The sequence below is a fragment of the Vibrio sp. vnigr-6D03 genome, assembly GCF_002835515.1.
Taxonomy (GTDB): Bacteria; Pseudomonadota; Gammaproteobacteria; order Enterobacterales; family Vibrionaceae; genus Vibrio; species Vibrio penaeicida.
On the sequence record NZ_PIZL01000016.1, the window covers coordinates 115344 to 173014 of the forward strand.

Annotated in this window: 43 protein-coding genes (2 of these 43 cut by a window edge); 13 read left to right on the top strand and 30 right to left on the bottom strand. The window is 44.1% G+C overall.

What is annotated here, in order from left to right:
* From dnaX to CW749_RS13605, 5 genes are all read right to left on the bottom strand, one after another.
* Position 1 carries a 1-nt sliver of a DNA polymerase III subunit gamma/tau gene (dnaX, locus tag CW749_RS13590; protein ID WP_101112666.1) on the bottom strand. 2336 nt of this gene lie to the left of the window's left edge, so only 1 of the gene's 2337 nt is visible here; only part of the start codon is in view: it crosses the left edge, with 1 base visible at position 1; its stop codon lies beyond the left edge, outside the window.
* Positions 2 to 37: 36 nt separating this feature from the next.
* Complete coding sequence (gene apt / locus CW749_RS13595) at positions 38 to 583, bottom strand: adenine phosphoribosyltransferase (protein ID WP_101112667.1); 546 nt, start codon at positions 581 to 583, stop codon at positions 38 to 40.
* 119 nt (positions 584 to 702) lie between these two features.
* Complete coding sequence (locus tag CW749_RS13600; RefSeq protein WP_272897858.1) at positions 703 to 1095, bottom strand: DUF454 family protein; 393 nt, start codon at positions 1093 to 1095, stop codon at positions 703 to 705.
* A gap of 176 nt (positions 1096 to 1271) precedes the next feature.
* Complete coding sequence (locus tag CW749_RS28190; RefSeq protein ID WP_167404833.1) at positions 1272 to 1409, bottom strand: hypothetical protein; 138 nt, start codon at positions 1407 to 1409, stop codon at positions 1272 to 1274.
* 127 nt (positions 1410 to 1536) lie between these two features.
* Positions 1537 to 2640: a response regulator gene (locus CW749_RS13605; RefSeq protein ID WP_101112669.1), complete on the bottom strand. Its 1104-nt coding sequence runs from the start codon at positions 2638 to 2640 to the stop codon at positions 1537 to 1539.
* Between the two features lie 231 nt (positions 2641 to 2871).
* Between CW749_RS13605 and CW749_RS13610 the strand changes: the two genes are divergently transcribed.
* Complete coding sequence (locus CW749_RS13610) at positions 2872 to 3762, top strand: LysR family transcriptional regulator (protein WP_101112670.1); 891 nt, start codon at positions 2872 to 2874, stop codon at positions 3760 to 3762.
* Positions 3763 to 3860: 98 nt separating this feature from the next.
* Here CW749_RS13610 and purF read toward each other — a convergent pair whose 3' ends face one another.
* From purF to CW749_RS13665, 11 genes are all read right to left on the bottom strand, one after another.
* A complete protein-coding gene (gene purF / locus CW749_RS13615; RefSeq protein ID WP_101112671.1) occupies positions 3861 to 5375 on the bottom strand; it encodes an amidophosphoribosyltransferase in 1515 nt (504 codons plus the stop codon).
* 33 nt (positions 5376 to 5408) lie between these two features.
* Positions 5409 to 5900, bottom strand: a complete 492-nt coding sequence (locus tag CW749_RS13620; protein ID WP_101112672.1) for a CvpA family protein — start codon at positions 5898 to 5900, stop codon at positions 5409 to 5411.
* Positions 5901 to 5962: 62 nt separating this feature from the next.
* Complete coding sequence (locus CW749_RS13625) at positions 5963 to 6493, bottom strand: SPOR domain-containing protein (RefSeq protein WP_101112673.1); 531 nt, start codon at positions 6491 to 6493, stop codon at positions 5963 to 5965.
* A complete protein-coding gene (folC, locus tag CW749_RS13630) occupies positions 6483 to 7757 on the bottom strand; it encodes a bifunctional tetrahydrofolate synthase/dihydrofolate synthase (RefSeq protein ID WP_101112674.1) in 1275 nt (424 codons plus the stop codon). Before folC ends, CW749_RS13625 begins: the two co-directional genes overlap by 11 nt.
* Positions 7758 to 7799: 42 nt before the next feature.
* Complete coding sequence (gene accD / locus CW749_RS13635; protein ID WP_101112675.1) at positions 7800 to 8726, bottom strand: acetyl-CoA carboxylase, carboxyltransferase subunit beta; 927 nt, start codon at positions 8724 to 8726, stop codon at positions 7800 to 7802.
* Positions 8727 to 9020: 294 nt separating this feature from the next.
* Positions 9021 to 9812, bottom strand: a complete 792-nt coding sequence (truA, locus tag CW749_RS13640) for a tRNA pseudouridine(38-40) synthase TruA (RefSeq protein ID WP_101112676.1) — start codon at positions 9810 to 9812, stop codon at positions 9021 to 9023.
* A gap of 157 nt (positions 9813 to 9969) precedes the next feature.
* Entirely contained in the window at positions 9970 to 16242 is a 6273-nt protein-coding gene (locus CW749_RS13645; RefSeq protein ID WP_101112677.1) for a FimV/HubP family polar landmark protein, read from the bottom strand.
* Positions 16243 to 16450: 208 nt separating this feature from the next.
* A complete protein-coding gene (locus CW749_RS13650; protein ID WP_101112678.1) occupies positions 16451 to 17464 on the bottom strand; it encodes an aspartate-semialdehyde dehydrogenase in 1014 nt (337 codons plus the stop codon).
* On the bottom strand, positions 17448 to 18593 hold the full coding sequence (locus CW749_RS13655; protein ID WP_101112679.1) for a 4-phosphoerythronate dehydrogenase: 1146 nt from the start codon (positions 18591 to 18593) through the stop codon (positions 17448 to 17450). The genes CW749_RS13650 and CW749_RS13655 overlap by 17 nt, the downstream gene beginning before the upstream one ends.
* Before the next feature lie 49 nt (positions 18594 to 18642).
* On the bottom strand, positions 18643 to 20343 hold the full coding sequence (locus CW749_RS13660; protein WP_101112680.1) for an O-antigen ligase family protein: 1701 nt from the start codon (positions 20341 to 20343) through the stop codon (positions 18643 to 18645).
* Positions 20344 to 20388: 45 nt separating this feature from the next.
* On the bottom strand, positions 20389 to 23793 hold the full coding sequence (locus tag CW749_RS13665) for a hypothetical protein (protein ID WP_101112681.1): 3405 nt from the start codon (positions 23791 to 23793) through the stop codon (positions 20389 to 20391).
* A 727-nt stretch (positions 23794 to 24520) separates the two neighbouring features.
* On the opposite strand from CW749_RS13665, the gene CW749_RS28195 reads away from it, so the two are divergent.
* Positions 24521 to 24850, top strand: a complete 330-nt coding sequence (locus CW749_RS28195; RefSeq protein ID WP_126607029.1) for a winged helix-turn-helix domain-containing protein — start codon at positions 24521 to 24523, stop codon at positions 24848 to 24850.
* A 135-nt stretch (positions 24851 to 24985) separates the two neighbouring features.
* Here CW749_RS28195 and fabB read toward each other — a convergent pair whose 3' ends face one another.
* Entirely contained in the window at positions 24986 to 26197 is a 1212-nt protein-coding gene (fabB, locus tag CW749_RS13675; RefSeq protein WP_101112683.1) for a beta-ketoacyl-ACP synthase I, read from the bottom strand.
* 125 nt (positions 26198 to 26322) lie between these two features.
* Between fabB and mnmC the strand changes: the two genes are divergently transcribed.
* From mnmC to CW749_RS13690, 3 genes are all read left to right on the top strand, one after another.
* Positions 26323 to 28335 (top strand): bifunctional tRNA (5-methylaminomethyl-2-thiouridine)(34)-methyltransferase MnmD/FAD-dependent 5-carboxymethylaminomethyl-2-thiouridine(34) oxidoreductase MnmC, encoded by a 2013-nt coding sequence (gene mnmC, locus CW749_RS13680; protein ID WP_101112684.1) that lies wholly within the window; start codon positions 26323 to 26325, stop codon positions 28333 to 28335.
* Between the two features lie 142 nt (positions 28336 to 28477).
* On the top strand, positions 28478 to 29314 hold the full coding sequence (locus CW749_RS13685; protein ID WP_101112685.1) for a phytanoyl-CoA dioxygenase family protein: 837 nt from the start codon (positions 28478 to 28480) through the stop codon (positions 29312 to 29314).
* A 45-nt stretch (positions 29315 to 29359) separates the two neighbouring features.
* Positions 29360 to 29797: a GNAT family N-acetyltransferase gene (locus CW749_RS13690; protein ID WP_201797009.1), complete on the top strand. Its 438-nt coding sequence runs from the start codon at positions 29360 to 29362 to the stop codon at positions 29795 to 29797.
* Between the two features lie 8 nt (positions 29798 to 29805).
* Here CW749_RS13690 and CW749_RS13695 read toward each other — a convergent pair whose 3' ends face one another.
* Both CW749_RS13695 and CW749_RS13700 read right to left on the bottom strand, forming a co-directional pair.
* Positions 29806 to 30075, bottom strand: coding sequence for a YfcL family protein (locus tag CW749_RS13695; protein WP_101112687.1), 270 nt, complete (start codon positions 30073 to 30075; stop codon positions 29806 to 29808).
* A 20-nt stretch (positions 30076 to 30095) separates the two neighbouring features.
* Positions 30096 to 30626, bottom strand: a complete 531-nt coding sequence (locus CW749_RS13700; protein ID WP_101112689.1) for an elongation factor P hydroxylase — start codon at positions 30624 to 30626, stop codon at positions 30096 to 30098.
* A 209-nt stretch (positions 30627 to 30835) separates the two neighbouring features.
* Here CW749_RS13700 and CW749_RS13705 point away from each other — a divergent pair, with 209 nt between their 5' ends.
* Positions 30836 to 31459 (top strand): trimeric intracellular cation channel family protein, encoded by a 624-nt coding sequence (locus CW749_RS13705; RefSeq protein ID WP_101112691.1) that lies wholly within the window; start codon positions 30836 to 30838, stop codon positions 31457 to 31459.
* Positions 31460 to 31514: 55 nt separating this feature from the next.
* On the opposite strand, the gene CW749_RS13710 is transcribed toward CW749_RS13705, so the two are convergent.
* Entirely contained in the window at positions 31515 to 32249 is a 735-nt protein-coding gene (locus tag CW749_RS13710) for an SDR family oxidoreductase (RefSeq protein ID WP_101112693.1), read from the bottom strand.
* A 105-nt stretch (positions 32250 to 32354) separates the two neighbouring features.
* Here CW749_RS13710 and CW749_RS13715 point away from each other — a divergent pair, with 105 nt between their 5' ends.
* The gene (locus CW749_RS13715) at positions 32355 to 33266 is read left to right on the top strand and encodes a LysR family transcriptional regulator (protein ID WP_101112695.1); all 912 of its coding nucleotides are present in this window, start codon (positions 32355 to 32357) and stop codon (positions 33264 to 33266) included.
* A gap of 83 nt (positions 33267 to 33349) precedes the next feature.
* Here CW749_RS13715 and aroC read toward each other — a convergent pair whose 3' ends face one another.
* Positions 33350 to 34435, bottom strand: coding sequence for a chorismate synthase (gene aroC / locus CW749_RS13720; protein ID WP_101112696.1), 1086 nt, complete (start codon positions 34433 to 34435; stop codon positions 33350 to 33352).
* 197 nt (positions 34436 to 34632) lie between these two features.
* Complete coding sequence (gene prmB / locus CW749_RS13725; protein ID WP_101112698.1) at positions 34633 to 35565, bottom strand: 50S ribosomal protein L3 N(5)-glutamine methyltransferase; 933 nt, start codon at positions 35563 to 35565, stop codon at positions 34633 to 34635.
* 54 nt (positions 35566 to 35619) lie between these two features.
* On the opposite strand from prmB, the gene smrB reads away from it, so the two are divergent.
* Positions 35620 to 36150 carry an endonuclease SmrB gene (smrB, locus tag CW749_RS13730; protein ID WP_101112699.1) on the top strand — a complete coding sequence of 177 codons (531 nt, stop codon included), beginning with the start codon at positions 35620 to 35622 and terminating at the stop codon, positions 36148 to 36150.
* 40 nt (positions 36151 to 36190) lie between these two features.
* On the opposite strand, the gene sixA is transcribed toward smrB, so the two are convergent.
* Positions 36191 to 36655, bottom strand: a complete 465-nt coding sequence (gene sixA, locus CW749_RS13735; RefSeq protein ID WP_101112701.1) for a phosphohistidine phosphatase SixA — start codon at positions 36653 to 36655, stop codon at positions 36191 to 36193.
* 232 nt (positions 36656 to 36887) lie between these two features.
* Between sixA and CW749_RS13740 the strand changes: the two genes are divergently transcribed.
* The gene (locus CW749_RS13740) at positions 36888 to 39665 is read left to right on the top strand and encodes an insulinase family protein (protein WP_101112703.1); all 2778 of its coding nucleotides are present in this window, start codon (positions 36888 to 36890) and stop codon (positions 39663 to 39665) included.
* Positions 39666 to 39803: 138 nt separating this feature from the next.
* Here the strand turns inward: CW749_RS13740 and CW749_RS13745 are convergent, their stop codons facing one another.
* The 5 genes from CW749_RS13745 to CW749_RS13765 form a co-directional block, all read right to left on the bottom strand.
* Positions 39804 to 45227, bottom strand: coding sequence for an NPCBM/NEW2 domain-containing protein (locus CW749_RS13745; RefSeq protein ID WP_101112705.1), 5424 nt, complete (start codon positions 45225 to 45227; stop codon positions 39804 to 39806).
* Between the two features lie 200 nt (positions 45228 to 45427).
* Complete coding sequence (locus CW749_RS13750) at positions 45428 to 46417, bottom strand: aldo/keto reductase (RefSeq protein ID WP_101112707.1); 990 nt, start codon at positions 46415 to 46417, stop codon at positions 45428 to 45430.
* 10 nt (positions 46418 to 46427) lie between these two features.
* Positions 46428 to 47435 carry an ABC transporter permease gene (locus CW749_RS13755; protein ID WP_101112709.1) on the bottom strand — a complete coding sequence of 336 codons (1008 nt, stop codon included), beginning with the start codon at positions 47433 to 47435 and terminating at the stop codon, positions 46428 to 46430.
* 52 nt (positions 47436 to 47487) lie between these two features.
* The gene (locus CW749_RS13760) at positions 47488 to 49014 is read right to left on the bottom strand and encodes a sugar ABC transporter ATP-binding protein (protein WP_101112712.1); all 1527 of its coding nucleotides are present in this window, start codon (positions 49012 to 49014) and stop codon (positions 47488 to 47490) included.
* A 113-nt stretch (positions 49015 to 49127) separates the two neighbouring features.
* A complete protein-coding gene (locus CW749_RS13765; RefSeq protein ID WP_101112713.1) occupies positions 49128 to 50189 on the bottom strand; it encodes a substrate-binding domain-containing protein in 1062 nt (353 codons plus the stop codon).
* Between the two features lie 428 nt (positions 50190 to 50617).
* On the opposite strand from CW749_RS13765, the gene CW749_RS13770 reads away from it, so the two are divergent.
* Positions 50618 to 52012 carry an FAD-binding oxidoreductase gene (locus CW749_RS13770; RefSeq protein WP_101112715.1) on the top strand — a complete coding sequence of 465 codons (1395 nt, stop codon included), beginning with the start codon at positions 50618 to 50620 and terminating at the stop codon, positions 52010 to 52012.
* Between the two features lie 115 nt (positions 52013 to 52127).
* On the opposite strand, the gene CW749_RS13775 is transcribed toward CW749_RS13770, so the two are convergent.
* A complete protein-coding gene (locus CW749_RS13775) occupies positions 52128 to 52970 on the bottom strand; it encodes a hypothetical protein (protein ID WP_101112717.1) in 843 nt (280 codons plus the stop codon).
* Between the two features lie 202 nt (positions 52971 to 53172).
* On the opposite strand from CW749_RS13775, the gene CW749_RS13780 reads away from it, so the two are divergent.
* The 3 genes from CW749_RS13780 (at position 53173) to CW749_RS13790 (ending at position 57313) form a co-directional block, all read left to right on the top strand.
* Positions 53173 to 53979, top strand: a complete 807-nt coding sequence (locus tag CW749_RS13780; protein ID WP_180958404.1) for a DeoR/GlpR family DNA-binding transcription regulator — start codon at positions 53173 to 53175, stop codon at positions 53977 to 53979.
* A 174-nt stretch (positions 53980 to 54153) separates the two neighbouring features.
* Positions 54154 to 55821 (top strand): glycerol-3-phosphate dehydrogenase/oxidase, encoded by a 1668-nt coding sequence (locus CW749_RS13785; protein ID WP_101112721.1) that lies wholly within the window; start codon positions 54154 to 54156, stop codon positions 55819 to 55821.
* The gene (locus CW749_RS13790; RefSeq protein ID WP_101112723.1) at positions 55814 to 57313 is read left to right on the top strand and encodes an FGGY family carbohydrate kinase; all 1500 of its coding nucleotides are present in this window, start codon (positions 55814 to 55816) and stop codon (positions 57311 to 57313) included. The genes CW749_RS13785 and CW749_RS13790 overlap by 8 nt, the downstream gene beginning before the upstream one ends.
* 124 nt (positions 57314 to 57437) lie before the next feature.
* Here the strand turns inward: CW749_RS13790 and CW749_RS13795 are convergent, their stop codons facing one another.
* Positions 57438 to 57671, bottom strand: partial view of a hypothetical protein gene (locus tag CW749_RS13795; protein ID WP_101112725.1) — the final stretch only. The gene runs 810 nt beyond the window's last position; only the last 234 of its 1044 coding nucleotides appear in the window; its start codon lies off the right edge, out of view; the stop codon is at positions 57438 to 57440.

Here is a 57671-nt window from a genome sequence, read left to right on the forward strand (position 1 = left end):
TTCACGCTTTCCAATTACGAATGAATACCAAAAAGGCTTAGTGCCCTTCAAATTCACAGATGCTGTATACATTCAGGCCAAATTCTTTCAAGCGAGTTTCACCGCCGATTTCTGGCAGGTTAATTACGAACGCTGCGTGTTCAACATCGCCACCAAGTTGTCGAATTAATTTCACTGTTGCTTCAATGGTGCCACCTGTGGCTAGCAAGTCATCGACCACAAGAACTTTATCACCTTCAACAATCGCATCGGTATGGATTTCCAAGGTATCGGTTCCGTACTCAAGCTCGTAAGACTGAGCAACGGTTTCACGGGGTAATTTTCCAGGCTTACGCACAGGAACAAACCCGACACCCAGTTCTAATGCCAAAGGCGCACCAAACAGAAAGCCACGAGCTTCTGTTCCCACGATCTTTGTGAATCCCATGTCTTTGTATTTTTCAACTAACAATGCAATCGTCGCACGATACGCGGCAGCATCTTCCATCAAACTGGTTACATCGCGAAAAAGTATCCCTGGTTTTGGGTAATCTGGGATGCTTTTAATACTCGCTTGGATTTGGGCGATGGTTTCAGTAGTCATAGGCTCAATCTTTTAATCTTAGGCGTTACACAATAAACGCACATTGTAATACTCCAGTTCGCTTTAGTCTGCGAACTGGAAAAAGAAAAATGAAATCCGCTTTTCAGCGGCGCTTAATGTTAGTGATTTTCTTCTTTATCAGCAACAGGGTCGAGAACAGGTATTCGCGAAAACCATGCTAGTAAAACGCAAAGTATCACCAATAGCATAGCCTTTACCCACATAATTGGGGCAACAATAATGGAGACCGAAAAACTGATTATGATAAAGATATACGCACGCCGTTTCACTTTTGCCTTAAGTGATCTGTGTTGTTGCCAATCATTCAGTACGGGGCCTAGTTTCGGGTGGGAGTGCAGCCATTCATAAAATTTCGGGCTTCCACGTAAAAAGCATGCGCTTGTCAGCAAAAGGAAAGGCGTAGTTGGTAGCAATGGCAATACGATTCCCAGTAAACCAATTAGCAACGAAATCCACCCTAAGATATTCCAAGCTGTTCGACGAATACTAATAACCTGCTTCTCCTACATCCTTTGCAAATGGGTATTATACCCAAGCGGTCTCAATCAAGGTACTAAGTTCGGCAACCTCTCTATCAAAGAATAGAGAACTGGCTTTCAGGCAAGGCTCCAACAAAAAAACGGCTTCCAATGAGAAGCCGTTTTTATCCATCGATACCAAACCATTTTTACTGATAACCGGTAAATACCCGAATCCAAGTAAGCGTAGCAGGCAGCGTAGGTATAAGTAACACAGCAATAAAACCTAAAAAGTAAAGAAAGTTGTATGGATCTTTGTAGTTATCTTGTTCCGACATGGTGCTCATTATCTCCTCGTTATTAGACGACTGACTATATAGGACGCAGTACTTTCAATAAACCTATAAATGTAAAGGTTATTTAACCTTCGCAACAACGATCTCACTTTTCTTTAACGAATAACGAATTTTGACCTTACTGCAAATTACCTTGGTAAATATCCAAACAGAAACTGCTCGCTCCTAACTTGCTCATGGTAAGTTGCCCACCATTGTGAACGATAAGAGCCGATTCAGATTTATTACGTAAACACCCTTCTCCCAACCTTACGCCTTCCGACAGATGCTTATTTTGACCACCACTAGACCAAACGCTTTCCAATCCAGCAGAATGCACGATCAATGAGCTGTCGGTCATGTCTACCACACCAAACAATGCGCTAATGGAAGATGCATATTCGGAGCATGTAATCCCTTTCTCTACCGCATCAATCAGCTGAGTCAGGTCAACAGTATCGCTCTTATTGTTACGTAATTGATCGTTAAACAGCGCTCGAATCAGCAAAGTGGTCGCTACTGATTGATCGCCACCCGAGGCTGCATCGACTAAGTAAAAAACAAAATGTCCGTCCATCACCCATGCATAGTCAAAGACTAAAGGTAATGATTCCGAAGATTGAAGAAGACGATACGTGCATTTCCAACCGCCTGTTTTTGTATCTCTCTCAGGTAGAAGTGCTTCGAGCAGATCTCGAGCCATGTTTGGGTTGTTTTGCAGATGGTCCAAGTGCCAATGAAGCTCTTGTTCTTCTGGCAAGTCGCCAGATTCATCCACGCGAAACCACTGACTAGCAAAGTCTCGTTGGTCGGAATCAGTGGATTCAGCGTCTTCCAAAGTATTACTGATCGCTTTTTCCAAATGGTCCATGTTTGGGATGGGTTTTGAAAGAAAATCTTTAATGCCAAAACGAAGCGCTCTGGCTACATCGGACATTTCTTCGGTTGCAGATACGACGATCATGGGAAGGGATGGGTACTCCCAGCACACTTCTTCAACAAATTCGATACCGTTCAACACAGGCATCGAAATGTCACATATGACCAAGTCGGGAACTTCAGAACGAAGTTGTTTTAATCCATCGAGCCCATCTTCCGCTTCTAGTATCCGATAACCGTTGGACTCTAGATAGCTCGTGAGCATTCGACGAAATATGGCGTCGTCATCGACGATCATGACTGTGGGCTTGTCTAGTGCAACCCCTCCAGCCACCTGATGTTGCAATACGCTTGATTTAATCATGGATCTAACCTCAAAAAATAAATACTTCCGAAATAGTTCTTATTATTTTTTTGCTCAGTAATATAAAAAGTAGTCAGAAAACACCACTTCCACAACTTTGCAAATGTTACCCATGCCGCAATTTGCGTTGACGACTGTACTTTCTTCTGCAAGAAATCGTTGACTTAAAACAACCTTCTTTTGAAAAGTTACGTTACACTGTTTCTCTTGCATTTTTTGTGTGTCTTACAAATGAAACTTGATGATCTCAATCTTTTCCGTCTAGTTGTCGAGAACGGCAGCTACACTGCGACGTCGCGTAAAACCATGATCCCCGTTGCCACGATCACTCGCCGCATTCAAGCGCTTGAAGACTCTCTCAATCTTAGATTGCTCAACCGCCATGCAAGGAAACTGGCGCTTACGGAAGCCGGAGAGCGATTTTATGTAGAGTGCTCACCTCTGCTAAAGCAGCTAGCTTCTGCGGCTGAACATATTTCCGATGACTGCCGAGGCGCTGCAGGAAAGCTAAAGATTTCTGCGCCAGCCAATATTACCAAACGAATGATCATGCCTTTGCTCAATCAATTTATGACGGAATACCCAGATATCCGAGTTGAGTTGACGACAACCAATATGGCAGATCAACTTGATCCGACCGAATGGGATATTATTTTCAGAGTCGGCCCCCAACGTGATTCCAGTTTGATCGTCCGGAAGATTAATTCAGTAAAGGATATTTTGGTCGCAAGCCCTGAATATCTCAGCAAACATCGTCCACTTTTACACGCTGAGGATTTACGAGAACACGCATTATTAAAAGGTCACCCGTTGATGCGGTGGCAGCTCACCAATAGCGAAGATGAAACCGTAATTATTAACGAACGCGGTCGGCTTGAAGCGAGCGAGCTCAATGTGGTTAGGCGCGCTTGTTCCGCTGGGTTGGGAATCACGTTAATGCCAAACGTGATGCTGGATACATACATTGCTGATGGAAGCTTAGTTCAAGTTTTAGAAGGCTGGAGCGCAAACCCAAGAGACGTATACATGCTTTACAATCATAAAGATCATCAGCCAGAAAAGGTGCGCCTCCTGATAGACTTTTTCAGTCAGCACTCACTCAATGTGCCCCATCTGGGATAGTTGATACTTATTGCTGACGCAATAAAAAATGCCAGAGCATCTATATACTCTGGCATTCTTGTTCTTAACCGGTCTTACGGATTCACTTCTTAATCAGACTATGCGCCTTCGTTATGAAGTTCCAAATTCGCAAGATCTTGTTGGATTTCACGCTGCACTTTCGCATCGTCATTACGTAGCGAATCAAGGAAATCTAAATATTTCTGGTCAACATCGCCAGTTACGTATTCACCATTGAATACGGAACTCTCAAAACGTGCGATATCTTGGTTGCCAAGTCCAACTGCAGAAACCAAATCTTCCAACGTTTGGAAAATCAACGCATCAGCGCCAATCATTTGGCAGATTTCTTCGTTATCACGACCGTGCGCAATAAGCTCATTTGCACTAGGCATATCGATGCCATAAACGTTAGGGAAACGAACTTCAGGTGCAGCTGAAACCATGTAGACGTTTTTCGCTCCTGAGTCACGGGCCATTTCAATGATCTGCTCAGAAGTGGTACCACGCACGATCGAATCATCAACAAGCAATACATTTTTGCCTTTAAATTCAGAACGAATAGCATTGAGCTTACGACGAACTGATTTCTTACGTTGTTGCTGACCAGGCATGATGAAGGTACGACCAACATAACGGTTCTTAACAAAGCCTTGGCGGTATGGCTTATCAATAATCTGCGCAATTTCCAATGCGATATCACAAGACGTTTCAGGAATTGGGATAACCACGTCGATATCCAAATCTTCCCATTCACGTTTTATTTTTTCACCTAGCTTTTTACCCATTTCAACACGAGCGCTGTAAACCGATATTTTATCGATAAACGAATCAGGGCGAGCAAAGTAAACAAACTCGAAGATACACGGATTTGACTGAGGGTTTTCAGCACACTGCTGAGTAAATAGCTCACCGTCAAAGGTGGCATAAATCGCTTCACCTGGTGCGACATCACGAACAAAATCAAACCCAACAGCATCTAAAGCAACAGATTCAGATGCAACCATGTATTCGGTGCGACCTGTTTCTAGCTCTCGCTTACCCAAACATAATGGGCGAATGCCATGCGGGTCACGAAATGCAACCATACCGTGTCCGATAATCATCGCTGCAACCGCATAAGCACCACGAATCTGCTTATGAACGTTTGAAATCGCTGAGAATACGGTGTCTTTGGTTACGTCTTTCGACAAATCAATTTCATGTGCGAGGATATTTAGAAGCACCTCGGAATCAGACGTCGTGTTTACATGACGACGAGCTGTTTCCAATAGGCTTTCACGCAATTCACGTGCGTTAGTTAGGTTGCCGTTGTGAGCTAGGGTAATACCGTAAGGGGAGTTTACGTAGAAAGGCTGTGCTTCTGAAGCACTTGAACTACCTGCCGTTGGGTAACGCGCGTGACCGATACCGACAGTACCTTGTAAACGCTGCATGTGTTTGGCTTCAAATACATCTTTAACTAGACCGTTCGCTTTTCTCAGACGAAAACGATTGCTTTCTATGGTAATAATACCAGCGGCATCCTGGCCACGATGCTGTAATACAGTCAGCGCATCATAAATTGACTGGTTTACAGGTGTTGTACCCACGATTCCAACAATACCACACATGTCATAATCCTCGGTTTTGACAGTAGGCTGGCACTACACGGTGCCAGACAAAAAGCTTGAAGTTTCTTTTAGGTGCTCGAAAAACGGAGCAATGATTCGGCTGAATTCAGGAATCAATTGCGAGTTAATCCACCACTCTGAATTTGGCAATGCAGTAAATGCATCAATGAAAAACAGCACTGCAGACACGATAAGAATTCCACGTAACCCTCCGAAGACGATTCCTAAAATTCTATCGGTTCCAGACAGACCCGTTTTTTGCACCAGTTGTCCAATAACATAGTTGACTAATGAGCCAACAACCAATGTCGCTACAAACAAAGCTGCAATGGCGGCTCCGTTCCGAAACATATCATCTTGGATATTGGTAAAATACACCGCTAATTTGGCGTAATAATGACTGGCGATAAAAAACGCGCCAAACCAAATAACAAGAGACAATGCTTCCTTCACGAAACCTCGAATCAAACTGATCACTGCGGACAGCCCGATTACCCCTAAAATGACAAAATCTATCCAGTTCATTCTGTTCTACATCTTAAGTTGGCGCGCATTTTAACAGAAAAAATCGCAACGCAAACGTTTTCTTATGGATTTAGTGGTTTAAATTTCAACAGTTGACCTTTCGCCCCTGTGATTTTTTCCAATTCCTTGATTTGCTTTTCCAATTTAGGCTTGGAAACATCGGGGCCTATGATAACTCTTGAAAATGCGTTCTCCTGCTTGATATGTGCTTGATAACCGCGTTTCTGAAGGTCTTTCACTAGCTTTTTCGCGTTATCGACATTTTTAAGTGCCATTAGCTGTATGATCCATGCACTGTCAGCATAGTCATTTTTCTCGGCGACGGCTCTTGGTGATACTTCTATCTTTTCAGGCTCAGGTTCTTCTGAAACAGTGACTGATACTGGGCTGTCTGGTAACACTAAATCGTCTTCAACAGGTTCCAGCACTTCAAATACTTCTACCGTTCCCTCAAGCTCTGGCTTAATTGGAATGGTTGCAAGCTCTTCTTTGAAGTGCTCCTTCTTCCCGTCTAAAAGATCGGGTAACACAATCACGCCAACAGAGACCAATAAAATGGTCCCCACCAGCCTACTTTGAAACCTACTCGCCATCATGGCTCCTTTCTGATTCCCAGTGCTCCAATACTGCTCCAACAGTATGGAACGAACCTACAACGACAATGAGTTCATTTGATTTTGCCTGGTTTCTTGCGGCTTCAAATGCCTCTGTTGGCGTATCAAACTTACCCGTGTTTGATGGCAAGTGCATGATAAGCTCTTCCGCCTTAGCCGCTCTCTCGCCTTCCAGCGAAGCTGGATACCATTTTGTGGCAACGGGTGCGAGTACCTTCAGTGTTTCGGCAATGTCTTTGTCATGTAACATTGCTACGACCATATGGATTGGCGTATTGGGGTGATGTTTATTTAACTGCTCAACCAAATACTCAGCTGAATGCGGATTGTGGGCAACATCGAGCAAAATCATAGGGGATTGAGACAGCTTTTGCATCCGACCTGCAAGTTTTGCGCTTTTCAAACCTTTTACGATATTAACGTCTGAAATATCTAACTCTGCACACCCGAGCGCCATTAAAGACGTCGCGGCATTAGGTAGCGGGAGATCAGGAAGAGGAAGATCATCCAAAGCGAACTGACCTGAGCGCCACTTCCATTTGTCGCCTTCAGTAGAGTAACTAAACTGTATCCCGACTTGGTGTAGCTTAGCACCAATATCGTCAGCGTGTGCCGCAACCGTTGCAGGCGCTTTTGGCTGACCACATACCGCAGGTCGGTTGCTGCGGAATATACCTGCTTTCTCGTAACCGATGACGTTGATGTCGTCACCCAACCAGTCAACATGATCTACCGCAAGGCTAGTAATGACGGATACGTCATGATCCACTACATTGGTCGCGTCCAGTCTTCCGCCTAAGCCGACTTCAAGCAAGACTACGTCAACACTCTCTGTTTGAAATAATCGAAGTGCGGCTAATGTTCCGTATTCAAAAAAGCTAAGGCTGATGTCGCCACGTTTTTCCTCGATGAAATCGAAAGCCTGCGCATGTTTAGCCTCTTCCAACTCACTACCATTGATACGTACTCGCTCAGTGTAACGAATAAGGTGAGGAGAGCTGTATACACCAACAGAGTAACCTGCATCAAGCAAGATCGTTTCCATGAGCGCGCAGGTAGAACCCTTACCATTCGTTCCGGCAACGGTAATCACTTTAGGAGCAGGTTTAATTAGCTGGGCTTTTTCGGCGACTGCCTGTACGCGCTCCAAACCGAGGTCTATGGCGCTAGTGTGGATGTTTTCTAAATAATGAAGCCACATCGATAAGGGTGATGTGGCTTTAGGTACTTGAATATGACTCATTAAACTCTTAACTAATTCTTAAGCGGCTGTTTAATGAATACTTTACTCTTTTTCGTCCGCGACTGGTACTTCGTATTGCTCTTCATTTGGAGAATCGTTAACCGATACCACCATTGGAGAAGTCTGGTTAGTCAGTTTTGCCAACAAACCACCAATACGCTGACGCATTTCACGACGATCAACAATCATATCAATCGCACCGTGCTCAAGAAGGAATTCACTTCGTTGGAAGCCCTCTGGAAGATCTTCACGTACAGTTTGTTCGATAACACGACGGCCAGCAAAACCGATCAGTGCTTTAGGTTCACCAATATTGATGTCACCTAACATCGCCAAACTTGCAGAAACACCACCCATAGTTGGGTCAGTCATTACTGAGAAGAAAGGCAATCCTTTGGCGGATAGTCGTTCTAAGGCGGCGCTGGTTTTAGCCATTTGCATAAGAGACATTAAAGCCTCTTGCATACGGGCACCGCCACTAGCAGAGAAACAAACCAAGCCACAGTTGTTTTCAATTGCAGCTTCAACAGCACGAACAAAGCGAGCACCGACAACAGAACCCATCGAGCCGCCCATAAATTTGAATTCAAAGGCACAAGTTACAACAGGCAATCCAAGCAATTCGCCTTTCATAACAACAAGTGCGTCTTTTTCGCCACTGTTTTTCTGAGCCGTCGAAATACGTTCTTTGTAACGCTTCGAATCTTTGAATTTTAGTTTGTCTTGAGGCTCTAACTCAGTTGCTAATTCTTCGCGCTCACCCTCATCGAGGAATGACTCAAGGCGACGACGTGCGCCCATACGCATGTGATGGTCACATTTTGGACATACTTCTAAGTTACGCTCTAGTTCTGCATGATACAGAACTTGCTCACAAGAAGTACATTTGGTCCAAACCCCTTCAGGGATGGACGCTTTACGTGAGCTTACGATACTGCTTTTATTTAAAATCTTTTCAAGCCAACTCATGGAAGACCTTTTTCTATTAACTCTTTCGCCTAATTGCGAAAGATACAAATTCTGAATGATGCGTGAGGATTAAAACATAATATTCTCACACTGTGGATCAAAAACTGGTTGTACCTATTTTAAAGCAACAACAAAGTGCGATAACTCACAACTTTTCAATACTTTTGGTGACCACAAAACAACCAAAATCATGCGACACTAATTTTATATTTTCTGTCGTTTAAAGCGACGTTAACTGGTTTTAATTCAACAGAAAAGCATCAACAATTGACGCTATTAAAGCATCAATAGCGTTTAAAGGTTGTCAGGTAAAAATATCGGTCCTAATGGTTCTCTTGGCAACTCAAAATTTTCGGGATAATCAACATCAACAAGATAGAGCCCTTCCGCTTTAGCTGTGGCTCCTGCAAGCTTTCTGTCTTTTGCTTCTAACAACCATTGAATCCATTCCGGGTTTTGATTACCACGACCAACTTCAATCAAACTTCCGGTGATATTTCTCACCATGTGGTGGACAAAAGCATTTGCCTTAATGTCTATGACAACGTAATTACCATGTCTACTCACATTTAAATGCATGATATTTCTCCAAGGACTACGAGACTGGCACTGCACCGCACGAAAAGAAGTAAAATCGTTCTCACCAAGCAAGAATTGGCCGGCTAAATGCATCTTCTTTTCATCCAGCTCACCATGATAATGGCTAATACCTGAAGATAAAATTCCAGGACGATAAGCGTGGTTGTAGATCACATAACGATAGCGTCTAGCCGTTGCAGTGAAACGAGCATGAAATTCTTCGGGGACCTCTTTTGCCCAGCGAACTGCGATATCTTTTGGCATGTTGGCATTGACTCCCATGGTCCATGCCGCCATCTTCCGTACTGAGGTCGTGTCAAAATGAACCACCTGCCCTGTGCCATGAACTCCCGCATCAGTTCTTCCGGCACATTGGACTTCTACAGGGTGATTTGCCACGATGGAAAGTGACTTTTCCAATTTTTCTTGCACACTGGTTACGTCTCTTTGACGTTGCCAACCATAGTATTTTGCACCATCGTACTCAATGCCTAACGCTATTCGCATAATCGTTTACTTCTCTGTCTCACGGGGGCGGAGAGTATATACCCAAACAACCCCATGGTGCTAGGTTCTCCAAGCCATCTAAGCTTAGTGCAGCGTCATATAATAAATAAAAAAACAGGCAACCATTGGCTGCCTGTTAGAATTGCTCTATGCGCTACTATTCATTCAATTTATCGATAAGGGATTTGGCTTCTCGCCGTACATCATCGTCGCCATAAACAATGGCTTCTTCGAGCAATTTAATCGCACCTTCATTATCGTTCATTTCAACATAAATCTTGGCCAAATCTAGCTTGCCAGCGGCTTCACTGTTATCGTCGACATCAAAAGGTTCTACCTCACCGAGCACATCTGGGAATTCATCTAACCCAACACTTAACTCTAGAGCTTCAGCATCGGGATCAGGCTTGTCACCCGATTCGGCTTCTTCCTTCTCTACCTGTGCCATAAGTTCATCTACACTCATGAACTTCTGATCCGCTTCTTTTTCACTAGAAAGATCCGGTTGATTTTCCCAATCTTCTTCGCGAACTTCAGGGTCTTGTAATGCTTCAGCGGTTCCCCAAACTTCCTTTTCTTCTTCGGGAACATCTTCTGAAATCGAAGCTTGCTGTTCTGGCGTGAGATTGAAACCATTCCAGTCTTCACCTGTATCCAGCATGGCGTCTATATCCATACCAGCACTATCAACCACTTTGCTGTCTAGTGGCTGATCAAACCTTTCAACCAAGTCACCTTCCGGCTCACTCAATAGCGTAGCCATTGTCGCTGACTCATCAAACTGAGTTAGGTCTTCATCAGTAAGTGTTGCACTGCTATCGTCGGACGAAGAAAGGTCAAATGCATCTTGTAAGGCAGCAGCTTCGTCGTACTCACCGAGATCAGCATCATCCAATTCAATCGAATCTTCTGAAACAGGTTCAGGCTCCGATGAATCAAGAGGGTCTAGCTCGTCTTCCATCGCATCAAATGCGGCAGACTCGTCAAACTCACCCAACTCTTCATCCGTCAAAGAAACATCTTCTACTCGAGCCGCTTCTTCAGCATCAATTTCTGCAGCGATATCGTCATCTACAGGGTTGAGTGCCTCCTGCATAGATAGTGCTTCATTAGGCTGTGTTTCCAAAACCGAGGATTCATCCAAACCCTCAGGCTCTGAGTCACCCAATTCAATCGAAGTGTCCTCGGGAGGAGCTACATCCAGCTGATTTTGAGAATTAGGCTCTTCTAACTCATGGTCGCTAACAGAAGCCTCTTCTACACGAGCGACTTCTTCTGCTTCAATTTCTGCGGCAATATCATCGTCAACAGGATTGAGAGCTTCTTGTAAGGAGAGAGGTTCGTCCGTCAACGCTTCCATGGCCGCTGATTCATCAAACTCCCCAAGATCTGCATCGTCCAGCTCTATCGAATTAGCACTCTCTACCGTATCACCAGCTATATCCGAAACATCTAAATCTTCGGGCAGTGGCGCTGGCTCACCAGTCATCGCATCCAATGCGGCAGATTCATCGAATTCGCCTAAATCCGCATCATCCAGTTCAATGGCTACTGGCTCTTCAGCGATTTCACTTTCTACCGGTGGCTCAATCGCTTCTGGCTCAGAAATTTCCGGCTCTGAAGCTTCAACCTCTGTAACTTCAGGCTCCGCGGTTTCTAATACTGGCTCGGTAGCATCCAAATCTTCTGGCAATGGTGCTGGCTCATCTGCCATCGCATCCAATGCGGCAGATTCATCGAATTCGCCTAAATCCGCATCATCCAGTTCAATTGCTGCTGGCTCTTCAGCGATTTCACTTTCTACCGGTGGCTCAATCGCTTCTGGCTCAGAAATTTCCGGCTCTGAAGTTTCAACGTCTGCAGCTTCAGGCTCCGCGGTTTCTAATACTGGCTCGGCAGTATCCAAATCTTCTGGCAATGGTGCTGGCTCATCTGCCATCGCATCCAATGCGGCTGATTCATCGAACTCACCTAAATCAGTATCGTCCAGTTCAATTGCGTCAGGCTCATCCAACTCTTCAGCGATTTCACTTTCTACCGGTGGTTCAATCGCTTCTGGCTCAGAAATTTCAGGCTCCGAAGCTTCAACCTCTGCGACTTCAGGCTCCGCGGTTTCTAATAATGGCTCGGTAGCATCCAGATCTTCTGGCAGTGGCACTGGCTCATCTGCCATCGCATCCAATGCAGCAGATTCATCGAACTCACCTAAATCCGCATCGTCCAGTTCAATGGCGTCAGGGTCTTCTAGCTCTTCAGCGATTTCACTTTCTACCGGTTCAATCGCTTCTGGCTCAGAAATTTCCGACTCTGAAGTTTCAACGCCTGCAACTTCAGGGTCCGCGGTTTCTAATACTGACTCAGTAGAATCCAGATCTTCTGCAAGTGGCGCTGGCTCATCTGCCATCGCATCCAATGCCGCAGATTCATCGAATTCACCTAAATCCGCATCGTCCAGTTCAATGGCGTCAAGCTCTTCTAGCTCTTCAGCGATTTCGCTTTCTGCCGGTTCAATCACTTCTGGATCAGAAATTTCCGGCTCTGAAGTTTCAACGTCTGTAGCTTTAGGCTCCGAGGTTTCTAATACTGACTCAGTAGAATCCAGATCTTCTGGCAGTGGCGCTGGCTCATCTGCCATCGCATCTAATGCCGCAGATTCATCGAACTCACCTAAATCCGTATCATCTAGTTCAATGGCGTCAGGCTCATCCAGCTCTTCAGCGATTTCACTTTCTACCGGTTCAATCGCTTCTGGCTCTGAAGTTTCAACATCTGCATCTGCTTCTGCAACTTCAAGTTCAGTTGCGTCTGGTGCAGAGGTTTCTGACTCTGTAGTTTCGAGATCTTCGACTAAGTCATTATCGTCTAATTCATTTAAGCCGAGATCATCTGTTGAATCTGGCGAGTCTGACAATTCCTCTAGACCGCTAAGGTCGGTATCATCAAAATCCCAATCGTCATTTTGTGGTGTACCGAACTCGTTTGGCACAATCTTAGGCATATCGAGCTCTGGCTCTGGCTCTGGCTCTTCAGATGATAAGTCATTCTCGCTACTGTCAACGCTTTCATCAGAAGTTGTATCAATATCTTCACTTTGAGCTTGGCTTACATCAGATTCCAGCTCTGGTTTTATTGTTGACTCGTCAATCGAAAGTTCTTCATTTGAAGTTTCTTCGGTATCTAGAGAAGTTTCTTCTAACGACGGCTCTTCTAGTGAAGGCTCTTCTGACTCAGTCTCTTCTTCAGAAGCATCTAAAACGTTATCTTCGGATGTGCTTTCGTTCTGAGGGAGTTCGCCAATATCAGGTAAATCTGGCGCATCTTCGTCAGTATTTGCTTCGCCCGAGAACGCTTCTTCTTGCCAATCTTCAACGGGCTCACTGTCTTCAGATATTGAATCGACATCTGATTTCAGTGCACTCTCATCGAGTTCACCAATATTTGCATCAGTGAATTCAGGTTCTTCACGAGTTTCACCCATTAAAACATCGAGGGGTTCGTCATCGTGACCTTTCAATGAAAACGCTGTTTCTGCGTCTTGTATTGGCTGAGCGGGAAATTCTTCAGGGGTTGTTGATTCTGAGGTCGGCTCCGTTTCGTCAGCAGAAGTTGTGTCATTGGCTTCGACTTCTTGAACAACTGACTCTTGGTCATCATTTTCAGATTCGTTCTGTTCTAGCGCAGCCTTTGACTCGTCCTCTTCCGATACATCATCAATGGTATCATCGACCACTAATTCATCAGGATCTGGAGTGACAGCTGACGCATCTTCCAATTCACTGGCTTCGGTCAGATCATCTTCTTCAGTTGACTCACCGTCGTTCTCTAATTCATCTGCATCAGATACTTCCTCAGTACTCGTTTGCTCTGAGGGTTCCTGTTCTAACGGTTCTTGTTCGAACGCATTTTCAAGCTCCTGCTCAAATGCATTCTCTATTGGTGTTTCTGTTGCCGGCTCTTCAACTTCAGCCGGCTCTTCGACTTCAGCCTGCTCAGCATCGTCATCATCTAGATGACTTTCAGATTCGAAATCAAAATCAAAGTCGCCACCCTGTGTTTCAGATGTAGCAATCGTGTCATCTGGCGTATCAGAACCTAGGTCGAAATCATCCGCATCAAACTCGCTTTCGACGGATGAATCTTCTTCAACTAATTCATCGAGTAGATCGGTACTTTCTGGATCAACGCTTGCCTTTGATTCCTCTAAAACATCGTCCAACAGGTCCGTACTGTCTTCATCCAACGACTCCGGAATATCGAGTTCAAATTCTTCTTCATTTGATTCTTCAAGTACGCTATCAAGCAGATCTGTACTATCCGCATCAACGGAGGTTTTAGAGTCGTCATCGATAAAATCATCTAAAAGATCTGTACTATTTTCGTCTAGCGATTCAGGGGTGTCACTCGAATCTGACTCGTCCAACAAGCTGTCTAATAGATCTGTTGATTCAGGATCCAGTTTTTCTGTGTCTTCAGATGGACCATCAATAACGTCATCTAATAAGTCAGTGCTATCCGCGCTTAGATCGAACTCGGCAAGGATATCGTCAGCGGCATCATTGCTTATTTCATCTTGATCTAGCGCTTCATCGAGAAGAGCGTCAGGTTCTAAATTCAGTTCGGAATCATCGGCATCTAAAACGTCATCTAGCAAGTCTGTACTGCTTGAATCTAAGTCGGTACCCGCTTCCAACATATCATCGAGAAGGTCAGAGTCTCCATCGCTGGTATCCTCGGTTCCTTCACTCAATAATTCGTTAAATGCGTCTTCACCCAGTTCCGACTCAAGATCGATGCCATCGGCCGCTGTATCACCTGAATCTTCGCTGTTGTCATCCGTAGATAGTAGAGTTCCAAAATCTAAGTCATCGTCGGTTTCGGTGTCATCTATGCCGGAAAATAAATCGTCTAACGTGGACTGATCAAGCTCGTCTGCGCCTAAATCCTCTTCTGGTCCATCGGAACTAAACAACGCATCAATATCATCATTGGATAACTCGTCATCACCTGAGAGGTCGAACTCTTCTGTCTCATCCCCTGAGGTATCTTCTTCGATTTCAGGTTCGATCTCATCAAGGGCTCGCTCCATTTCCTCGAGACCGAGCGCTTGTTCGTCAGCATCAACGCTGATTCCTGTGGCGCTGGATTCAATATCTGTTAGGTCGGTATCGAGCTCACCATCTTCTCCGATACTCGCGAATGGGTCATCACCTTCATCATCAAGATTAAAATCAAGGTCTTCATCATTCAGGTCGCCAAAGACATCATCGGATTCTTTGTCTTTGTCGCCTTCTTCCAATGATTCGTCGGAGAACGCAACTTCAGACTCATCCCCAAACAATTCGTCGTCCAGAGACAACTCTTCGTCTTCAATATCACCAATGAGGTCATCATCCAGATTTATCTCATCAATTTCTTCGTCTTCATTAGCAGGAACTGGTGGTATTTCTGCTTGAGTTTGTTCTTGAACTTCTTCTTCAGATTCAGGTTCTTTTCGCCTGCTAAGTAGCATCACCACCAGCAATCCAATTAATAGACCTGGAACTAACGCCAATGCACCTAGCAATAATGGGTTACCGACTATTCTTTCCATCAACGTCGGTGCATTTTGCTGGCTTTCTAACTGCTTCATTTTTTCAGCATCAAGAAGCTTTTGAACTTCATCTCTAATGCGATTTTCATCGCCTAGTTCATCTTTGAGGGTTTCTACCTCATTTTGAACTTCAGAAAGCATTAAGCGAAGTTGGTGGTTCTTTTCTTCAAGCGACGAAAGTTCACTTTCGGACATGTCGAGCTGTTCTTTCAGCTCAATCACTTGACCGTTATCTTTCATCGCAGGTTTTGGATCAACCATCGGCTCAGATTTTGGCTCTTCCTTCACCATTTCAGGTTTGGGCTGAGTCGATACGTTTTCTTTTGGCACTTCTATTTTCGGCTCAGCAGGCTTTGGCTGTACCGCCGCTGGTCGAGGTCTTACGATAGGCTGTGCTGTTTGATTATTATTTTGCCCATCAAGTCGAGCTTGGTGAGCAGACATAATTCTTACTGCATTGGCAGTGCTTTCAGATTGGACTTGCTGTAACGAAGGTATACGAAGAGTACTACCTAGAACCAGGCTATGAATATTTTGGTCTTCAAATGCTTGGGGATTAAGGCGATAAATCGCAAGCAAAGTTTGTTGAACCGTAAGGCTATTTGCTGGTCTTAATGCCGTAGCAATACCCCACAGGGTTTCGTTTCCCCGTGTTGGACCATAAAACAAAGAGGGTTGCCCCTGAGCGGCAGGTTGTCGGATCTGCTCAGCGAAGCGTGGGGAGTCTGAAACCTCTCCGTTGGAACCAATAACTCTGATGGTATCAGCGGTAGCCACTGGAATTTGAGTCGAGACCATCAGAAGCAAGGGCGTTAACAAACGCTTGAAAAAATGATGCATATAAGGCTCAGCTTTCTTGCTTTCTTATCTTGAATAATAATGTGATCTGCTAAATATATCGGATAAATGTCGTAAAACTATAGCGGCCGCACGAAAAAATGTGTGTCCGAGTTGATATTCGTACCATTCTTACTCAATTTTGCATTTTTTGAACAAAATAGAAGCAAGAAAAAAGCCTCACAATGTGAGGCTTTTAAAATAGTTATACTTAGAAATAGTCCCGAATTAGCACTTCGGCGATTTGAACAGCGTTTGTAGCCGCACCTTTTCGTACATTGTCTGCTACAACCCAAAGGTTTACACCGCTGTGATGGCTGATGTCGTTTCGAATACGACCAACCATAACGTGGTCTTTACCACCAGCATCACGAACTTGGGTAGGGAATTCTTCACCATAAAATACTTCGATGCCATCTGTTTGCTCTAAAAGCTGAGCAACTTGGTCTGCATCAATCGGTGTTCTAGTCTCGACATGAACGGCTTCTGCATGACCATAAAACACTGGTACTCGAACACAAGTTGGGTTCACCATGATAGAAGCATCGTTGAAGATTTTTTGAGTTTCCCAAACCATCTTCATTTCTTCTTTGGTGTAACCGTTATCCATAAACTTATCGATTTGTGGAATACAGTTAAAAGCAATCTGTTGACTGAATGCTTTCTCTTCCACCGGCTTACCATTCAACAAATGCGCTGTTTGACCTGCCAGTTCGTCTACTCCTGACTTACCCGCTCCGGATACGGACTGGTAAGTAGATACATTAATGCGCTCGATACCAGCTTGATCGTGGATTGGCTTAAGCGCAACAAGCATTTGAATGGTTGAGCAGTTTGGGTTCGCGATGATATTGCGATTACGAAACTCTGCAATAGCTTCTGGGTTCACTTCGGGTATGACTAGAGGCACATCGTAGTCGTAACGGAATTGGGACGTGTTATCGATAACGACAACGCCTTCATCCGCCGCAATGGGCGCCCATTTTTCAGAAAGACTGCCACCTGCCGAAAATAATGCGATGTGTACTTGCGACCAGTCAAAATCTTCCACATTTTGTACGCGAATGGTTTTCCCATTGAAGCGATACGTCTTACCTTCACTGCGTTCGCTTGCCAATAAGTGTAACTCTCCAACTGGAAATTCACGCTCTTTTAGCACTTCAAGAATGGTTTCACCCACGGCACCTGTTGCACCTAATATTGCAACATTAAATTCTTGGCTCATTTGTTACCTCAATTTGAAAACCTAGTTTAGCGAGTGGTTCGAGATTGCACTCGTGATTCCCCACTAAAGTGACGGCACTGTATTCTCGTCTATCCCAATAATTTTTGCGCATTTCATCAAACGCACCTGCTCGGGCAATATTACGACGGAATATGGCGTCATCGTGACGGACATCATAAATCAATTGAGTAAGATTGTGCAGTGTTGCATTGTCCCAGGCTCTGTCCAGCTGAACACGCGGCACAGGTGCTATTGGCAGCAACTCAGATGCGTAAACCCGATTTTCCTTGCCGAGAAACTCACAAAAAGAGTTAAAGATCATGGTAGTACCGCGCGCTTTACCCTCTAAACCATAGCCAGCCACATGAGGGGTAGCAAATGCGAGCAATGGAAGTAGCTCCATGTCGACTTCTGGTTCAAATTCAAAGACATCCAATGCAGCCGTAAAGCCGTCATTGCGTTGCAAACGCTTCTTCAGCGCTGCATTATCAACGACAGGACCACGCGCAGCATTAATGAGGATTTGATTCGCTCTTAATGCTTCTAGACGCGTTTCATTGAGAATATGATGAGTTGGGTGCTCTCCATCACGTGTGATTGGGGTATGTAAAGTGATGATATCTGACTGTTCAAGCAATGTTTCAAGCGCGGTAAAAGTACGCTCATCGCCTTCTGCTTGTTTAATGGGGTCATTCAATAGAACCTTAAGACCCATTTCCTGAAGGCATTTAGCGAGATAAGAGCCTACCTGCCCCGCCCCAATAATACCGACGGTTTTATCGAATACAGAGAAACCTTGCTGCTGCCCTAGAATCATCATCACGCTAAACGCGTATTCAGCAACACCGACTTTGTTACAGCCAGGCGCAGCCGTAAAGAAAATGCCTTTCTCTTTAAGCAGCGCTTGATCAACATGATCCATTCCTGCTGTTGCGGTCCCAACAAACTTTAATTTGTTGGCTTTGGAAATCAGTTCTTTATTCACTTTTGTTACTGAGCGAATCATCAAGCCATCCACATCGACCAAATCTTCGGCAGTCATGGTACGTCCTGGTTTCAAAACCACTTCACCTAGCTGGCTAAAAAGCTTTTCAGCATAAGGCATGTTTTCATCAATAAGGATTTTCATTTCAATTGAGCAAGGTTACGTTAGAAAAGATGCACTGATTCTGCCCCAATCAGCGCTGAGTTAAAAGTTTGTTTTGTTCTCTTGCGCGGCAATCCAGCGCTTTTGTCATCAATGACTGAGCAGCCAAGTAGCTAGGGTAATGACTAAGAAGTTCCGTAAGAGTTTTAACCGCCCCTGAACAATTGCGCCTATAGACTAGGAGCTCACTATAAAAATACCGTCCATAAATATGATTCGGATTGAGTGCCAAAAATTTCTCCGACGCCCATATCGCACTATCTAGGTCTTGAGGATCGCGAAAATACGATCTCGATAAATCAAACCATGCCACTTCATTCCCTGGGTATATGGAAACCGCTTTTTCGATTTTCGATATATCTCGCTGGTGTACGCCTTGGTAATGATAGAAGTGAGATACCACTGTCATGATGCTCAGAGCGGGTAAAATTAAAACTACAATAGATAACTTTGAGGCTAGTTTGTTTGTTGTGTGTTCAGGAGATCGACGTGTCGTATTCACTAAACTCGAGAAAAGTAGGATTGCAAATACATAGCTCATTGGAGACAAGAAGACTTGACTCATTAGGGAATGCAGCAAAAAGGCAATGGACGCGACAAATATCCAACCCTGCTTTTCCCTATGCAATGCCAAAGATAGCGTTTTACTGACTAACCAAATGTAAATGGCTAAAAACAACGCCGCGCCTACCCACCCTAACTCTGTTGACACTTTTGTAAGAAAGTTATGCGGTGTTTTTAGAATCTGTCGGTCGTTAACATAGTCTGACCCGTGCTTTGTTCCTGCCCTAGCGTATTCAGGGTGGATAAATTCAAAATTATTGGCACCAACACCGAAAGGGTTATCTCTCAGCATATCCCAACTGTTCACTACCATATTTAGTCTTGGTCGGTAGTTTTCTATTGGGTTTTCAATCGTCATTAGTGATTGGCTAATTGTTCTTGGTAGCGGCACTTTGGTTTGCATTGCGAGTAAGCCCAGGATGCTCAGCGCAATAATAGTCATTACAACACGCTTACGGGCAAACGGCATTTGATGAATATATCTGCGACTTCGGATTACTAATAATAAAAATACACCTATAGCAATTGCGATTACCGTTGTTCTAATATGTGAAATATTCAAAACATAAAGAATGCCAATCAAGGTGCAAAGAGCAACAAAGCAAAGAAGGTAATTCGATTTTGATTTCCAAGTTAAATAACAAAGAGCTGGTATCCAGATATTAAATACATGCCCTGCATTGTTGGTAAAGCCTATAGGAGTAAAAGCTCCGTTACTAACAGGAACCCCTATCCAGCGTTCGATACTAAATACGAAAACAAATAGACTCGCTGATACAACAGAGCTATGAAGTAAAAGTTTGCATCTTTGATCACTTGAGTAGCATGAAATTAGCAGAGAAAAAGCGACACCAAATAATGCGAAACGAAATAAAAACTCCAACCCTGCATAAACGTGGCTTGCCCACAATAACGTAATAGCAATCCAGTAAACGGTCAGCAAAAAAACAGTACTTATATACGTCCTAACAAAACCCACTCTCTCTCTATGAGCAAACACGAAAACAGAAAGAAGAAGGTCAATGAACAACCATTTGGGTACATCATGGCTGTAATAGAAGCCACTCCAATGCAAGTTGGATAACAAAGCGAGAACGATTGGGATAACAACCAGCCAATACTCTTTCAGTTTGTTATCAGCGTATATTTTAAAAGATTTTATTGTCATACAGTAAAAAATAGGGAGCGATTAGCTCCCTATGCATTCCCATTGTTAGTAGCCGAACTCGACAACCAGTTCCAAATCTCTAAAACGGATATAGCTAGAACCAGAATTGCTTTCTGCCACAGCAGCAAATTTCAGAATAGATCCATCAAGTACCGCTTCTCTGACTTCATCTAACCCAATCTTGTTGAAGTTCAACTCTAGTGGTGCATTACCACTGCTCAATTGACCTAGCAAACAAGTCGTATCTCCAAATTGACAAGCCAAACGGAATTCCTCTTCCGCATTGTCTGTATTCAGCGATTCAGATTGTTTCCCTTCGTATAATTTCACGGCAGAGTTTATTCTGTATTTGTTCACCAGTTTGGCGTTAATAATTCGAACACCTTCAGGCACTGTACTGAGGTCAAAAGCAAAGTAAGCACGGTATTCATAAGGACCGTTTGCGTTATTGCCTTTGTATACTGACGCACCCCAAGTGCTGTTGTACGCGTGGTAAGACTTAACTGTTGGTACCGGAGCGTATGGATCCGTTGGCGCGTACGGGTCGGTCGGTGCGTAAGGATCGGTTGGTGCATACGGGTCCGTTGGCGCATATGGGTCTGTCGGTGAGTATGGATCTCTGATTGTGCTATACCCGACTTGACCTGAGAACGTTTGCATTGGATTCAAAGTAATCGTTTCAACCACACCAGCTTGATTTGGAGCGACAGTCACAAGAGGTATTTTAGTATCACCCGTTGGGTCATCGCTTACAATAACAAGTTCTGCTCGGTCTAGTTCCCAATTACTCCCTTGATATTTAACTTGAATTTGCTGACTACCTGAAGCTGTCAAGAAATTAGGCTGATAACCCGAAATCGACCAACCTGATGCTTGCGAACCATCGGTATTCTTAAAGTCGTAGCTCGAAATATTAAGGTCTGCTTTTCCTGGGTTTTTAATGAGCACAGAGGTTTCTGCGCTTGCAGCACTATCGTTTGGACGACGAACTTTGACAGGTGCGCTTGAATTTTCAACGGCACGCCATTCCGCGTCATCGAGAGCCTTAACCGTCAGGTAAGGTGCGTCTTCCCCTAATACAATGGTCTTCGCATAACGTTTTCCATACCCAGCAACACCGTCGGTATGATCAAGGTAGAACTGCATAGATGTTGGCTTGCTGCTTAGCAAACTACCATTTGCGTTTGGTTTAGCTTGTTGTGCAGAAACGGTATACGAGATGAACTCCCACTCATCCTCTGTCGCTTGAGGCGAGAAAGGCACTTTGGTATTCACTCTACCCAAGTAATCCGTTGTCACTGTTTTGCTGTATGCAAAGTTAGTTGAACCTTCAAGTTTGATCTTGGCATAAGGTACGCCATTTCCTTGCAAATCGATGGCTTCGAATTGAACTCGAATCCAAGGACAACGGCCAGAATCAGTGACTCCACAGGAGTAATCAAAGTTCCACCAACTAAAGTGGGAAACTTCACCAACATATTTGTCGCCCTGTAACGTCGCTTCGCCTTCTTCAACCCATTTTCCAGTAACAGGATTTAGGTGCCACAATGGCATGGTTAGAGGAGCGGTTTCTGGATTCGCAACATCAATACTGATAGTGGCGGTTTTGCCATCTGCTAAGTTTAGTGGGTTACCATTGTCATCTGTCAGCTTCGCGCCAATCACACCAAATGAAATAATATCCACTTCTAGTGGTTGACCATCCGCGCCAGTCGATATCCCAGTAAATCCGCCAGGGAATGCCTCTACAAATGCAGCATCTGAAGGATTCATCGCTCGGTGAGACACATTTACATTACCCGTGTAAGCTGAACCATCAGCCTTTTTAAATGCGTTGATAGGAAATTTGATCGAGGCTTTTTCATCTAACGTAACGGTTGAAGCTTGTGTAGACGAAATTTGAGTCTGTGTGCCATTCATTAGCTGCACAATACCCAAATCGTTTAGCTGCCCTGCTTCAATCTTAATAGGAGTTGAATACGGTAGGTATCCATTACCCAGAGATATCTCTAAGACATAATCACCTATCGCAATGTTTTCACCGCCAAATAAACCTGTGTCATTTTGAAGTAAAACAGCACCTTGAACTTCGGTTCCGTCAATATTTTTGAGCTTCACTTCCAAAGCACTCAACTGGTACGAAGAAGGCTTTGTAGTAGCAAAGTTAAGGAATATCTGACCATTTATAGAGCCTTGTTGAACCGCAGCGACTTGGTCACCTGTTACCAAAAACTCATAACTTGCAGAACCGCTTCGTTCACCCGTTGGCGTAACACCAGCAACATCTAGACGATAATGACCCGAGATGTAGCGACCGTTGTATGTTGTAGATAAAGGTGACGTAGCCGCGTTAATCGTAAACGTCGGTCCAACCTCCACCATCTGACCGTTCAAATACCAAGTTTTGATGATATTTCCAAAGTCAGCATCGTCTTCTGATACATCAGCAGAAACAGTGAATTCTGTTAGAGAGTCAAACGCAAAATGCTGCGGATAAGTTTCAGAATCCAGAATCGCAAGAGGTAAGTTATCATTGATGTCGAGTTCAATCCCAAGATCAATACTGCCAATACCTTTAACACCTTTTAGAGCTTGAGATACTGACGTTTGGTTTCCTTTGATTACTCGAACCGTTTCTGCGAAACCCGCTGCAAGATGTACTTTCTCACCAGAAGAATTTCCATCATGTACAGTAAAAACTAATGCGTAATAACCTGAAGCGACTTGATCGTTAAGTGATGCTCTCGCTACCCAGTTATTCTCATCTTTTTCAGAAATAGTAATGTCAAAACCTGAAAGAGAAACGCCATTACTAGATTGCAATTCAGCCGTTACTACCGGATTTAATGCAATATTTTTCGGCCAAGACACTTCAAAATCAAAACTACCGTTCCCTTCTTCTAAGGACAAATTGATAATGGCAGCTGTCGTTTCATCAGCTCGAACAAATACATTTTGCTGTCCCCGAGCAAACTCCTTTCCACTCCCATCTTTTGCTGAAACTGTAATAGTCCACTCACCATTAAGAAGACCTTGAATTTGCCTTCCACCCCGACCGTTTACGTCTACGGTAAATGTCGCGCCTTCTGGACCTACACCGGATATCGTGAACTTATCAAGCTTTAAGTCTAACGCCGGTTCATTGGTTGTTGCCCCTTTAGGAGATAAATCACCATTTCGAGACTGACCTTCGGCGTAATCAAGAGATGATGCAGTCGTGTTTTTAAACACACTATTTGAAGAACGAGAAAGCCCTTGGGTTACTTCCACAGGGGAAGATTCAAATTGTCTTGAATTCGTTTCATCTTTCAAAACTAAATTCAACGTACCTTTGGCTGAAGTGTCACTGACAGATTGATTGCTACTGTCACCTCCACCTCCTCCGCATGCAGTGACGACGATAGAAATCATCAATGCATAAATAAATTGCAATATTCCTTTGCGCTTCATATTAATTTTCTCAATTATGTTAAAAGATAAGCCAAATATAGTTATGGCTTTATTAAAAACAGCAACGAGAAATATATACGCATAAACAATGAAAGTTATTTTCTATTTACAATGTGTTACTAGCATCATTTACAATATGTTACTTAGAACTATTTACTTTCATGAAAAAAACACAACAAATTAGAATGCAATTAGATATCGCTCAGTTTTTTAGCATTATCCTTACATGTTACATTCGGTTACTTTAGAACATACAAAAAATTACCGTAGGATAAGCAAAACACCTAAAAATATTAGTAATGATTGCTAAAACCACTTTGGGGAGAAATACATGAATAAAAGCATAAATACGGTACAATATAATGTAGCTTATATCACCGACAGGCACGTTTATAAGGAACCCATTTCACGTTTCTTTAAAGATATAAAGGTCAATATATTCTTTTATTCAGACAGCTGTGGTCTCTCAAATAATGCTTCATACTTAACATTAGATAAAAACATTAACTTTAGTACTATTGTCATAGACAGAAATATAACGTCTGAAACGGATTTTTATAGAACAAGGCATCTCATAAGAAATTCAGAGTTAAGTTCAATTATTATTTGTAGAGATAAAAAACGTGCTTTCTCAATTATTAATTCAGGTGCTGATGATTTTCTAGTTCCTCCATATACCGCAGAAGAGCTGACTCTCCGGATTATTAACGTATCCCAACGAAAGCACATGCCTCACCTTCATTCTGAAAGCCATGTCAGCTTCGGAAAATACTCTCTTCACTTAGAAACGCGTGAACTCAAAACTCAAGACATCAATAAAAGCCTTACCGACGGAGAACATATGCTGCTTCTTCATTTAATCGGTAACAAGGGTAAATACTCTTCTAGAGAAGAACTTTCTTTGGCATTAGGAAAGAAGCGCCACCCAATGTCTAGCCGGTCTGTAGACATGTTGATTGGGCGATTGAGAAGAAAGATTGATGACAACCCCAAAATGCCTCAATACATCGTTACGTCGCGAGGGAAAGGTTACATGTTGGTAAGAGAACCAGAATAAAAAAACCGGTCTCAGATGAGACCGGTAAAATCCAGAACAAAAGGACTGAACCCCGCTCTCCTTGGGGAACTTTCCGCGTCTGTGTGATCAGCTAGGCTGATCAGCTCTGGAAACTTTCAATAATATTGTCGCTGTTTAGCCTTGGTATTTTTTCATTACCAAAGTCGCGTTGGTACCGCCGAAGCCAAAGCTGTTAGACATCACGGTTGTCAGCTCTTGCTCACGCGTCTCAGTCACGATGTCTAGACCTTCTGCAGCTTCATCTAAGTTGTCAACGTTAATACTAGGTGCAACAAAGTTGTGGTGAAGCATTAGCGTGGAGTAGATCGCTTCGTGTACACCCGCTGCACCCAAAGCGTGACCAGTCATCGCCTTAGTCGCTGAAATCGCTGGGCTGTTGCCACCAAAGACTTCTTGGATAGCACCTAGCTCTTTCACGTCGCCTACTGGCGTTGAAGTACCGTGTGTGTTGATGTAATCAACGCCATCGACATCTTGCATTGCCATCTTCATACAGCGGATTGCGCCTTCACCAGACGGAGCAACCATGTCGAAGCCGTCAGACGTTGCACCGTAACCGACAACTTCACCGTAGATTGTTGCGCCACGAGCAAGTGCATGTTCTAGCTCTTCGATAACCAACATACCGCCACCACCAGAGATGATGAAACCATCACGATCCGCATCATAGGTACGTGATGCTTTTTCAGGTGTGTCGTTGTATTTCGTTGAAAGTGCGCCCATCGCATCAAACATCATAGTGAGAGTCCAATCTAGCTCTTCACCACCGCCTGCGAATACGACGTCTTGTTTGCCAAGTTGAATCAACTCAACAGCGTGCCCAATACAGTGTGCAGAAGTTGCACAAGCTGAGCTCATTGAGTAGTTCACACCGCGAATCTTGAATGGCGTCGCCAAACAAGCAGACACAGTTGAAGACATAGTACGAGGTACCATGTAAGGGCCAATACGCTTCACGCCTTTTTCACGTAGCGTATCCACTGCCACAGCTTGGTTCAGAGAGGAAGCACCACCTGAACCTGCAACGATACCTGTGCGATCGTTAGAAACCTGCTCTTCAGTTAAACCTGCATCAGCAATAGCCTGTTCCATCGAAAGGTATGCGTAAGCAGCAGCATCACCCATAAAACGCATTTTTTTGCGGTCGATGTGCTCAGCAGGGTTAATTTTCAGATCACCCCACACCTGTGAACGCAGCCCTTTTTCTTTGAACTGCTCAGATGCGTTGATGCCTGATTTACCCGCTTTCAATGACGCTAATACTTCTTCGACGTTGTTACCGATACTGGAAACAATACCCATACCGGTGATTACGGCTCGTTTCATGAGACATTCCTATAATTCAAAAATCCGTAGAATAATAACCAAGTTGCCACACAAAAGTGGTCAGCTTTCCCAGAAATACGTACAATCCGCGATAGTCTCGCACATTTACCCAAGATCATACCACTATGACGACCATTAAGAACGCAGTTCTAGGCTGGAATGAAGCCGGAACCCCTGTGTCTGATCAATTCGATGATGTTTATTTTTCTAATGTAAACGGGCTGGAAGAAACTCGTTATGTCTTCTTGTCACAAAATCGATTGCCTGAACGTTGGAACGAATACTCCGATAGACGATTTGTTGTCGCTGAAACGGGCTTTGGCACTGGCTTAAACTTTTTGGCTCTGTGGCAATGGTTTGATGCTTTCAGAAAAACCAATCCGAATGCGCCACTGAAAGAGCTGCATTTTATCAGCTTCGAAAAGTTTCCTGTAACGCAAGACGACCTCAAAAAAGCGCATCAATCTTGGCCAGAACTTGCAGAATACGCCGAGCAGCTTCAAAGGCACTACCCAATAGCCGTGCCAGACTGCCACAGAATTGTGCTTGCAGATGGTGCTGTAACACTGGATTTGTGGTTTGGCGATATTAAAGACTGCATGCCTAGTGTACCAACACCTAAAACAGGCTTAGTTGATGCATGGTTTCTTGATGGGTTTGCACCCAGTAAAAACCCCGAGATGTGGAATCAAGACCTGTTTAACGGCATGGCCAAGCTAGCGAAACAAGATTGTACCTGTGCCACCTTCACGGCTGCTGGGTTTGTGCGTCGTGGGCTGCTTGAAGCCGGATTCTCTATGAAGAAGGTCAAAGGCTTTGGAACCAAGCGCGACATGATTGTGGGCACCATTGAGCAAAAGGTGCCAACAACCAACATTAAGCCATGGTTTCATCGCTCGGGGACCTGCAATGTGCAAGACGTCGCCATTATTGGCGGTGGTATTGCCAGCGCTACTTTGGCGAAAAGCTTAGCGCGTCGTGGCATCAAAACCACACTGTATTGCAAAGATTCGTCACCTGCACAGCAAGCGTCTGGAAACCGCCAAGGTGCGGTCTACCCGTTACTCAATGGTACTCACTCAGGCGTTTCCCGTGTTTTCGCTCCTGCCTTTTTGTACGCCAGGCAGTTTGTGGAGCAAATGAGTGCAACGCTTCAGTTTGATCATGAATGGTGCGGCGTTACCCAATTGGCATGGAATGAAAAAGCAGAAGCTAAACTCAGCAAAATGCTGCAGGGTGATTTCGCAAAGCAGTTGGTTCAAAAATTAGATAAAAACCAGACATGCGAAAAAACGGGGCTGACTTTTGATATGGAAAGTGTTCACTACCCGTTAGGAGGTTGGTTGTGCCCTCAACAGCTCACAAATGAAATCCTTAGAGAACTAGAAGAAAGCGGTCACCTAACCTGTATGTATGACACAGAAATCCAAAGTGTCGAGGAAGTAGATGGGGGTTGGAGCCTACTATCAGAGCAAGGGACATTCACTCATCAAGTTACCGTTATTGCAAATGGGCACTTATTCAGCCAGTTCGAGCAATCAAAAACAATCCCAGCCTCACCTGTAAAAGGGCAAGTTAGCCACATACCGACAACGGAAAACCTTCAGAAGCTCAAAACGGTTCTTTGCTACGACGGATATATGACACCGCATAACCCAAACAATATGCAGCACTGCATTGGTGCGAGTTATGACCGAGAAAACATAGACAAGGAATTTGATCAAATCGCACAGAATGAGAATGCAGAAAAGCTGGGTAACTGCGTACCTAATCAAGCTTGGACTAAAGATGTCGACGTCTCCAAGGGTGATTCACGCCAAGGCATTCGCTGCGTTTCACGGGACCACTTACCCTTTGTCGGTCCCGTTGGTCGCTACGATAGAATCGTGACCGAATATGCGCATCTGCGCGATCAAATCGAAGCAGATGTCATTGACCTCCCCGTGTATTCCGACCTCTATTGTATGGTTGGTTTAGGCTCCAGAGGGTTAAGCTCCGCCCCGTTATTAGGTGAACTATTGGCTTCTCAAATTTGCCAAGACCCCATGCCATACGCTGTGGATACGTTAAATGAACTGCATCCCTCTCGAATGTGGGTTAGAAGGTTGCGTAAGGGAAAAACCATTACGGGATTGTAATCCTCCCGTAATCGAAAATAAGGCGCTTTAAGCGCCTTATTTTATTGCCCATCAACATCACACATAAGTTAACATTTCTTTTACAATTAACCACCTACCCCCTATATTAGACGTCAAACAGGCGAAATTTTAGAGTTTACCCATGCTAAGTCAGCAACAAGTTTTGCAGTATCACGAGCAGGGCTATTTGGTTCTTGATCAAATGATTCCCGTAGAAACGTTGAACGAATTGAAGCAGCGAGCGGCGAAGATTGTTGACGAATGGAAACCAGATATCACCACTTCTATATTCACTACCAATGACAATGATCGAACGGGGGACAGCTATTTTCTCGATTCGGCGGAAAAAGTTCGTTGCTTCTTTGAAGAGGAAGCGTTCGATAAGAACGGTCAACTGATTGAGCAAAAATCTTTGTGCATCAATAAAATCGGTCATGCCTTACATGAACTCGACCCTGTATTTCGTGAGTTCAGCCATCTACCAGTTCTTGGAGACATAGCCAATGATATCGGTGTAGATGAACCTGAAATACGTCAATCCATGTACATTTTCAAGCAACCCAAAATTGGTGGTGTCGTGAATTGGCACCAAGATGCCACGTTTTTCTTCACCACACCGCAAAGCGTTGTTACCTATTGGTTCGCCATAGAGGATGCCACCTTGGAAAACGGCTGTTTGTGGGTAGAACCAAACGGGCATACAGGACCTCTTCGAGAACGGTTTAATCGAGATGGGGATAACATCGAAATGGTTAAGCTTGACGATACGCCATGGCCAACTGAAAAAAGCGGTATTCCTGTGGAAGTCAAAGCGGGTAGCTTAGTTATTTTTCAAGGGCTGCTTCCCCATTACAGTGCGCCTAACCGCTCTGCAAAATCGAGGCAGGCTTTTACTTTGCATGTCACGGATGGGAGTACTCACTACGCCAAAGAGAACTGGCTGCAAACCATTCTGCTACCTCTGCGCGGATTCGATTAATATTTTGTGGAAACAGTAAAGCTTCACTCAAACAAGGAAAAATCATTGCTCACAATACGAGAAGCGAGAGCTGATGACGTGGATGCCATCATGCCACTTTCTGAACATCTACAATACAAAGATTCCAGCCAAAGCGCAGCACGTTTACGGCTTAACAAACTCATTGAAAGCAGTGACCATTGGGTATACGTAGTAGAATCAGCAAACTCAGAGCAAAAGAAGGACATGGTTGGTTGGCTTCATTGTTTTCATGCTTTGAGGCTGGCGTCCGAGAGCTTTTATAAAATCGGAGGAATGGTAGTATGTCCGTCAGCGAGGCGATTAGGCATAGGAAAGTTACTCGTTGATCATGCGATGTCTAGCCATTCTGGAAAGTGGCGAGTAAGGTGCAGTGAAACGAGAAAGGAAACGCACCAGTTTTACGAAAATGTAGGATTTACGACCTGTAAAACTCAATGCGTTTTTGAAAAATATTCTGAATAACGCGAGGTCTAATTCAGCAGTAACTTATGTAGCTGATGCCAAAGCTCACTGACAATAATGCGATCTGCAGGAGTCAGTTCAGATTTTGCTCCCTCTAAGCTTTCTTCGATTCGGACTTTAAGATCCGTAATTTCCGTTTCCCCTGCAGCTTCACATGCTGCTGCAGACAATGAAATATGACCTCTTAAGTAGCCACCAGCAAATAGCTCATCGTCTGATGCGGTTTCTACTTTGGAATCAATCAATTCCAGCATTTTTTCTTCGTACTCTAGGATCATTCTGGTCTCTTATTTCACTGTTACTTCACTTGAAACTGGTCAGGGTGAAGAGAATCGGTTTTATAGAAGTGGCGCAGTGCGTCAGATAGGCTTCTCATTCGGGGTGATAGCCCATTTTCGAGGATCTCTAAAACCTCTTTATGCACTGTGCTCATAAAGCTCAGTCTATCTGGCTCAAAATCGCCGTGTAGATTGTCACAACTGACCGTAAAAGGAAAGCCTGCGCTTTTCGACAAAATCCACTCATACGCTTGAGGGCGAAGTTCGACTCGTTCAAACTCTGCTTGTACTGCTTCAGTTCGACCATCGGGCTCATACCAATATCCAAAATCTTCTTTAAGCCGGCGTTCAGGCCCTGCCACCATCCAATGAGCAATTTCATGCATTGCAGAGGCGTAAAAGCCGCGTGCAAATACTATTCGGTGGTAGTCTTTTACTTGATCTGCAGGCAGGTAAATAGGTTCATCTCCTCCTAGTTCCAACCTGGTATTAAAGTCTTCATAGAAGGTGCGATTAAATATATCGATAAGATCTGTGTATTGATGAGACATAAGGCTTTGATGTTGTCACTTTCTAGCGCATATTTTCCTTGGATTTTCTCATTTGTAAACCCAATTTACGTCCTGCCCTCATATCATGTCTCCAACATTAGGTTTTCTAATCCAAATAACCACATGCCATACTAATTTTTACTCGCCAGCTCCGCCATTTCGCACTAGAATTGCCGCTCTTTTTTCCTCTACTTGCTGGATCTGGAACCATGCTTTTAAGCACGCTCTATGTTTTAGGTATCACAGCGGAAGCGATGACTGGCGCACTCAGTGCTGGTCGAAAGAACATGGATTGGTTCGGTGTTATGTTTGTTGCGAGTGCAACCGCTATTGGCGGTGGGACTGTGCGCGATATTTTGCTTGGACATTACCCCCTTACTTGGGTTGAAAACCCTCAGTTTCTGGTGATTACATGCGTTGCTGGTGTTGTTACAACAGGCATTGCAAAGTGGGTAATCAAACTAAAAGGGCTGTTCATAAGATTAGATGCTCTTGGCTTGATCGTTTTCAGTATCATCGGGACAAAAGTTGCGCTGAATATGGGATTGCACCCCATTATTTGTATCGTATCTGCGGTAGTGACAGGGGTATTTGGTGGCTTACTTCGGGATTTGATCTGCCGCCAATCTCCTCTCGTTTTGCATGAGGAACTTTACGCATCTGTCGCCCTGCTTGCCTCAGTGCTCTATTTGACGCTGATGTATTTTGGTATCAACGAAGTCACAAGCACCATTGCAACATTAATCGCGGGTTATTTGTTAAGAATGGCTGCCGTAAGGTTCAAATGGAAACTGCCCTCCTTCCAATTGGAAACCGAAGAGCCCCTGCACTAAAGCATTGTGATATCAATCAATTATCTCTGGCGTATGGCACGCCAGAGAAATCGCGTTATAGTGCATGCCCCGCATCCACATCCAAACTCCCACCTCGCATGCCTTCAGATACAGGAGAGAGCAAATACTCAATGGCAGGAACAATGTCACTGGTTTCAAGAATACGCCCAAGAGGCGTTGTATTCATAAGCGATTTAAGCCCTTCGAATGCTTCATCATTCATACCCGCTTTTCCTTGAATTTCTGTTGCGGTTACACCCGGTCTAACACTGTTAATACGAATCCCCTTCTCCGCGAGATCCACATTCAAGCACCCAACAACACCTTCTAATGCGGCTTTGCTCGCCGAATACAAAGACGAACTGGGGAATGCCTTTTTCACTACAAGGCTCGACACCATAACAACGCTTGTGGGGTTATTTAGAACAGGCAACAATGCCTGAAGAGTAAAGTATGGTGCCTTGAAATTAACATCCATCGTTAGCTCAAAGGCTTCTAACGTTGTTGTCTCCAATTCGTTTGGAAAATACACCCCAGCATTTAGCACCACGCCATCTAAGCGTATGTTATCCGTCTTTAGCTTTTCCCCTAGAGTTTGAATATCCGACATCTTCTCGCTGTCACATAAAACTGGAATTACTTCTCCTTGTAAGCATTTCACTGTCGCTTCCAGTTTCTCTGAGTTTCTCCCTGTCACGACCAAGCGATGACCCTTTTCACTTAACGATTTTGCCGTTGCTAAACCAATGCCAGCCGTTGCACCTGTAATCAAAATTGTGTTTGAGCTCATGATTTTCTTTCCTTGCGGTTGAACACAAACTCAGACTACCCCATGGTAATAAGCATGATTAGATACCAATTACTCATCATTTTGTTTCCATTTGGATACCAATAAATGAATACACACAAACTGCTTCCCTATCTTCCCATTTTTCGCTTGGTCGCCATAAAAGGCAGCTTTCAAGGTGCCGCCAATGATCTTAACCTGCCGAGATCATCAGTCAGTAAAAAGATCTCGCAGCTAGAGTCGTTAGTTGAACAACGGTTAATTCAAAGAACCACCCGCAAACTCGTGCTGACCGAGAGTGGAAACAAGCTACTGAAGTTGTCTGAAGGGTTACCGAACATTCTCAATGACATAGAAGAGTTTGTGTCTGATTTTCAAGAAGCGCCTGTCGGGAAAGTAAAAGTAAGTTGCTCAACCTTAATTGGTCATCAATACCTTCTTCCGCACATAAAATTGCTCAGAGAGAAGTACCCCAAAGTAACTCTTGAGCTGAGCTTTAACGACAGCTATGTTGATTTGGTTGAGGAACGGGTAGACATTGCTATTCGTGTTGGCAACCTGCCAGACTCTCCTATGCTGGCAAGGAAAATCGGTGATAAGAGTTTAGTTTGCGTAGCCAGTCCAGACTATTTACTTACTCATGGAACGCCTTCTTCCCCTGAAGAGCTGGATGTACACCAGTGCTTAGTGTTTAAGAGTAAAAGTAGCAACCACAGCTACTGGCACTTTCAGAATTCGGAGGGGAGCACACACCCTATTCAGATTCACGAAACTCTGATTTGTGATGATGCCCGAGCGCTGATTGATATGGTGAAATCGGGGTTAGGCATCACGATGGTTGACCCCAATCTAATTCGAAATGAAATGAGTACGGGAGAACTGATCCAAATTTTGGAGCCATTCAATGTTACCTGTACTCAGCCCGTTCAACTATTGTGTTTGGGCAGAGCCACTCGTTCTAAAGCCGCTAAAGTTATTTGGGAAGAACTGGCGAATATACTGCCGTCGCATTTTCAGTAAAATTCAGACAATAAAAAAGCGCTCATCAGAGCGCTTTAACTAATCAAATATCAACCTATATTAGACTAGGTCACCATTAGCGACTAAATCTGAGGCGTTTCCGTTGTCACCCCGTGGTTTTGCCCACGATGACGAAGCAAGTGGTCCAGCAAAACGATGGCTAACATAGCTTCTGCAATAGGTACGGCACGGATACCAACACAAGGGTCATGACGCCCCTTAGTAATCAGTTGAGTAGGCTCACCTTTCCGAGTAATGGTTTCACCCGGAACAGTAATGCTTGATGTCGGCTTAAGTGCAATATTCGCAACCACATCTTGCCCTGTCGAAATCCCACCTAAAATGCCACCAGCATGATTACTGGAAAACCCTTCCGGTGTAAGTGGATCACGGTGTTCGCTGCCTTTCTGGTTTACTACCTCGAACCCATCACCAATTTCAACGCCTTTTACAGCGTTAATGCTCATCAATGCATGAGCGATATCGGCGTCTAAGCGATCAAATATTGGCTCACCTAACCCAACAGGCACTTGCGTTGCAATCACTTGGATCTTAGCACCAATTGAATCGCCCTCTTTCTTGAGGTCACGGATCAGTTGATCAAACTCTTCAATCTTATCGACGTCAGGGCAGAAGAATGGATTGTTTTCAATTTCGTTCCAATCAACCTTATCGATCTTCACATCACCCATTTGAGAAAGGTAGGCACGGACTTCAACACCAAACTCTTTCTTAAGGTATTTTTTAGCCACAGCACCCGCCGCAACACGCATCGCAGTTTCACGAGCAGAGGAACGACCTCCGCCTCTGTAATCGCGAACACCGTACTTTTGGTGGTAAGTATAGTCGGCGTGCCCCGGGCGGAACTTGTCTTTGATTTCGGAGTAATCTTTTGAGCGCTGGTCAGTATTTTCAATCAACAAGCCAATGGATGTGCCCGTTGTTTGACCTTCAAATACGCCCGACAAAATTTTCACTTCATCCGGTTCACGTCTTTGCGTGGTATAGCGAGACGTGCCAGGACGGCGACGATCTAAATCCACCTGCAGGTCGGCTTCACTTAGCTCTAGACCCGGAGGGCATCCGTCGATGACACAACCCAGTGCCAAACCATGGCTTTCACCGAATGTCGTTACACGAAAATGTTGTCCAATGCTGTTTCCTGCCATTTACTTCCTCTGTTTTGAAAGACATTTCACCTCTTTTTAAAGGCTTCATCCCTGTCTTTCGTTCAAACCTGTCATTTTTCGTGATTTCATAGTCGCTTTATAGGCAGGCGTTGTAAACCCCTTGTTAGAAAAAATAAAAAAAACGCCAGTATCAAACTGGCGTTTTTAAGATTAAATCAATAAGTTAACCGTTGCGACTAATCTTTATAGATAGCGAACTCTTCTGCATGCTCTAGCATTTGTGCTCGGGTGATCATAAATACGCCATGACCACCATTTTCAAAATCAATCCATGTGAATGGCATATCTGGATACTGGTTTATCATGTGAATCATGGAATTACCAACTTCACAAATCAGAATGCCGTCGTCGGTTAGGTAATCTGGCGCATTCGCTAGAATCCGGCGAACTAACTTCAACCCATCCGTTCCTGCTGCCAAGCCAAGCTCCGGCTCGTGAGTAAACTCTTCAGGCAAGCTATTCATGTCTTCTTCATCCACATAAGGAGGATTCGAAACAATCAGGTTGTATTTGTCTTTTGGTAGGTCACGGAATAAGTCAGAGCGGATTGGGAAAACCTGCTGTTCCATTCCATGGTCTTGAACATTTTGCTCTGCGACTTCTAACGCATCAGAAGAGATATCAATCGCATCCACTTCCGCATCAGGGAATGCATGAGCACAAGCAATCGCAATGCATCCGCTACCCGTGCACAAATCCATAATGCGTGTTGGCTCTTCCACCAACCAAGGTTGGAACTGAGCTTCAATCAACTCACCAATAGGAGAACGAGGCACTAATACACGCTCATCAACAAAGAACTCCAACCCGCAGAACCAAGCTTTATTGGTTAAGTAAGCGGTTGGCGTTCGATCATTAATGCGTTTTACCACTCGCTCTACAATACGTAATCGTTCGCTGCTGGTTAAACGGGAATTCAGTACATGAGAAGGCACATCGATTGGCAAGTAGAGTGTCGGTAATATCAGTTGAACCGCTTCATCCCAAGCGTTATCAGTGCCGTGACCATAAAAAAGACCGGCGGCGTTAAAGCGACTGACTGTCCAACGAATCATATCTTGAAGCGAATGAAGTTCAGAAACCGCTTCATCTACAAAAATCTTATCCAAATTTGCCTCCGAAAAGCGCTACAATACTGCATATTTCAAATTTTTAAGAATCTCATGAGCCAGAACGACAACGATAAGGATGACGGCTTTGACCTGTTTCGAGACGCAGTAAAGGGCGTAAAAAAGTTGCAACAGGATACCATAGTCCAGCAACCAAACAGAAACTCAAAACAGAAAGAAGCCGTAAGAGTAAAGCGAGAAGCATCCGATAATGAATTTTTCTTCTCGGATGAGTTTATCCCTCACCTAGATGAAGATGGGCCGACTCGTTATGCGCGTTCTGATGTATCGAAGTTTGAGGTGAAAAGATTACGACGCGGCGTCTATGTGCCGGATGTATATTTGGATATGCATGGTATGACTCAACAAGAAGCCAAACGCGAGCTGGGCGCAATGATTTCTCATTGTATAAAGGAAAGCGTGCATTGTGCTTGTGTCATGCACGGAATTGGTAAGCATATATTGAAGCAAAAAGTGCCTGTCTGGCTGGCACAACACCCAGATGTAATGGCATACCACCAAGCTCCATTGGAATTTGGCGGCGATGGCGCACTGTTAGTCTTACTCAGTATTCCGGATAAATAACCGTTTATCCCGATCTCAAGTTAAGTCGCTTCAAAAAAATTTAAGGGTGGATATGCCAAAGCATTTCACCCTTTCTCTTTTCTAAATCAAAATCAATGCACACTAAACCCGACGTTGGAAACATAGGCGGTGTCATGTCAGACACGAACTCAGCCGTTAGGTAACCGACCAGCGGTAAATGTGACACTAACAAAACGGATTCAAGATTCTGCACTTGTGCGGCAGCGCAAATGTACTCGAAGACATCATCTGATTTGCCATAAGGCGTAATGTCGTCACTCGTTTCTTGATCGGATGTGGTTAGATATTGTTTGATGGCGTTCCATGTTTGCTGAGCACGCAAATAAGGGCTAACCAAGACTTTACTAAATTCTGCTTCACCCTGCTCGGCACAAGCCTTAGCGACCAAAACAGATTGATTGACTCCACGAGAAGTCAGGGCTCTTTCAGCATCACTGTTGGCAAACGTTTCTGCCTCTCCGTGACGCATAATAAATATTTTCATTCGGTTGTACCCGTTTGTATGCCGAACCACTTTTATCGGCTTCTTTGTTTTTGTTTCGATCTACGGGGCAGTACGCATCAATGAATTGAATCGGACTGCTCTTTAATTATATCAAGTCAATGCCCAAAGACTCTGACTTCGTTAACAATCTATTAAAAAATGACAGCTTTTGGTTTGCAGCACGCATTTAGGCAGTCATAATTAACTCAATAGCTATAACGGAGACACACTTGTGTACCTGAGCCCCAACGACAGTAACCAATATCGTTATATTAAATTAAACAACGGCTTAAGAGTTCTCATTGTCCGCGATGAACATGCTCAAAAATCGGCAGCCGCTCTAGCTGTCAATGTAGGGCATTTCGACGATCCTTCCGACAGAGAAGGTCTGGCTCATTATCTTGAGCATATGCTGTTTTTGGGCACAGAAAAATACCCGAAGACAGGCGAATTTCAAGCTTTTATTAGCCAACATGGCGGAAATAATAACGCATGGACGGGAACTGAACACACTTGTTACTTTTTCGATGTATCACCGAATGCATTTGAGCGCAGTTTAAAACGATTCAGCCAGTTCTTCATTGCTCCTCTATTTAACCCTGATGCACTGGAAAAAGAGCGCCAGGCAGTCGAGTCCGAATACCGCTTAAAGCTAAAAGACGATATGCGTCGGCTATTTCAAGTACACAAAGAAGTGGTCAACCCGGAACATCCTTTTTCCAAGTTTTCGGTTGGTAACATTGAAACCTTGTCTGATAGAGAAGGAAGTTCTATTCGCGATGAAATCATCGAATTTTATGGCACGCACTACTCTGCCGATTTGATGACGCTTGCCGTAGTCGGCCCACAAGAGTTGGATGAATTAGAGCGATGGGTTGAAGACTTGTTCTCCCCTATTCAAAACCGCCATTTGTTTGGCAAGAAGGTGACGGTTCCGCTCACTAACCCTGAATTACCCTCGTGTTATGTCCAAGTCGAACCTGAGAAGGATTCTCGTAAGTTAGTGCTCGCTTTCACTTTGCCGTGCATGGACGAGCATTACGCATCTAAACCTCTTTCCTATTTTGCCCATCTGTTGGGTTATGAAGGGGAAGGCAGCTTAATGCTTTATCTCAAAGAACTTGGCTGGGTTAATGGATTGGCTGCAGGCGGCGGAATGAGCGGCAGTAATTTCCGCGAGTTCTCCGTAAGTTGCACCTTAACTCAGGAAGGTTTAGATCACGTCGATGATATTGTTGAAGCCACATTTGCGTACATAAAGCTAATTATTGATTCTGGTTTTGATGAATGGCGTTATAAAGAAAAACAAGCCGTACTAGAGTCGGCATTTCAGTTTCAAGAAGCGGCTAGACCGCTCGATTTAGTCAGTCACCTAGTCATGAACCTTCACCACTACCCTGAAGAAGACGTGGTGTATGGTGATTACAAAATGGCACATTTTGATACCGCTTTGCTTGGCAAGGTTGCCGAATATTTCACGGTAGACAATATGCGATTGACGTTGATCGCCAAAGGTGTGGAATGCAACAAAGTCGCAAAATGGTATGACACACCCTATTCTGTGAAACGCTTTACAGATGAGCAAACCAGCTGCTGGAAAGAAGTTGCTCTTAACCCTGAACTAACACTGCCTGAAGTCAACCCATACATATGCTATGACCTGACACCACAAGCGTTGGAAGGTAATGAAACCAAACCCAAATTGATACAAGATCTCCCCGGTTTCCGTTTGTGGCACCTTCAAGAGAAAGATTTTAGAGTCCCTAAAGGGGTACTCTATCTTGCCATTGATAGCCCTCATGCCGTGTCTACCCCACGAAAAATTGTTCAAACACGGTTATGCGTTGAGCTGTTCCTCGACGCTTTAGTAAAAGAAACATACCAAGCTGAAATAGCAGGCATGGGCTACAACATGTACGCGCATCAGGGTGGTGTAACGTTAACGCTCAGTGGTTTTAGCCAGAAGCAGCCTCAGTTACTCAGTGTTATTTTAACCCGTTTCGCAAACCGAGATTTCCGTTCTAGCCGTTTCGATACCATCAAACAACAAATGCTGCGCAATTGGAAAAACGCCGCAAAAGATCGCCCTGTTTCTCAGTTATTTAATGCGATGACCGGACTTCTGCAACCCAATAACCCCCCTTATCCGGAGCTAATTGAGGCGTTAGAATCCATTGAAATGGACGAGTTGCCAGCATTTGTCGACACCATTTTGAACGAACTGCATGTTGAATTGTTTGTCTATGGCGACTGGAATCAATCTCAGTCGATTGAACTTGCCGAGACCATCAAAAATGCACTGCGTGTAAAAGACCAACGCTACGAAGAGTCATTGCGCCCTCTTGTCATGCTAGGAAGTAATGGCACATTTCAGCGTGAGGTTCAGTGCAACCAAGCGGATTCTGCGATTGTTATTTACTACCAATCGCCAGAAATTGACCCGAGAAGTATTGCACTGTATTCCTTAGCCAATCATTTGATGTCGGCGACTTTCTTCCACGAAATTCGGACGAAGCAACAGCTTGGTTATATGGTAGGAACGGGGAATTTGCCCCTAAACCGCCATCCCGGCTTAGTCCTGTACGTACAATCGCCCAATGCTGCACCGATTGATTTGCTTTCTGCAATAGATGAATTCTTAAATGCGTTTTACATGGTGCTGCTTGAGCTTAACGAATACCAATGGCAAAGCAGTAAGAAAGGGCTCTGGAGCCAAATCGCAACACCTGATAACAATTTAAGAGGTCGAGCTCAGCGTTTATGGGTAGCGATTGGTAACAAAGATCACCAATTCAATCAAAGAGACAAAGTACTCGAAGAGCTAAAAACACTGACTCGCAGTGAAATGATTCGCTTCGTCGTCAGCGTATTGAAACCTCGCACCGCGAACCGCTTGATTATGCACAGCAAAGGCAATGAACACCAAGATGATCCTTGTTTGAATGAAGGGTTAGAAATTGGCTCTGTGGAAGAATTCCAGTTGAGACCAAAAGACGTGGAGCTGGGTTAGCTCACTTAACGAAATTTAGTTCGCAAAACATTTAGTTCACAAAATAAAAAGGGGACCGCGCCCTTGCGGTCCCAAAATCGTCTAATTACCAAAATTCACCTACCAAGCATGTAAATCAGACGAGTACTCTTGTTGGCTTTACTGCGCATGACGGAATTTTGCATCGGCCCAATCCGCCCAATCGTAGCCAATGCCATCACCTCCCGAACCGGAAACTAAACGGATGACACTGTTTTCAGGGTTAATCGGGATGTCGACGTTCTCAGGCGCGCTTCCGCCAGTAAGAAGTGCACTTTGATAGCGCAATTCATCATCGACAAACACTTGGAAAATAACAGAGCCTCCCGTGCCAGTCCCATCATCCACGCCTACGACCGCACTGAATCTATCAAAGTTTGCCCCCGTCAGACTGTAAACCACTTCAGACTCTGCATGTAAGCCAAGCCCTTTTGGATATTGCTTTCCACCGACGGATATTGGCTGACCGTCTCCTTGCGCTTGTTGACCTACATTCATGTCTTTTTCTATTGGTCCCCATCCATTTGTGGAAGAAACTTCCACTAAATCGCTCGCGTAGCTGTAAGTTCGGTCACTAAGAACAAACTTGGCATTACCCCAATCCGCCCAGTCGTAGCCATTTCCATCGCCACCATCTTCCACTATAAGCTCTATATTTGTATCTTGGTCGCCAATTGGAACAAATACCTCAAGGCTTTCGTCACTTCCTCTCACGAGTCCACTATCAAACCTAACATTCCCATCAACAAGCACCTTAAACACAACAGTTCCAGCATTACCCGTTCCATCATCAACACCGACCGTTGCGGAAAATGCGCTAAAAGGCTGACTGGTAAGATCGTAGGTTATTCGGGAGTTTGCGTGTGCTCCCAACCCTTTGGCAAAGTACTCACCGTCGATGTACATAGGCTGACCATCACCCAGCGCTTGCTGACCAACATTCATGTCCTTTTCTACAGGTCCCCAACCGTTTGTTGATTCCGCCGCTTGAAGATCACTGGCATAAACATGCCTTACCTGTCGAACTCGAAACTTAGCGTCGGCCCAGTTCGCGTGATCATATCCGTTACCATCACCAGCATCCGTTGCTTCAAGACGCACTTCATTATGCGAACTACTTAGAGGAATACTGATTTGGATACTCTCATCGCTCCCTCTAACTACGCCGCTTTCGTAGCTCAATACACCATCGACGTACACCTTGTAGATGACGCTGCCTCGATTACCGGCCTTATCATCGATACCAATAACAGCGCTGAACTCTTCAAAGTCGTAGTCTGAAATGTCATACACAATCGATGAATTCGCATGAGCTCCTAGCCCTCTTGCATAGCGTGTTCCACCGACAGACAAAACATCTCCGTCTCCGAGTTCCGTCCAACCGACACTCATGTCTTTCTCTAGTGGACCCCACCCATTTGTGGCACTTTGCTCATTTAAGTCGCTTGCGAAAACATAAGAAGGAGAATTCAATCGCAGTTTTACATCCGCCCAATTCGCGTGATCATACCCGATGCCATCACCGGCATCCGTTGCAATCAGCTTAATTTCTTCGGCTGTGACAGAAAGGGGAATAACAACAAACTCAATAGGATCCCCACCTCTTAGAACATGACTTCTGTATTTGAGCACACCGTCGACCCACACTTCGAATACCACCGAACCTGCCGAGCCCGCACCGCCATCGATTCCAATAAAACTACTGAATTGGTCGTAAGGCTTACCGGAAATATCTAAGACAATTTCCGAGTTAGCATGCGTACCAAATCCTTTATCAAATGTGACACCGCCAACGCTAAGTTTTCCTCCATCATTACTTGCCTGACCTCCGACACTTTGATCAATTTCAACCGGTCCCCACCCGTTACTTGAGGATGTAATAGGTAGATCACTGGCGTAGTCAAAATCGTTATCAATGGAAGGAACAACGGTTAAGCCTTCATACTCTATCTGCTTCAAGTAAGAGACTAGGTGAGCACGCTCTGTATTGTTACCGATATAGTGCACGCCGGTGCTCTGAAGTACGTCATCTAGACTTTCCGCTTTACCGTTATGGAAGTACGGCGCTGAATCTACAAGCCCAAGAAGTGTTGGCGTATCAAACCCAACCCCTGCGAGTGGCGACCCAATTCCCGTTCCAGACGATGTGTCGATGGTTCCCACATCATGGCGTTTATTGTCTGTAAAGTTGCTCCCAGAATGACAGGTACCACAGCTTTTGCTTACGAAGAGAGATCGCCCAGTCTGTGCACTTGCAGTAAGAGTTCCATCGGCATTTCGATAGGGGCTTTTATTAAATGTTGTTAAGCTTGAAACATAAATTGCTAAGTTATCTAAGTCAGTACTGATACCAGATTTGGCAAGACCTAGAGGGTTCTTAACGTCCTCAAATAGCGCATCAGGAATAAACCCACGCCCTTCAAATGCAAAACGAATGTCGTTCTCAAAGTCCTGAATTTCATCAAAATTAGCAGTCCAATGAACATTGCCATGGTTCATCCCTGCCCGTCCTGTCAACGGAATAGTATTACGAACACCTTCCCCTCGATCAGTAAAGTCCCAATTTCGACCATCTGAACCACCATCCGCATGACAACTTGCACATGACAAGTACCCATCCTTATTCATTCGTGGGTTCGCTGCATCGTGGAACAATTGTTTCCCTGCTAAGATCCTCGGCGACAATTTCTCCGTCGCAACCACATCAACCTCCGCGATATGTCGCGCATCACCTTGAACGGTCTCTAACGCATTGACATCCCAAACAGAAACCGAACGAGATAAGAAATTATGAACAAAAAGATAATTGCCTACTCTCACCAAACCATTCGGTGCGAGACCATGACCGCCCAGTTGAGATACAACGTCTCCCGTGTATGCATCCAACACTTCTACGTTGCTTCGCCCTTCCATTGCAACATAAGAATAATCACCCTGCGGGCTGAAAACAGCTGCCTTTGGTTGTGCGTTATTGTCGATATCAAGTTGTCTAGCTGGCACCTCATTCAGCGTCGCCATGTCAATTTGGGAAACGATTGCCCGTACTGTGGTTTCGAACGTTAACCCTTTATTTGGGTCGGACTCCTTAAATGTCCCTCTGTCTACGTTCGCCTTGTTAGATGGAAGCCAAGCGTATTTCTCGTCTGGTGATATTGTTACGCTGTTAAGATAGTTGGCAATTCCGCGGCTACGGTCGGGTCCATCAATCGTAGAGGTATCTTTGTTTAACGAGATGTTCTGAACCAAAGTCATCGAATTGACATCAATTTCGGCAACGTCAGCCTTCTCTTGAAGAGATATAAATCGAGTAACCAGAGCCTTATTTGAATCAGATGTTATCGCAATGCCACGAGCCGAGTGACCGATATCAATTCGACCAATAACATTTTGAGTATTAGGATCAATTTTAATGAGCTCCCCTAAGCCATAGAGAGAAACTAACGCACTCGTCCCATCCGGCGTAAACGCTATTCCATTAGGGCGAGCACCGCGGGTCAGCCGTATGATGTCTAAGACGGAGCCATTAGCAGCCGACAAAATATGAACCGTATCGCTCTTTTCACTCACAACCCATATATTGCCATTTGGCGCAGTAGCGAGCGATTTTGGCCCTTGCATTACCGCTCTTTCCCAGAGTTTTTGAAAAGGCGCAACAGCCGAAACCGCGGATACAGTGTCGTTATCAGGGTTTACTACGAAAACACGATTTGCAGAACCCACAATGGTCGATGAATGACTCGGGGGATTTGCCGATATGGGGTAATGAACCGTTAAACTTTCACTTTCGCTCGAAGTAAAACCACTTTCCCGTACAGTGACAATTGGAGACCAATGCCCGGCTTTATCATACTGATGAGAAATTGTGTTGCTTGAACTGAATGGCGTTGGAGGGGTTCCGTCGCCCAAATTCCACGAATATTCTAAGGTGCCTCCAAAAATCGGACTGGCATTGGCAGCCGCATTTACGTAACCACCTACTTCGACAGTATTAGGAAAAGAAACAGTCACATCGTGCGATGCCACATTACCTGTGGAGAAGCTATAGCGAACTTCAGGCATAGCATTACCGGTAAAGTCTTTAATACCATTTACAACGACTTGATAGATTTGATTCCCTCCCAGCGGTGCGCTTGGCGAAAAATGCACAAAACCCAAATTGACGCTGTACGTGCCATCAATAGGTGTCACTGAGCCTGCCGGAATAACTTGAAAGGTTAAATCAGTCACAGAGTCCATCAAAACGCTGTCTGAAAGCGCTAGCCCAATGCGGGTGGTGGGAGATACATTGGTGTCGTCGTGTGCTGGTAACGTTCTAATTATTTGAGGCGGCGTTAAATCCCTTCCCTCGTTGTGAGCCAAAAATCCGCTTCCGCTCCCGTGATCATTCCCTACCCACACCATGTTACCAAAAGGGAAAACTTGGCCATGATCCGTGTCACTTCCGCTCGCATTTAAACTGCCTTTACCTAAATCGACAAAATTCTGTTTGTCTGAAACATCAATGACAGCAACATCTTCTTGGTTCCCAAGAAACAATTTATTGTCTTGCCCGTTACAATACAGATTGACGTATTCTCCTTCATGCTCATTAACCAAAGTCATTGGCGTGGTCGTGGTATCGTACGTCACTAAATTGTTCGCGGAAGATCGTGGCCCAAAATTCGCGTATTTCCCATCCCAACAACTGATGTAGAAGTTATAAGGAAGATTGTTTACGACCTTCGTTAGTTCCGGGTTAAGTGGATCATCAATATTAAGAATTGAAAAACCGCCTCGGTCTTCACGGCTCGCCAAATGCAGTTCATTACCTAACGCCAGTACAGAGCCGACAACAAAGCCGCCTAATTCAGAACGCGGGATCGTTTTTACCAAAATAGGGTTATCAACGTCCGTTGTATCAACAATGGAGATACCCGAAGTTCCTCGAGCGACATAAAGGTAAGGCGCTTGCCAGAAAACATTCCAAGGTATATTGCTGTATCCGCCCAATATGATATCTGGGAATGTTAACTTCGAGCGCCGCACAGGATTATTTACATCTGACCAATCCCAGATTTCAATACTGCGGGAATTGTGAGTGACGATAAGGTTGCCTTCAGACAAACCTAAAGAATGAGCTTCTGTAAAATCTTGGGTTCGAAGGGCGTCGCCTGTGCGATGAATATTTGTACCATCAGGCTCGTAAACTTGTTTAACCTTAACGGGATTTATTGGGTCAGAAACATCAAGGGCAATCCACCCTCCCGGATCTTGACCATGATCTGGCGCAAACACGCCAACCGCATACCCATTGACCATCGTTAACATATTGAGCCCATAATGAGCCCGACCAGGATAATCAGGTGGGATAAACCCCGTCGTATCATCAATTAACGGCGATACATGTGTATAGACATCATTAGATGAAAAATTTGGATTGCCTAAACCCGGTCCATTTGCCTGAACCGGGTTTAAGATAAAAAAGGATGACAAAGCTGCGACTGCACCTTTTTGAACGTGCTTTGTAGCTATAAGTAAACGCTTTAAATGTCCCTGTGTTTTCATGACTGCGTCCTTGTGTCTAAAACTAAAATACACATATATTTAATTGAACACTCCAACCAAGTGTTTCGAATCTATGTGCGACATTTACCCAGCCAAGACGTCTTAAATTTGGTGAATTGAAACTTTCAGGGACACGTGTTCTTACAATAGTTTTTTACTATTTTCGTAAATACAACCAGTTAAAGTGCCCCTTCGAAATTTCAACTCAATGCATTCAATTGTGACAACATGGTATTTGCATCTTCCTTATCAATATTCAACGATCCTGCCTTCGCATTTTGCTCGGCATGCCCAACCGATCGCGCGCCACACAACACAAAATCAATTCCCGATACCTGACTAGTAGCAGCGACAATAAGCTGTGCCATGGTGCAACTGTACTTATCTAGCAACGGCTTCCATGCTTCCATTTGCTGTAACACTTGCGCACGTTTTTCTTTAACGAACCAAGGGTTCCAAGCATCCACATTGCGAATATCATTGGCATCAAATTGGGTGTCCATCGTTACTTTCCCAGAAAGTAGCCCTTGCTCCATCGCTTGGTACGCCATGGTAGACATCCCCAAACTCTGGTTTTGGTTTACGGTGGCTCTTGCGTCTTTCTCCCAGAGCATGCTGTAGCGAATCTGATTGGTATCAATTTGATTGCCTTTGCAATACGCTAATGTTTCTTCTTCAGATAAATTACTCACACCAATAGCTCTTATCTTTCCTTCTTGCTTGAGTCCCACCAAGCATTCGAGCGTTTCTTCGATTGGTGTGTGATAAGGCGCATTCGACGGCCAATGTACTTGATAAAGATCCAGATAATCTGTGTTCAAACGCTTCAAGCTTTCTTCTACTTCACGGCGGATACTCTCTGGCGACAAGTTTCGCCTTAGCGTCTTTCCATCAGTAGAAAAGTGCTCGGTTCCTTCCCAATCCCATACCAAACCACATTTTGTTGCCACGACGACTTCATCTCGACGCTTTCTAATGGCTTTTCCAATAATCCTTTCTGACTCACCAAAGCCATAACCTGGAGCCGTGTCAATAAAGTTGATGCCTGAAGACAACGCAGCATGAATCGTATTAATCAGCTCCTTTTCATCCGCTTCTTTCCCCCATATAGAACCGCCACCAATCCCCCAGGTACCAAGGACAACCGCGGAAGCAGAGATATCTGAACGACCAATTTTTCTGTACTGCATCACGGGCTCCTTATTTTTTAGATTGAATGACGTGGTCAATCGCAATCGCTGATAATAAAATCAATCCTCTAATCAGCTCCTGCCAGTACACGGGGACGTTGAGTAAAATAAGAGACGAAGACACAATAGAAAGAAGCGCGATACCCAAAATAGCGCCAAAAATCGTTCCTGCACCGCCGTTTAAACTCGCCCCGCCAATTACAGCGGCAGCGATAACATTGAGTTCAAGTCCAACACCGAACGTTGGTGTCGCTCCGCCAAACTTAGACATAAAAATGATGCCCGCAAGACCTGCCATTGAGGAGCACAATACGGTCGTCCAAAACTTGATGCGGTCAGTTCGAATACCGGAATATAACGCGGCTTTTTCGTTACTCCCCGTATAGTAGACCCTTCTAAACATCAACATATTTCTGAGCATATAGTCGGACAGGAAAATAACCGCGATGAATATGATCACTGAAAATGGCAAACCAAACACATCTCCTTGACCAATAAACTTAAACTCGGGCGGCAGGCTATACAGCGATAATGGAGATCCTTCGGTTATAACAAAGCACAGCCCTCGCGCTATCCCCAAAAAGGCAAGTGTTGTCATGAAATGGCTTAAGCCAACCTTGGTCACACAAACACCCATAATGCTCCCGATGCCAGCACAGGCTGCAATCGCAACCAAACTCGCCACCCATGGGTCCATGCCTAAGAGGAAAAGCTTACCGGCTATCACCATAGATAAGCACATCACGGCACCGACAGATAGGTCGAACCCGCCAACGATAAGCAGTATGGTCATTCCGACAACGACCAAGCCTTCCGTTGAAAAAGAAAGAAGCATGGCACGCATGTTCGCCCATGTGAGGAAGTAAGGAGAAGCAAAACTCATCACCACGAACAGAATAACGATAATGGCAACCAGTGCTGCTTCACGCGCCCCAGCAAACCTTGAGATCAGTGGAAGTAATCCTTTATGTTCTACTTTCTCAGTCATTCCTGAGTTATTTATAAATTCCGTTTTCATATTTTTATCCTGATTCAATCCTTGCGGTTAAAGCCGTCAAATTTTAATACCATCATCCGACTTTCACCTCACTTTCAATATTTAATCCAGATGCCAACCGAATGATATTTTCTTCTGTAACGTCGTCACTATTTAATTCACCCGATATACAATTCTCATACATAACTATGACTCGGTCACTCACTCCAATTATTTCTGGTAATTCAGAAGAAATAATAATAATACCGACGCCTTGATTGGCTAGTTTTCTAAGTAATGCGTGAATTTCATGTTTTGCTCCAACATCAATTCCTCTTGTTGGCTCATCCATAATAATTATTTTCGGTTCTATTGCTAACATTCTAGCAATGGCAATTTTTTGCTGGTTGCCACCGCTGAGTTCTCTTGTCAGCTGCTCAATATCTCTATATTTTACGGTAAGTACTTTTGATAGTGATTCAGCTTGTTTTATTTCTTTTTGTTTATCTATTCTACCGAAACTCTTTCTTAAATTATTGAGCCCCAAAACAGAGATATTTTCTCGAATAGACATATCGAGATACACACCTTCTTGCTTACGGTCTTCAGACAAATAAACTACTTTGTTATTCAAGCTGTCATCATAAGATTTAAACTGAATCTTTTTCCCTTCCAATGTTATATTCGCTGACTGTTTAGGGCGCAAGCCACATAAGGTTTGTATAAGCTCACTTCGCCCCGAACCAATCAGCCCTGCCACTCCTAATATTTCACCTTCATAAAGCTGAAAGCTAACATTGTTGAACCGCTCTTTATCACAAAGGTTTTCTACCGACAGAATGGGTGTGTCATTTGATTTGACTTCATTACTTTTAGGTGGGTAGAGATCATTTATTTTTCTTCCTACCATATTATTTACGACATCTTCTGGTGAGGTGTTTTTTATTTCCTTAGTACAAATGTATTCTCCATCTCTTAATACGGTCACTCGATCGCAAAAATCGAATACTTCAGCCATTCTATGACTAATATATATAATACTTACACCACGACTTTTTAAATCCAGAATAATATTAGATAGTGCTTCCGATTCTTTTTCAGTCAGTGCTGCGGTAGGCTCATCTAAAATTAAAACATCACACTCTTCTGTGAGTGCTTTAGCGATTTCAATGATTTGTTGTGTCGATATACCCAGATCTTTTACTTTAATGTCGGGTTGAATGGGCATCAATTGTGATAAGATATCGAGCGTTTTTTTATTTATTTCTGAATAATTAATTCGCCACTTTTCACCTTTTTCAGCACCACACATGAATACATTCTCAGCCACCGTGACGTCAGGGCAAAGTGCAATTTCTTGATGAACGAAATTCACGCCTAACGCTTTGGCTTTACGTGGGCTATCAATATGAACGCTTTTGTTTTTTACTAGAATGGTCCCACTATCAGGTTGATAGATACCATTGATCACTTTCATTAACGTGGACTTGCCAGCGCCATTCTCACCGCACAACGCATGAACTTCGCCCTTAGCTAACGAAAAGTTAACGTTTGATAAAGCTACGGTTGGTCCGAATCTCTTGGTGATATTCTTCAATTCTAGGACTTCATTTCCATCCACAACAACTCTCCTACAGCAAACAGATAGATCTTCGTCTTTATTATTGTCGTAAGCCAAAGGTTGGAATAAGGGAGCACGCCGCTCCGCCCCCTTTCCTCTTAAGCTGACGCGAGCTAGTCTCTTACACCCTTGGACTCTCTTCGCTTCATGTACGTATCCCAATAAAAATGTTCTGCATTTTCTTTTGTTACAATAGAGAATCCATTGTCGACATAAGGCACTTGCATTGGGTTGATGCCTTTGGCTACATGGTCATTCATCGGATCGATGAGCTCAGAGTGTTTCGCTAAGAAGAGCAATGTCATTCCCATAAACCCTTGAACCCCCTGGTTCGGGTTAAGAGCACCGAAGATTTCTTCGTTTTTGATCATGTCTAAAACTTTTGCGTTGATATCGCAATTAAAGACTCGAATGCCTTTTCCTAGCTCTTTTGCTGCTTGCGCAGCCCCCATTGCCGAATTCGCTTCTGGCATAAATACAGCACCAAGATTTGGGTGTGCTTGAGACATCGTTAGCAAGGCGTTGTAAGCTTTGGTTGGATCTTGATTACTTGCGGCGCGCGTAACAAGTTTCATGTCGGGCCACTTTTCTTCCATTCGACCAATAAATGCAGCTACACGTTTATCGTGATTATCTTGCCCAGGATTTTCTAGAACGGCATATTCACCTTTTCCTCCCATATCTTCGGCAATCGCATCAGCTGCATAGATCCCTTCACGTTCATTATCTGAAGTAACATAAGCAGTACGTTCGCTATTTGGAGAGTCGGCACCAAAAGTAACGACCGGAATGCCCATTTCTCTGGCTCGTTTAATCGGCTCCACAAAAGGGTCAGGGTTAATCGGTGCCAGCAGGATACCCGCAGGTTTGCGCGCAAGGATTTGTTCGAAAGACGCGAGCTGCTTGTTTACGTCATATTCTGGTGTACCTGTGTAAACAGTTTTAACACCCAGCTTTTTCCCTGCCTGCTTCATCATTTCATACACAGGGAACCAATATTCAACGCCCGATACAAAAACATTCATGTAGTAAGTTTCTTCGGGATCACCTACAAAACCGTTGGCTTCTTTCTCTGCTGCAACCGTCGAAAATGCGATACAAGCCGTAAGAACAGAGACTGCCGCTCTCTTTACCCCTCGCTTGAATAGACTTTCTTTTTCTCTTGTAAAACTCATTTCAGTTCTCCTTGAACATCGTCTTCCTTGATTTAGCTATATGGAAGTGCACTAACTAAACACCAAACCACACAACCCAACATCTAAATACCACAATAATTAGCATAATGTCGCTTTACAAGTTCAAACCGCACAAGAAGTGAAAAAAGAATTACAAATCTAAAATATCGATAACAAATGGAATATATTACCATAATAAATGCAGATTAATAGATTATAACACTGGTAATTAATGATAAAACAGAAGTAACTAACCATCCAATGCATTAACAATCGTCACTAGACTAGTATTAAAAACTCAATAAAGCCAAAAGAACTTGAACACAAAACTACATAATGCTAAAAAATAAAACAGGAACTCTAGATGAGTTAGAGGTGCGGGTATACAACCCTCATATATGGACATAAATGAAGTGGAGTAAAAAAGTATGGAGAAGACAATTGAAGAGGTTCTAAATGCTTTAGAAACGAATCAAATCGAAAAGATTGATTATGACGTTCTAAACACCAAGGATTTGGACCCTGAAGAACATTGGTCTAGGTACTTTAAAGAAAAAAAACAAAATTCAAACATTTTGATTTTCAAGCCAGATAATTCAAATGATGTTTCTACTATTCTTAAACTCGCCAACAAACTTAATATCCAAGTTTCAGTATTAGGGGGACACTCTAACGTCGTGGGTAGTTTTGAAGGCGGTCCTAACGTTTACCTATCAACGGAAAACCTAAATTCCATTCAACCTGTAGAGCGTTTAACCAACCAAATAACGGTCGGTGCTGGTGTTTATGGTGGTGATCTTCTCAAAACGATGGAACAGTGGGGCTTTGAACTTGGTCAATACCCTCAATCACTTTTTATATCTACAGTGGGTGGTTGGATTAATACTCGAGCAACAGGCTCATCGTCTACCTACTATGGTGGTATTGAGCATGCAGTTATTGGATTGGAAGCCGTCCTTGCAACCGGCGAAGTCATAACGGCGACTCCCAGTGCAAGAACCCCCGGAGGGCTTGATTTAATTAAGCTTCTTATCGGATCAGAAGGCAGTTTTGCAGTCATTACATCCGTCACTCTAGAAGTTCACAGAAAACTGCCAACCTCATTTACATCAGTCGCGTTTGACAACTACGAAAACGCTATTGAAGCACAGCGTCAATTGGTTCAAGGCGGGTTCCCTATCGGATTGCTTCGCGCATACAATATCGCTGAAACCAACCATATTACCGAGTCTATTTCTAAAGGAGTTCCAAAAGACGATTTTGCTTTGTTAACTTTCTCTGTCATCGCGCCAGAAGAATCTCTCTCAGCGCTTACCATCGAAGCAAGAAAGAAAGTGACCAATATCGGAGGGACAATACTGTCTGACGATGTTTCAGACACTTGGTTTATCAATCGTTACCAGTGTGAAACCATGATGAGAGATCGCAATGTTATCGATGGGAAGATGTTCGATACCGTAGAAGTAACCTTGCCTTGGAATCAAGCTTCAGATTGTGCTTTAGCCTTAGAAGATGCCTTTAATGATAGAGTAGAGCAGTTCTATACTCACTTCTCTCACGCCTATCAAACAGGTGCCTGTATGTATGCACTTTTCTTTATAGAGGAAAGCAGCGATTCCGAAGCCATGAGTATTTGGCGTCATTGCCAAGATAAAATGGCAACCATTGTAAAAGCACATAAAGGTACGTTAGCTCATCACCACGGAGTTGGCTCTGAACGTTCAAGTCATTACATGGAAACGGATGTAGGCTTTATCCATAAGCAAATCAAAGAAAAACTTGATCCTAACAATGTTCTATTCTGTCGAATGCTTCTTGGTTAATCGAATTTAACCACTAAACACATTGAATCCACCCTTACGTAGAGGTGGATTTTTTTAGGTTCAAAAAAGGCGCCTAGAAGACGCCAAAACCTCTTAACTGAGGAAGCAAAGTACCCTACAAATTATATTCTTTAGCAGCATCCGCTGCCGCTTTGCCCTGACATATCACGTCGGTAATCGCCCGTATCGCATCGGCTGGACGTTCATGCAAATAGAGGTTTCGTCCTACAGCCACCCCTGAACATCCTGCCGTCATCGCACTTTCCAAACTCACAAGAAAGTCTAAGAAACTGCTTCGCGTTGCCCCGCCCATCATCACCGTAGGAACCGGTGTTGAGTCGACGACGGTCTTAAATGACTCGGGATCCCCTGTATATTCGACTTTAACAATATCCGCCCCCGCTTCGGCAGCCATGCGAGCCGCCAGAGCAACAAACTCCGGTTTATTTTGTTCACCGTCAGCAACATTTGTACCTCGAGCTAAAGGCTCACATAATACGGGAAGTCCAAGACGCTCAGACTCCCGGACTAGCGTACCTAGGCGTTTCATTTCAGCGACATCATCAGCGGGGTTACTCGATCCAAGAAAGACATAATCGTGCACCGCATCAGCGCCGTAAGCAGCGGCTTGCTCAGCATTAGCGATAAAGTCATGCTGTCCCTTGAACCCATCATGCCCCAACAGTTCGGCATTCCGCCATTTGTCCGTCCACCCCACCGACATGATTACTGCCGGAGAATGTCTGTGCCCCAATAGACTAGAGTATTGTTTTATGTACCCTGGTGAGAGCATTGCCCCTGTTAAGCCATTCTTCGATAGTTCAAGTAGAATTCTCCTGAACTCACTATCTGATGTAATACCTGGCTGTGGTCCCAGGTACATACTGTTAACTAACGCTGCAAAGACCGCTTTCTTGTTCTCAAACATTCTGTTGAGACGAATAGTTTTCCCTTCCATAACACTTCCTTATGTTTTCTTTCATCTGTCACATAAAGCACTATGTAGCTTTATGTAGTATAATGTCAACAATAATGCTACACAAAAGTTAAAAAAGAAATAAATATGGTGCACGAGCACATAAGCAAAGTGTGAAGCTTGAGAACAGCACGATGTTATGATATTTCACAACTTACAGCTCACTAAACTCAAAGGAACATTTATGAGTAGAGGAGACGTTTCAGAAGAAACCATGCTGCCTGAACAACGTCAAAGTCGGATTTTGCAAATAATTCGAAAAAATGGAGTCGCAAAAAACGCGCAATTGGCTAAACAATTTGGAGTCAACATTGCAACGATTCGCCGTGACTTCACTACGTTTGAAAAGCAAGGGTTAGTCACTGTCGTTTATGGGGGAGCCAAACTGAAAAGCGAGTATATCGCCCCTTCTCCCTATGAAAATGAAATTGCGTTAGAAGAAAAACAAAATATTCATTTAACGACAAAACAAACCATCGCTCAAAAAGCAGCGTCACTCATTAAATCTAACGAAAGCATAGGTCTAAATGCAGGTAGTACTGTTCCTATGATTCTAGATTACTTATCCGATGACGTTCAGCACCTATCCGTAACGACATTGGCTCTAAACATTGCGGAAAAAGCCGTCCGCCTACCTATTGTAGACTTGTTCGTTCCAGGTGGGCACTACAGAAACACATCTCACGCATTGTCTGGCACTGTAACGGAGCAAGCATTAGCTTCTATCAATTTGGACCGAGGATTTTTTGGTGCTTCTGCCATTGACCTTAATGCGGGTTGGACACATCCAGCGCACGCAGAAGTCCCGTCAAACCAAATGATGCTTCGCCAAGCAAGAAAGAAGTACCTTGTATGCGATTCCTCGAAGCTAGGTAGAATTAACTTCAGCAAAGTGTCCGATTTAGCAGTATTCGACGCCTTTATTGTTGATGATGAATTCCCTCTGGAATACAGACAGTGGGCAGAGGATAATGGTATTGAGGTGATTTAGCCTTTCAACCAGCTTCCCCCACAACATCCATATTGTAGAGCCGAATCATTACCGATTCGGCTTTTTTATGCCTTAAAAACACAAAAAACAACAACAAACTTTACACAAAAACACCACAATGCTATAAAAAACTACATGTCGTTATATTAATTCGTCATTTTCCAAGGAGCGGAAATGGAAATACATAGCAATGATGCACCTAAAGCATATGATTTTGTGATAATTGGTGGGGGCATATCAGGGGTATCTCTCGCCCGAGAAGCGGTATTGAGGGGATACTCCGTCGCACTGATAGAGAAAAATGACTTTTCTTCAGGAACAAGCAGCCGATCAGGGAAACTCATACATGGGGGAGTACGCTATTTGGAAACGCTTGACCTCAAGGTTGTTCGTGAATCTTGCAGGGAAAGAGAGACTCAGCTAAACATAGCGCCGCACTTAGCCAAAACCCAACCCATTCTGTTTGTATCAAACTCACAAGGTAAATACAGCCCTTGGCAGCTCAAGATAGCGCTCTCTTTTTATGACTTTGTATCAGGTAACCCTAAAAACAGAAAAAGCCGAATATTCAATAAAAAGACGCTAAGAGACAAAGAACCTAATTTGAATTCAAATGGGCTTAAAGGAGCTGGGTTGTTTCATGATTTAGCGACTAACGATGCCAGATTAACAATAGACACCCTGAAAAGCGCGATATCTCTCGGGGCTGACGCCATGAACTACACTCAAGTAACGGATTTACTTTATAAAAAAGGCAGGGTCTGTGGGGTAAAAGCAACCAATCATCTCTCTAACGAATGCTTTGAATTATCGGCGTCCTATGTGATCAACGCCTGCGGTCCAGGTGTCGATTCCATTCGCTTAATCGATGATCCCACCGCACAACGTTTAATGTCTCCCTCCAAGGGTGTTCACCTTGCGTTTAGCAACAAGAGACTCAAAGTTAACCATGGTGTGTTCATGCACGTAGAAAGCGACAATGGTCGCATGAATTGGGTATTACCTAAAAATGATGAAGGGTATGTCTTTGCGGGTGCAACCGATTCCTACTACGAGGGTGATATTGATAACCCGACGGTAACTGATTCTGATGTTACGCATGTACTGAACGCAACCAATGAAATGTTTCCAAACGCGAAATTAACACAGCAGGACATCCTCTCTGCGTGGTCAGGATTAAGACCCTTAGTGAAAACAGAGTCAATATCAAATGCCAGTAACGTCTCTCGACGCCACTTGATCACTCAAAGCTCTTCGGGTTTATACACCTTGGCTGGTGGTAAATTGAGTACATGTCGACTCATGGCAGAAGAAACCGTTGATTTTATAGAAAACCAAGAGAAGCTTTGCAAAACAAAGAGCTTAAGCCACGTAACACCGATTTCGGGCGGAGAAAATTTCTCTCACTTAACACTTCCCAATGTCGACGTTTTATCAGACCAAGATATTGCTAGAATACAAGGTAATTTTGGTAGCAACACACCTCAAGTGCTTAAGCTGGCTTCATTTGACGAAGACCGAAAAGACATATTCGGCTCTAACTTTCCTCTGACTCCAGCAGAAATTCGCTACATCGCGCGAAACGAGCATGTCGTTCACCTGACCGACATTTTAATAAGACGAACAAATGTCTTCTTTCAATTGAAAGACGCAGGACTGTCTCAACTTGAAGCAATAGGGAAACTCGCCGCTAGCGAGCTCAATTGGTCTCCAGAAAGACTTCGAAAAGAAATTAATATGTACCAAGAAGAAGTGGCCATCAATCGAGAGTTTGGTTCCTCTAAGCCTCAATGCCTCTCAATGAATCAAACCAAATCGAAACTAGGTGGTAGTTATGACTAAGAAACTGATATTGACCATTGATTTGGGCTCTAGTGGAATGCTTTTGTCTGTTTTTAATAGTAAAGGGAAGCTATTAAGGGAACAAAAACAAACATACACACCAGACACGGACACCACTGGCAAAGCCGCTTACAACATAAACGCGATGTATGATTCCATGTTGTTGTCTATCAATCAGCTCTTTGATACCGATGACTCTTTTTCTGCCCAAGAGGTCTGCGTAATTGGCGTATCGGGAATGATGGGGGGAGTATTAGGTGTAGATAAATATGGCTCCCCAACCTTTCCTTACACCACATCGTTAGACACGCGTTTTCTCACTCACTACGAAAGCATAACGAATGAATACGGTTCCGAGATACGAGAAGTGACAGGCACTTGGTACCCAATACTTGCACCAAAAATGAAATGGATGGAAAGCCAGTCAAAAGAGAGCTTTGCAAAAACGGTTAAAATCGTGCCCATTACAAGCTATATCGTCGGGCATCTTTCAGAACTTCCACCAGAAAAGTGGGCGATAGATAAGTCTCTACTCTGGATGACGGGTCTTTCAAACAAACATAGCCAACAGTGGGATCAAAACATCGCTTCCAAGCTCGGTATTGATCTGAAGCTTTTGCCTTATATTGCGGAGTCGACCGATATTGTTGGGCATACGACCAGTAAACTGTCTACGCTCACCTCTATACCGAGTGGCACACCGATACTGGCAGGGCTTGGCGATACTCCTGCGAGCATTGTTGGCGCGGGTGGTTTTTCTAAGAACGTGGCTGTAGATATCGCTGGTACTTATCCTATCCTATCTATGTCGACCCCTGTAACTTCTTATGAACGCATTGGAAAAGTGGGGGAAATCTTCGGCTCACCTTTACCTAACATTTGCCACCCGTCGGTGTTCATTAATGGTGGTGGGCTGACTCAAAAATGGCTTGTTGATATCATGTTCGGTGACGATTGCGACCACATTAGCCACTATGAAGACCTATCAAAAGACGCCGAACTCATCCCACCTGGCTCTGATGGTTTGCTCTGTAACCCTCACTTCGGAGGTCGTGCCTGCCCACCCGATGCCGATGTAAACGCTGGCGCATTCGTCGGATTAAAGTGGGGGCATAAAAGAGCACATCTGTATCGTTCCTTCTTGGAGGCTTTAGCTTATGACTTGTCCCTTACATTCAACCAACTTTCAAATGATCTTGGTGAACAAGTTACCGAGATCAGAGGCGTGAGCGGAATGGCCAACAATTCGCTTTGGAATCAAATGAAAGCCGACATTCTAAACCTACCTTATGTGGAGATGGATAATAAGGAAGCAACGGCACTCGGCACAGCAATAACCGCTGGCGTTTCGATTGGACTATTTGAAAACTTTGAACAGGCTACTTCTGATATTTGTACACCCAAAAAAGTATACAAACCTAGACGTGAGTTACATGAGACCTATAAACCTTATATAACAGCCTACAAAAATCTCATTGAAGGCACACCTTAACCAGATACAAAAAATGTGGTCAATCGTTTAAGGTAACAATGCATTTTTCAGCGAGGTGCGCCGAACACTGCATTGTTACCTTTGCCAGTGGAAATCAGTTAACGCTAGAAACTACCCGATCTGTTTACACATAATCGATAACTGAATCAATTAAGTCACTGGCACTGGTATCGGTTACGATCAAGTAATCCCCACTCTCCGTATAAAACTCAGCAATAGTGTATTGTGCAGTGTAATCCACGCCAAAATCACTCAGTCGTTGGGTCATTGCGTCGGTCAAATCTTCGGCGGTGTATGTTGAAAAATAGCTTGCGTACTCAACCAACCCAGCATCTATCGTTAGGTTCACATCGGTAAA

Excerpts from the sequence above, each read along its gene's own strand:
- apt (WP_101112667.1), bottom strand. The coding sequence starts at position 583 with ATGACTACTGAAACCATCGCCCAAATCCAAGCGAGTATTAAAAGCATC.
- CW749_RS28190 (WP_167404833.1), bottom strand. The coding sequence starts at position 1,409 with ATGAGCACCATGTCGGAACAAGATAACTACAAAGATCCATACAACTTT.
- CW749_RS13605 (WP_101112669.1), bottom strand. The coding sequence starts at position 2,640 with ATGATTAAATCAAGCGTATTGCAACATCAGGTGGCTGGAGGGGTTGCA.
- CW749_RS13610 (WP_101112670.1), top strand. The coding sequence starts at position 2,872 with ATGAAACTTGATGATCTCAATCTTTTCCGTCTAGTTGTCGAGAACGGC.
- purF (WP_101112671.1), bottom strand. The coding sequence starts at position 5,375 with ATGTGTGGTATTGTTGGAATCGTGGGTACAACACCTGTAAACCAGTCA.
- CW749_RS13620 (WP_101112672.1), bottom strand. The coding sequence starts at position 5,900 with ATGAACTGGATAGATTTTGTCATTTTAGGGGTAATCGGGCTGTCCGCA.
- CW749_RS13625 (WP_101112673.1), bottom strand. The coding sequence starts at position 6,493 with ATGGCGAGTAGGTTTCAAAGTAGGCTGGTGGGGACCATTTTATTGGTC.
- folC (WP_101112674.1), bottom strand. The coding sequence starts at position 7,757 with ATGAGTCATATTCAAGTACCTAAAGCCACATCACCCTTATCGATGTGG.
- accD (WP_101112675.1), bottom strand. The coding sequence starts at position 8,726 with ATGAGTTGGCTTGAAAAGATTTTAAATAAAAGCAGTATCGTAAGCTCA.
- truA (WP_101112676.1), bottom strand. The coding sequence starts at position 9,812 with ATGCGAATAGCGTTAGGCATTGAGTACGATGGTGCAAAATACTATGGT.
- CW749_RS13645 (WP_101112677.1), bottom strand. The coding sequence starts at position 16,242 with ATGCATCATTTTTTCAAGCGTTTGTTAACGCCCTTGCTTCTGATGGTC.
- CW749_RS13650 (WP_101112678.1), bottom strand. The coding sequence starts at position 17,464 with ATGAGCCAAGAATTTAATGTTGCAATATTAGGTGCAACAGGTGCCGTG.
- CW749_RS13655 (WP_101112679.1), bottom strand. The coding sequence starts at position 18,593 with ATGAAAATCCTTATTGATGAAAACATGCCTTATGCTGAAAAGCTTTTT.
- CW749_RS13660 (WP_101112680.1), bottom strand. The coding sequence starts at position 20,343 with ATGACAATAAAATCTTTTAAAATATACGCTGATAACAAACTGAAAGAG.
- CW749_RS13665 (WP_101112681.1), bottom strand. The coding sequence starts at position 23,793 with ATGAAGCGCAAAGGAATATTGCAATTTATTTATGCATTGATGATTTCT.
- CW749_RS28195 (WP_126607029.1), top strand. The coding sequence starts at position 24,521 with ATGCCTCACCTTCATTCTGAAAGCCATGTCAGCTTCGGAAAATACTCT.
- fabB (WP_101112683.1), bottom strand. The coding sequence starts at position 26,197 with ATGAAACGAGCCGTAATCACCGGTATGGGTATTGTTTCCAGTATCGGT.
- mnmC (WP_101112684.1), top strand. The coding sequence starts at position 26,323 with ATGACGACCATTAAGAACGCAGTTCTAGGCTGGAATGAAGCCGGAACC.
- CW749_RS13685 (WP_101112685.1), top strand. The coding sequence starts at position 28,478 with ATGCTAAGTCAGCAACAAGTTTTGCAGTATCACGAGCAGGGCTATTTG.
- CW749_RS13695 (WP_101112687.1), bottom strand. The coding sequence starts at position 30,075 with ATGATCCTAGAGTACGAAGAAAAAATGCTGGAATTGATTGATTCCAAA.
- CW749_RS13700 (WP_101112689.1), bottom strand. The coding sequence starts at position 30,626 with ATGTCTCATCAATACACAGATCTTATCGATATATTTAATCGCACCTTC.
- CW749_RS13705 (WP_101112691.1), top strand. The coding sequence starts at position 30,836 with ATGCTTTTAAGCACGCTCTATGTTTTAGGTATCACAGCGGAAGCGATG.
- CW749_RS13710 (WP_101112693.1), bottom strand. The coding sequence starts at position 32,249 with ATGAGCTCAAACACAATTTTGATTACAGGTGCAACGGCTGGCATTGGT.
- CW749_RS13715 (WP_101112695.1), top strand. The coding sequence starts at position 32,355 with ATGAATACACACAAACTGCTTCCCTATCTTCCCATTTTTCGCTTGGTC.
- aroC (WP_101112696.1), bottom strand. The coding sequence starts at position 34,435 with ATGGCAGGAAACAGCATTGGACAACATTTTCGTGTAACGACATTCGGT.
- smrB (WP_101112699.1), top strand. The coding sequence starts at position 35,620 with ATGAGCCAGAACGACAACGATAAGGATGACGGCTTTGACCTGTTTCGA.
- sixA (WP_101112701.1), bottom strand. The coding sequence starts at position 36,655 with ATGAAAATATTTATTATGCGTCACGGAGAGGCAGAAACGTTTGCCAAC.
- CW749_RS13745 (WP_101112705.1), bottom strand. The coding sequence starts at position 45,227 with ATGAAAACACAGGGACATTTAAAGCGTTTACTTATAGCTACAAAGCAC.
- CW749_RS13750 (WP_101112707.1), bottom strand. The coding sequence starts at position 46,417 with ATGCAGTACAGAAAAATTGGTCGTTCAGATATCTCTGCTTCCGCGGTT.
- CW749_RS13755 (WP_101112709.1), bottom strand. The coding sequence starts at position 47,435 with ATGAAAACGGAATTTATAAATAACTCAGGAATGACTGAGAAAGTAGAA.
- CW749_RS13765 (WP_101112713.1), bottom strand. The coding sequence starts at position 50,189 with ATGAGTTTTACAAGAGAAAAAGAAAGTCTATTCAAGCGAGGGGTAAAG.
- CW749_RS13770 (WP_101112715.1), top strand. The coding sequence starts at position 50,618 with ATGGAGAAGACAATTGAAGAGGTTCTAAATGCTTTAGAAACGAATCAA.
- CW749_RS13775 (WP_101112717.1), bottom strand. The coding sequence starts at position 52,970 with ATGGAAGGGAAAACTATTCGTCTCAACAGAATGTTTGAGAACAAGAAA.
- CW749_RS13780 (WP_180958404.1), top strand. The coding sequence starts at position 53,173 with ATGAGTAGAGGAGACGTTTCAGAAGAAACCATGCTGCCTGAACAACGT.
- CW749_RS13785 (WP_101112721.1), top strand. The coding sequence starts at position 54,154 with ATGGAAATACATAGCAATGATGCACCTAAAGCATATGATTTTGTGATA.
- CW749_RS13790 (WP_101112723.1), top strand. The coding sequence starts at position 55,814 with ATGACTAAGAAACTGATATTGACCATTGATTTGGGCTCTAGTGGAATG.